52 protein-coding genes (1 of these 52 only partly in view) are annotated in these 56,204 nt (G+C 68.2%); 23 read left to right on the top strand and 29 right to left on the bottom strand.

What is annotated here, in order from left to right:
* Window positions 1-177 precede the first annotated feature (177 nt).
* The 6 genes from infC to HCC78_RS01280 all read right to left on the bottom strand — a co-directional run bounded on the left by infC (window position 178) and on the right by HCC78_RS01280 (window position 4,968).
* The gene (gene infC, locus HCC78_RS01305) at window positions 178-723 is read right to left on the bottom strand and encodes a translation initiation factor IF-3 (RefSeq protein ID WP_172326945.1); all 546 of its coding nucleotides are present in this window, start codon (window positions 721-723) and stop codon (window positions 178-180) included.
* Between the two features lie 133 nt (window positions 724-856).
* Window positions 857-1,714, bottom strand: coding sequence for a ferredoxin--NADP reductase (locus HCC78_RS01300; RefSeq protein WP_172326918.1), 858 nt, complete (start codon window positions 1,712-1,714; stop codon window positions 857-859).
* Window positions 1,715-1,796: 82 nt separating this feature from the next.
* Window positions 1,797-2,213, bottom strand: coding sequence for a DUF934 domain-containing protein (locus HCC78_RS01295; protein WP_172326917.1), 417 nt, complete (start codon window positions 2,211-2,213; stop codon window positions 1,797-1,799).
* Entirely contained in the window at window positions 2,210-2,968 is a 759-nt protein-coding gene (locus tag HCC78_RS01290; protein ID WP_172326916.1) for a phosphoadenylyl-sulfate reductase, read from the bottom strand. Before HCC78_RS01290 ends, HCC78_RS01295 begins: the two co-directional genes overlap by 4 nt.
* Complete coding sequence (locus HCC78_RS01285; protein ID WP_172326915.1) at window positions 2,958-4,634, bottom strand: nitrite/sulfite reductase; 1,677 nt, start codon at window positions 4,632-4,634, stop codon at window positions 2,958-2,960. Before HCC78_RS01285 ends, HCC78_RS01290 begins: the two co-directional genes overlap by 11 nt.
* A 31-nt stretch (window positions 4,635-4,665) precedes the next feature.
* A complete protein-coding gene (locus HCC78_RS01280) occupies window positions 4,666-4,968 on the bottom strand; it encodes a DUF2849 domain-containing protein (RefSeq protein ID WP_172326914.1) in 303 nt (100 codons plus the stop codon).
* A gap of 139 nt (window positions 4,969-5,107) precedes the next feature.
* Between HCC78_RS01280 and HCC78_RS01275 the strand changes: the two genes are divergently transcribed.
* Complete coding sequence (locus HCC78_RS01275) at window positions 5,108-5,587, top strand: Lrp/AsnC family transcriptional regulator (RefSeq protein ID WP_172326912.1); 480 nt, start codon at window positions 5,108-5,110, stop codon at window positions 5,585-5,587.
* Window positions 5,588-5,644: 57 nt separating this feature from the next.
* On the top strand, window positions 5,645-6,766 hold the full coding sequence (locus HCC78_RS01270; RefSeq protein ID WP_172326911.1) for a sialidase family protein: 1,122 nt from the start codon (window positions 5,645-5,647) through the stop codon (window positions 6,764-6,766).
* 232 nt (window positions 6,767-6,998) lie between these two features.
* On the opposite strand, the gene HCC78_RS01265 is transcribed toward HCC78_RS01270, so the two are convergent.
* Window positions 6,999-8,366 (bottom strand): pseudouridine synthase, encoded by a 1,368-nt coding sequence (locus HCC78_RS01265; RefSeq protein WP_172326910.1) that lies wholly within the window; start codon window positions 8,364-8,366, stop codon window positions 6,999-7,001.
* A 75-nt stretch (window positions 8,367-8,441) separates the two neighbouring features.
* Here HCC78_RS01265 and HCC78_RS01260 point away from each other — a divergent pair, with 75 nt between their 5' ends.
* From HCC78_RS01260 to HCC78_RS01250, 3 genes are all read left to right on the top strand, one after another.
* Entirely contained in the window at window positions 8,442-8,894 is a 453-nt protein-coding gene (locus HCC78_RS01260; RefSeq protein ID WP_172326909.1) for a nucleoside deaminase, read from the top strand.
* A gap of 67 nt (window positions 8,895-8,961) precedes the next feature.
* Window positions 8,962-9,231, top strand: coding sequence for a DUF4389 domain-containing protein (locus HCC78_RS01255; protein WP_172326908.1), 270 nt, complete (start codon window positions 8,962-8,964; stop codon window positions 9,229-9,231).
* A 95-nt stretch (window positions 9,232-9,326) separates the two neighbouring features.
* Window positions 9,327-11,078 (top strand): DUF1217 domain-containing protein, encoded by a 1,752-nt coding sequence (locus tag HCC78_RS01250; RefSeq protein WP_172326907.1) that lies wholly within the window; start codon window positions 9,327-9,329, stop codon window positions 11,076-11,078.
* Between the two features lie 973 nt (window positions 11,079-12,051).
* Here the strand turns inward: HCC78_RS01250 and HCC78_RS01245 are convergent.
* The 8 genes from HCC78_RS01245 to HCC78_RS01210 all read right to left on the bottom strand — a co-directional run bounded on the left by HCC78_RS01245 (window position 12,052) and on the right by HCC78_RS01210 (window position 24,107).
* A complete protein-coding gene (locus HCC78_RS01245; RefSeq protein WP_172326906.1) occupies window positions 12,052-13,872 on the bottom strand; it encodes a M3 family oligoendopeptidase in 1,821 nt (606 codons plus the stop codon).
* Window positions 13,873-13,950: 78 nt separating this feature from the next.
* Window positions 13,951-14,541: a c-type cytochrome gene (locus tag HCC78_RS01240; protein WP_172326905.1), complete on the bottom strand. Its 591-nt coding sequence runs from the start codon at window positions 14,539-14,541 to the stop codon at window positions 13,951-13,953.
* Complete coding sequence (locus HCC78_RS01235; protein ID WP_172326904.1) at window positions 14,538-15,800, bottom strand: sorbosone dehydrogenase family protein; 1,263 nt, start codon at window positions 15,798-15,800, stop codon at window positions 14,538-14,540. The genes HCC78_RS01240 and HCC78_RS01235 overlap by 4 nt, the downstream gene beginning before the upstream one ends.
* A 116-nt stretch (window positions 15,801-15,916) precedes the next feature.
* The gene (locus HCC78_RS01230; RefSeq protein WP_172326903.1) at window positions 15,917-17,515 is read right to left on the bottom strand and encodes an ATP-dependent DNA ligase; all 1,599 of its coding nucleotides are present in this window, start codon (window positions 17,513-17,515) and stop codon (window positions 15,917-15,919) included.
* Window positions 17,512-18,516, bottom strand: a complete 1,005-nt coding sequence (locus HCC78_RS01225) for a ligase-associated DNA damage response exonuclease (protein ID WP_172326902.1) — start codon at window positions 18,514-18,516, stop codon at window positions 17,512-17,514. Before HCC78_RS01225 ends, HCC78_RS01230 begins: the two co-directional genes overlap by 4 nt.
* 39 nt (window positions 18,517-18,555) lie before the next feature.
* The gene (murJ, locus tag HCC78_RS01220) at window positions 18,556-20,133 is read right to left on the bottom strand and encodes a murein biosynthesis integral membrane protein MurJ (protein WP_172326901.1); all 1,578 of its coding nucleotides are present in this window, start codon (window positions 20,131-20,133) and stop codon (window positions 18,556-18,558) included.
* 7 nt (window positions 20,134-20,140) lie between these two features.
* Window positions 20,141-22,951, bottom strand: coding sequence for a [protein-PII] uridylyltransferase (locus tag HCC78_RS01215; protein ID WP_172326900.1), 2,811 nt, complete (start codon window positions 22,949-22,951; stop codon window positions 20,141-20,143).
* The gene (locus HCC78_RS01210) at window positions 22,932-24,107 is read right to left on the bottom strand and encodes a penicillin-binding protein activator (protein ID WP_172326899.1); all 1,176 of its coding nucleotides are present in this window, start codon (window positions 24,105-24,107) and stop codon (window positions 22,932-22,934) included. The genes HCC78_RS01215 and HCC78_RS01210 overlap by 20 nt, the downstream gene beginning before the upstream one ends.
* Window positions 24,108-24,201: 94 nt before the next feature.
* Between HCC78_RS01210 and rsmI the strand changes: the two genes are divergently transcribed.
* The 3 genes from rsmI (at window position 24,202) to gshB (ending at window position 26,437) form a co-directional block, all read left to right on the top strand.
* Window positions 24,202-25,062 carry a 16S rRNA (cytidine(1402)-2'-O)-methyltransferase gene (gene rsmI, locus HCC78_RS01205; RefSeq protein ID WP_172326898.1) on the top strand — a complete coding sequence of 287 codons (861 nt, stop codon included), beginning with the start codon at window positions 24,202-24,204 and terminating at the stop codon, window positions 25,060-25,062.
* 1 nt (window position 25,063) lies between these two features.
* Complete coding sequence (locus HCC78_RS01200; RefSeq protein WP_172326897.1) at window positions 25,064-25,414, top strand: YraN family protein; 351 nt, start codon at window positions 25,064-25,066, stop codon at window positions 25,412-25,414.
* 90 nt (window positions 25,415-25,504) lie between these two features.
* Window positions 25,505-26,437 carry a glutathione synthase gene (gene gshB, locus HCC78_RS01195; RefSeq protein WP_172326944.1) on the top strand — a complete coding sequence of 311 codons (933 nt, stop codon included), beginning with the start codon at window positions 25,505-25,507 and terminating at the stop codon, window positions 26,435-26,437.
* Here gshB and HCC78_RS01190 read toward each other — a convergent pair whose 3' ends face one another.
* Together HCC78_RS01190 and HCC78_RS01185 are read right to left on the bottom strand one after the other, a co-directional pair.
* On the bottom strand, window positions 26,438-27,949 hold the full coding sequence (locus tag HCC78_RS01190) for a YifB family Mg chelatase-like AAA ATPase (RefSeq protein ID WP_172326896.1): 1,512 nt from the start codon (window positions 27,947-27,949) through the stop codon (window positions 26,438-26,440).
* A 68-nt stretch (window positions 27,950-28,017) separates the two neighbouring features.
* Window positions 28,018-29,232, bottom strand: a complete 1,215-nt coding sequence (locus tag HCC78_RS01185; RefSeq protein ID WP_172326895.1) for a multidrug effflux MFS transporter — start codon at window positions 29,230-29,232, stop codon at window positions 28,018-28,020.
* An 81-nt stretch (window positions 29,233-29,313) separates the two neighbouring features.
* Between HCC78_RS01185 and HCC78_RS01180 the strand changes: the two genes are divergently transcribed.
* Window positions 29,314-29,655 carry a hypothetical protein gene (locus HCC78_RS01180; protein ID WP_172326894.1) on the top strand — a complete coding sequence of 114 codons (342 nt, stop codon included), beginning with the start codon at window positions 29,314-29,316 and terminating at the stop codon, window positions 29,653-29,655.
* Window positions 29,649-29,993 (top strand): hypothetical protein, encoded by a 345-nt coding sequence (locus tag HCC78_RS01175; protein ID WP_172326893.1) that lies wholly within the window; start codon window positions 29,649-29,651, stop codon window positions 29,991-29,993. The genes HCC78_RS01180 and HCC78_RS01175 overlap by 7 nt, the downstream gene beginning before the upstream one ends.
* A 258-nt stretch (window positions 29,994-30,251) precedes the next feature.
* Here HCC78_RS01175 and HCC78_RS01170 read toward each other — a convergent pair whose 3' ends face one another.
* The 6 genes from HCC78_RS01170 to HCC78_RS01145 form a co-directional block, all read right to left on the bottom strand.
* Complete coding sequence (locus tag HCC78_RS01170; RefSeq protein WP_172326892.1) at window positions 30,252-30,908, bottom strand: rhomboid family intramembrane serine protease; 657 nt, start codon at window positions 30,906-30,908, stop codon at window positions 30,252-30,254.
* 105 nt (window positions 30,909-31,013) lie between these two features.
* On the bottom strand, window positions 31,014-32,615 hold the full coding sequence (xrtD, locus tag HCC78_RS01165) for a VPLPA-CTERM-specific exosortase XrtD (RefSeq protein ID WP_172326891.1): 1,602 nt from the start codon (window positions 32,613-32,615) through the stop codon (window positions 31,014-31,016).
* Between the two features lie 92 nt (window positions 32,616-32,707).
* On the bottom strand, window positions 32,708-34,090 hold the full coding sequence (locus HCC78_RS01160; RefSeq protein ID WP_172326890.1) for a hypothetical protein: 1,383 nt from the start codon (window positions 34,088-34,090) through the stop codon (window positions 32,708-32,710).
* 13 nt (window positions 34,091-34,103) lie between these two features.
* Window positions 34,104-34,703 (bottom strand): polysaccharide biosynthesis/export family protein, encoded by a 600-nt coding sequence (locus HCC78_RS01155; protein ID WP_172326889.1) that lies wholly within the window; start codon window positions 34,701-34,703, stop codon window positions 34,104-34,106.
* A gap of 202 nt (window positions 34,704-34,905) precedes the next feature.
* Window positions 34,906-37,368, bottom strand: a complete 2,463-nt coding sequence (locus tag HCC78_RS01150; protein ID WP_172326888.1) for a tetratricopeptide repeat protein — start codon at window positions 37,366-37,368, stop codon at window positions 34,906-34,908.
* Window positions 37,369-37,505: 137 nt separating this feature from the next.
* On the bottom strand, window positions 37,506-38,177 hold the full coding sequence (locus HCC78_RS01145) for a sugar transferase (RefSeq protein ID WP_172326887.1): 672 nt from the start codon (window positions 38,175-38,177) through the stop codon (window positions 37,506-37,508).
* Window positions 38,178-38,660: 483 nt separating this feature from the next.
* Here HCC78_RS01145 and HCC78_RS01140 point away from each other — a divergent pair, with 483 nt between their 5' ends.
* From HCC78_RS01140 to uvrC, 8 genes are all read left to right on the top strand, one after another.
* A complete protein-coding gene (locus HCC78_RS01140; protein ID WP_172326886.1) occupies window positions 38,661-39,506 on the top strand; it encodes an ExeA family protein in 846 nt (281 codons plus the stop codon).
* Between the two features lie 14 nt (window positions 39,507-39,520).
* Complete coding sequence (locus HCC78_RS01135) at window positions 39,521-41,053, top strand: Wzz/FepE/Etk N-terminal domain-containing protein (RefSeq protein WP_172326885.1); 1,533 nt, start codon at window positions 39,521-39,523, stop codon at window positions 41,051-41,053.
* Window positions 41,054-41,086: 33 nt separating this feature from the next.
* Window positions 41,087-41,923, top strand: coding sequence for a CpsD/CapB family tyrosine-protein kinase (locus HCC78_RS01130; protein WP_172326884.1), 837 nt, complete (start codon window positions 41,087-41,089; stop codon window positions 41,921-41,923).
* Window positions 41,924-42,070: 147 nt separating this feature from the next.
* Window positions 42,071-42,871: a S49 family peptidase gene (locus tag HCC78_RS01125; protein WP_172326883.1), complete on the top strand. Its 801-nt coding sequence runs from the start codon at window positions 42,071-42,073 to the stop codon at window positions 42,869-42,871.
* Between the two features lie 4 nt (window positions 42,872-42,875).
* The gene (locus HCC78_RS01120; RefSeq protein ID WP_172326685.1) at window positions 42,876-43,067 is read left to right on the top strand and encodes a hypothetical protein; all 192 of its coding nucleotides are present in this window, start codon (window positions 42,876-42,878) and stop codon (window positions 43,065-43,067) included.
* On the top strand, window positions 43,064-44,014 hold the full coding sequence (locus tag HCC78_RS01115; RefSeq protein ID WP_172326882.1) for a calcium/sodium antiporter: 951 nt from the start codon (window positions 43,064-43,066) through the stop codon (window positions 44,012-44,014). The genes HCC78_RS01120 and HCC78_RS01115 overlap by 4 nt, the downstream gene beginning before the upstream one ends.
* Before the next feature lie 11 nt (window positions 44,015-44,025).
* Window positions 44,026-44,805 carry an SDR family oxidoreductase gene (locus HCC78_RS01110; protein WP_172326881.1) on the top strand — a complete coding sequence of 260 codons (780 nt, stop codon included), beginning with the start codon at window positions 44,026-44,028 and terminating at the stop codon, window positions 44,803-44,805.
* 288 nt (window positions 44,806-45,093) lie between these two features.
* Window positions 45,094-46,968 (top strand): excinuclease ABC subunit UvrC, encoded by a 1,875-nt coding sequence (gene uvrC, locus HCC78_RS01105; protein WP_172326880.1) that lies wholly within the window; start codon window positions 45,094-45,096, stop codon window positions 46,966-46,968.
* Window positions 46,969-47,957: 989 nt separating this feature from the next.
* On the opposite strand, the gene HCC78_RS01100 is transcribed toward uvrC, so the two are convergent.
* Window positions 47,958-49,667 carry a sulfotransferase gene (locus HCC78_RS01100; RefSeq protein ID WP_172326879.1) on the bottom strand — a complete coding sequence of 570 codons (1,710 nt, stop codon included), beginning with the start codon at window positions 49,665-49,667 and terminating at the stop codon, window positions 47,958-47,960.
* Between the two features lie 102 nt (window positions 49,668-49,769).
* On the opposite strand from HCC78_RS01100, the gene pgsA reads away from it, so the two are divergent.
* The 3 genes from pgsA to HCC78_RS01085 are packed head-to-tail and all read left to right on the top strand — an operon-like array spanning window position 49,770 to window position 51,036.
* Window positions 49,770-50,336, top strand: coding sequence for a CDP-diacylglycerol--glycerol-3-phosphate 3-phosphatidyltransferase (gene pgsA / locus HCC78_RS01095; protein WP_172326878.1), 567 nt, complete (start codon window positions 49,770-49,772; stop codon window positions 50,334-50,336).
* On the top strand, window positions 50,333-50,581 hold the full coding sequence (gene moaD, locus HCC78_RS01090; protein ID WP_172326877.1) for a molybdopterin converting factor subunit 1: 249 nt from the start codon (window positions 50,333-50,335) through the stop codon (window positions 50,579-50,581). Before pgsA ends, moaD begins: the two co-directional genes overlap by 4 nt.
* Window positions 50,578-51,036 (top strand): molybdenum cofactor biosynthesis protein MoaE, encoded by a 459-nt coding sequence (locus HCC78_RS01085; RefSeq protein ID WP_172326876.1) that lies wholly within the window; start codon window positions 50,578-50,580, stop codon window positions 51,034-51,036. Before moaD ends, HCC78_RS01085 begins: the two co-directional genes overlap by 4 nt.
* Window positions 51,037-51,126: 90 nt before the next feature.
* On the opposite strand, the gene HCC78_RS01080 is transcribed toward HCC78_RS01085, so the two are convergent.
* From HCC78_RS01080 to HCC78_RS01060, 5 genes are all read right to left on the bottom strand, one after another.
* On the bottom strand, window positions 51,127-52,497 hold the full coding sequence (locus HCC78_RS01080) for a glutamate--cysteine ligase (protein ID WP_172326875.1): 1,371 nt from the start codon (window positions 52,495-52,497) through the stop codon (window positions 51,127-51,129).
* 62 nt (window positions 52,498-52,559) lie between these two features.
* Window positions 52,560-53,066, bottom strand: coding sequence for a hypothetical protein (locus tag HCC78_RS01075; RefSeq protein ID WP_172326874.1), 507 nt, complete (start codon window positions 53,064-53,066; stop codon window positions 52,560-52,562).
* A 46-nt stretch (window positions 53,067-53,112) separates the two neighbouring features.
* The gene (locus HCC78_RS01070; RefSeq protein ID WP_172326873.1) at window positions 53,113-53,394 is read right to left on the bottom strand and encodes a hypothetical protein; all 282 of its coding nucleotides are present in this window, start codon (window positions 53,392-53,394) and stop codon (window positions 53,113-53,115) included.
* On the bottom strand, window positions 53,391-54,284 hold the full coding sequence (locus HCC78_RS01065; RefSeq protein ID WP_172326872.1) for a GNAT family N-acetyltransferase: 894 nt from the start codon (window positions 54,282-54,284) through the stop codon (window positions 53,391-53,393). Before HCC78_RS01065 ends, HCC78_RS01070 begins: the two co-directional genes overlap by 4 nt.
* Window positions 54,277-55,017, bottom strand: coding sequence for a 16S rRNA (uracil(1498)-N(3))-methyltransferase (locus HCC78_RS01060; RefSeq protein ID WP_172326871.1), 741 nt, complete (start codon window positions 55,015-55,017; stop codon window positions 54,277-54,279). The genes HCC78_RS01065 and HCC78_RS01060 overlap by 8 nt, the downstream gene beginning before the upstream one ends.
* A gap of 11 nt (window positions 55,018-55,028) precedes the next feature.
* On the opposite strand from HCC78_RS01060, the gene ubiA reads away from it, so the two are divergent.
* Together ubiA and HCC78_RS01050 are read left to right on the top strand one after the other, a co-directional pair.
* On the top strand, window positions 55,029-56,006 hold the full coding sequence (ubiA, locus tag HCC78_RS01055) for a 4-hydroxybenzoate octaprenyltransferase (RefSeq protein ID WP_172326870.1): 978 nt from the start codon (window positions 55,029-55,031) through the stop codon (window positions 56,004-56,006).
* A gap of 67 nt (window positions 56,007-56,073) precedes the next feature.
* A protein-coding gene (locus HCC78_RS01050) for an OmpA family protein (RefSeq protein WP_172326869.1) crosses the window boundary here: on the top strand, window positions 56,074-56,204 show its beginning. The gene runs 1,732 nt beyond the window's last position; 131 of the gene's 1,863 nt are visible here — the first part of the coding sequence; the start codon lies at window positions 56,074-56,076; its stop codon lies beyond the right edge, outside the window.

The raw sequence follows: 56,204 nt of genomic DNA, 5'->3' as shown, positions 1-56,204 counted from the left end.
CTCCATAGATAGGTGTCGGCTGCCTCAGGTAAAAGTGAACTTGCCATGACTTGCCCGGATTGCGCGGAACTCCGTCGATTCTGCCGTCTCAGGCGGTGCCGCGCTGCGGAATGGACAGGCACCGGGCAAAGAAAAAGGGGCGCCTAGCGCCCCTCTGCCTCCGGTTCCGGTCCGCGGTCACTTCGCGGAAGGACCGATCATCATGACCATCTGGCGGCCTTCCATCTTCGGCATGTTCTCGACCTTGCCGATTTCCTTCACGTCCTCGGCGACGCGTTCGAGAAGTTCGCGGCCCAGGTTCTGATGGGCCATCTCGCGGCCGCGGAAACGCAGGGTGATCTTCACCTTGTCGCCCTTTTCCAGGAACTTGAAGACGTTCTTCATCTTCACTTCGTAGTCATGGGTGTCGGTTCCCGGACGGAACTTCACTTCCTTGACTTCGATGATCTTCTGCTTCTTGCGGGCCTCGCTTTCCCGCTTCTGGGTCTCGTACTTGTATTTGCCGAAATCCATGATCTTGCAGACCGGGGGCACCGCGTTGGGCGATATCTCCACCAGGTCCAGCCCTGCGCGCTCGGCAAGTTCCATGCCGCGCGAGGGCGTGCAGACGCCGACGTTTTCGCCGTCAGCACCGATAAGCCGGATTTCAGGCGCCCGGATCCGTCCATTGATGCGGGGGCCGGTGTCACGCGTCGGGGGCGCGTTATGGGGTCTGCGAGCTATGTCAGCGTTCCTTCGATAGTGATCGGGATTGGTGCGTAAAGATAGAGCCGCAAACGCAGCGTTTCAAGCGCGATCTGCCCCGTTTTCCGGGGAAAATCGCGCTTGCGCTGCGTTTGCGGCCTGATTGGCGATGTCAGCCGACGAAGGCTTTCTCGACGACGAATTGCTGCGGGTCGGAATTGGCGCCCTCGTGCAGATCCCAGCCCTCGAGGATCTCCTTGAGATCGAGGTTCAGGCCCATCGAGCCGCAGATCATCGCGCGATCGGTCGCCGGATCCATGCGGCCCGACTCGATGCCGAGATCGCGGAACACGGTGCCGTCCTTGAGCAGCGTGGTGATCCGGCCCATTTTCGGGCTCTCCTCGCGGGTGGTCGTCGGGTAGTAGCGGATCTTCTTCCAGAAGCCCTCGCCGATCAGCTCGTTGAGCAGCTCGTCGGTCTTCAGGCTCTCGATCAGCTCGGCGCCGTAGGTCAGCTCGGCCACGTCGCGGCAGGTATGGGTGATCACGATCTCGTCGTAATCCTCGTAGGTCTGCGGCTCGCGCAGCAGCGAGGCGAAAGGCGCGAAGCCGGTGCCGGTGGAGAAAAACCACAGCCGCTTGCCCGGCAGCAGCGCGTCATGCACCAGCGTGCCGACGGGTTTCGGGCGCAGGATGACGTGGTCGCCGACCTTCAGGTGCTGCAGCTTCGAGGTCAGCGGGCCGTCCTGGACCTTGATCGAGTAGAATTCCAGCTCCTCGTCCCAGGAGGGGGAGGCGATGGAATAGGCGCGCAGGAGCGGCTTCTGCTTGCCGGTCTTGGGGTCGGGATCGCCCATCAGGCCGATCATCACGAATTCGCCCGAACGGAAGCGCAGCGACTGCGGCCGGGTGCAGCGGAAGCGGAACAGCCGGTCGGTATAGTGCTGGACTTCGGTCACGGTCTGGGCGTCGGGCAGGGTCACCGGCTTGGAGGTGATGGCGGAATCGGTCATGTTTTCTTGAATCGTCATACTCTCGGCCTTCATCGCATGGGCGCGCGCCGCTGCATAGCAGCATAAACCGCGCAGCCGTTACATCTTTCCTTGATCCAGATCAGCCGCGCAGGCGGGCCTGGTGGTGGAACGCGGTCCAGTCGGCGCGGAAGGTCCACTGGTCCTCGGGCTGGCGGGCGGCAAGATCGTCGGAGATCTCCACCTCGTCGATCCCCATCCGGCGGGCCATCGCGTACTGGTCGGCGATGACATGGCCGCGGGCGCGCAGGCGGCCCTGGTAGCCCATGCGGCGCAGCTGGCCCGCGAGGGTGAAGCCGCGGCCGTCGGAGAAGCTGGGGAAGTCGATGCGGATCAGGTCGATCTCGCCGACGCGGTCCTTCAGGGCGGAGACGTCGCCGTCCGACGGCACGTCCACGGCCAGCGCGCCGTCATGCTCGGCGGGCAATTCGCCCAGGGCGATGAAATCCGCGGCCCAGTCCTCGGCGGCAAATCCGCTGTCGGTGACGATCACGCTCATGCTGCGTCTCCTTTCGGCAGCGGGCCGCGCACGACCTTGCCGTTGATGAAGTGAATCCCGCATTCCTCCTTCTGCTGGTTGCGCCAGCGTCCGGCGCGCGGGTCTTCGCCCGGCGCGACCTTGGAGGTGCAGGGCGCGCAGCCGATGGAGGGATAGCCCTGGGCCACCAGCGGGTGGCGGGGCAGGCGGTTGTTGACCATGTAGTCCTGGACATCCTGCGGCGCCCAATGGGCCAGCGGGTTGACCTTGATCCGGTTCGGCCCGTCGGCCTCGAAGAAGTCCAGCGCGGCGCGGGTCGCGCTCTGGAACCGCTTGCGGCCGGTGATCCAGGCGTCGAAGCGCGACAGGGCATGTTCCAGCGGCACGGTCTTGCGCAGGTTGCAGCACGCATCGGTGTCCTGCGTGTGCAGCAGCCCGTCGGGGTCGTGCGCCTCCAGCTGCACCTGCGTCGCGGTGATCCGGCGGATGTCGGTCAGGCCCAGCTTCTCCGCGACCTCGGTCTGGTAGTCGAGCGTTTCGCGGAACAGCATGTGGGTGTCGATGAACAGCACCGGGGTCTCCGGGTTGATCACCGCCACCATGTGCAGGAGCGCGACCGACTCGGCGCCGAAGCTCGACACCATGGCGATGCGCCCGACCTGGGGGTCGGACAGCGCGCGCTCCAGAACGGAGGTGGCCGAGTGGTGCCGGTACCTGTCGTTCAGGTAGGCAACCCGGTCCTCCGTGGGGGGGAGGGGAACGGCTTCAAGCGGCACGGGCACGCCCCTTCGCGTCTTCGCCGTAGAGGGCGAGCTTGAACGGGTTGATGCCGACCCGGCGGTAGCAGTCGAGGAAGCGCTCCTCCGCGCTCTCGCGCTCCTTCAGGTATGTCCGGATGATCGTCTCGATCGCCGGCACGATCTCGTCATAGGCGAAGCCCGGACCGGTGCGCTCGCCGACGGCCGCGGTTTCGGTGCCGTCGCCGCCCAGCGTGATCTGGTAGTTCTCCACGCCCGCGCGGTCGAGCCCGAGGATGCCGATATGGCCGACATGGTGGTGGCCGCAGGCATTGATGCAGCCCGAGATCTTGATCTTGATCTCGCCGATCTCGTGCTCGAGCTTCAGCTCGTCGAAACGGGTGGCGATCTGCTCGGCCACCGGGATCGAGCGGGCCGTCGCCAGCGCGCAGTAGTCCATGCCCGGGCAGGCGATGATGTCCGAGATCAGGCCGACATTGGCCGTCGCCAGGCCCGCGCGCAGCAGCTCGGCATGGATCACCGGCAGGTCCGACTTGTGGACATGCGGCAGAATCACGTTCTGCTCGTGGCTGATGCGCAGCTCGTCATGGCCGTAGCGGCGCGCCAGATCCGCCATCACGCGCATCTGGTCCGCGGTCGCGTCGCCCGGGGTCTGGCCATGGGCCTTCAGCGAGATGGTCACGATGGCATAGCCGTCGATGCGGTGCTCGGCCAGGTTGGTGTCCGCCCAGGAGCGGAAGACCGGGTCGGCGCCATAGGCCGCGTCATAGGCTTCGGCCGGGGCGTTGCGGAAGGCCGGTGCCGCGAATTCCTTCTCGATCGCCGCCAGGATCTCCTGGTCGACGCCGGTGAATTCCGGGCGGATCTCGGCGAAGCGCTCCTCGACGAGGGCGCGGAACGTGTCCATGCCGTTCTCGGCGACGGTGATCTTGATGCGCGCCTTGTACTTGTTGTCGCGGCGGCCCAGCGTGTTCCAGACGGACACGATCGCCTCGCAATAGGGCAGCAGGTCGGCTTTCGGCAGGAACGGATTGATAACCTGGCCGATCATCGGGGTCCGGCCGAGGCCGCCGCCGACCAGCACTTCGAAGCCGGGCTCGCCCGCCTCGTTGCGCACCATGCGCAGGCCGATGTCATGTGCCTTGGTCACGGCGCGGTCGTTCGGGCTGCCGGTGATGGCGATCTTGAACTTGCGCGGCATGAACTGGAATTCCGGATGGTCCGTGGACCACTGGCGCAGCAGCTCGGCGACGGGACGCGGATCCTCGATCTCGTCGGCGGCGGCGCCGGCGAAATGGTCCGCGGTCACGTTGCGGATCGTGTTGCCCGAGGTCTGGATCGCATGCATGCCGACATCGGCCAGCGCCTCCAAGATGGCGGGCACGTCCGGCAGCTTCGGCCAGTTGTACTGGATGTTCTGGCGGGTGGTGAAATGGCCGTAGCCCTTGTCCCACTTCTCCGCGATGTAGGCCAGCTGGTCCATCTTGGCGCTGTCGAGCGTGCCATAGGGGATGGCCACGCGCAGCATGTAGGCATGGAGCTGCAGGTAGAGCCCGTTCATGAGCCGCAGCGGCTTGAACTCGTCCTCGGTCAGCGAGCCGTCGATCCGTCGCCCGATCTGCTGGGAGAACTCGGCAACGCGGCGGCGGACATAGGCGTCGTCATACTCGGAATACGTGTACATGAGCGGGCTCCTGATTGGGGCTTGCGCGGGCTCAGGCCCGGGTTTCCTGTTTGCCGTGGGCGTAGTTCGACGGGCCCTTGGCACGGAAGGCTTCGCGGAAATGGACGGGCTCGGGGCCGTCCGGGCCCGCCTTGGCATCGGCCAGGTAGGCGCCGACCACCTTGGCCTGCTGGCCGTTGGCGAAAAGCAGGCGCAGCTGGGCGTGGGCCTCGTCCTCGATCAGTTCCGCCTCGGTGTGCTGGCGGGTCCACTGATCCTGTTCGGTCAGGTAGATCACGTCGCCTTCGATCAGGTCGTTGGCAGTGACGACCTTGGGGGTGAATGCACGGGCCATGGGGGCGTCCTTCGTTTCGGGTCACAGGGAATATAGAACAAATTCCCGTATTTCCGCTAGGTTCCGTCCAAAATAAGAACTTTTTCCGCCCATCCGTCATGTGATAGGATGATCTTGCTATTTCAGGGGGAGATTGGCCATGGCTGTTCAGCTCGATGCCGTAGATCGCAGAATTCTGGACGCGCTGCAACGCGATGCAAGCCAGTCCCTGGACGAAATTGCGCGCCGGGTCGGCGCCTCGAAAACCCCGGTCTGGAACCGCATCCGCAAGCTGCGCGAGGCGGGCGTGATCAAGGCGGAAACGGTGGTGCTGGACCCCGAGGCGCTGGGGCTGGAGGCCTGTTTCTTCGTGCTGATCCGCACCTCCGAGCACGAGGCCGAATGGCAGCAGAAGTTCCTGAAAACGCTGCGGGAAAGGCCGGAGGTGCTGGAGGCGCACCGGCTGGCCGGCGACATCGACTACATCCTCAAGGTCCGGGTCGCCAATGCCCGCGCCTATGACGTCTTCTACCAGGCGCTGATCAAGGAAGTGCGGATCTTCAACGTCACCGCGCTTCTCAGCATGGAGGAGATCAAGGCGACCATGTCGCTGCCGATCCCGGGGCTCGGCGAAGACTGAGCTTGCCCCGCCCGGCGCTTGTGGCATGATTCCCCAAGGGCAACCTGGGAGGGCGGCATGGCCGGGACGTCATTGCTTGTCGGCACGACGAAGGGGCTTTTCCTGCTGCGCGAGGAGGCGGGCTGGGCCGTGACCGGACCGCTCTGCGGCGGCTGGCCGGTCAATCACGCAATCGGGCTGGGCGGCCGGCTCTGGGCGGCGGGCGGCAACGAGTGGTTCGGCGCCGGGGTCTGGCGCTCGGAGGATGGCGGGGCGACATGGCAGCTCTCGAAGCTCGCCAACGGCCAGGCCGATGCCTGGCTGGCGCGCGAGCCGGAGATGGCGGCTCAGTTCGGCATGGAGCCCGATCCGCCCGCGCCCTTCACCGGGGAGGTCGACGCGCTCTGGTCGCTGGGGCAGCAGGGCGGACGGCTGCTGGCCGGGGCCAAGCCCGCGACCCTGTTCGTCTCGGACGACGGCGGCGAAACCTGGGAGAAGCTCACCGGTCTCACCGACCACCCGACCCGCGGAGAATGGGAGCCGGGCGCGGCGGGGCTGACGCTGCACACGATCGTCACCGACCCGGCCGACCCGGCGAAGCTCTGGGTCGGCATCTCCGCGGCCGGGGTCTTCGCCTCCGAGGATGGCGGAGCGAGCTGGGAGCGCCGCACCCGGCGCTCCAACACCGCCAGTCCGCCGCGCAGTCCCTTCGGATCGCCCGACGAGATCGGCTATTGCGTCCACAACATGGGGCGCGGGCCCGGCGACGTGCTCTACCAGCAGAACCATCACGGCGTCTTCCGCTCGCGCGACGGAGGGCGCAGCTGGGACGACATCAGCGACGGGCTGCCCTCCACCTTCGGCTTCCCGGTGGGCGTGCACCGGGAAAACCCGGACATGCTCTGGGTACTGCCGCTGAACGGCGACACCCAGGGGCGGTTTCCGCCCGATGCCAGGGCGGCTGTTTGGAAATCCGGGGATGCGGGCGAGACCTGGCGGGCCTGCCGCGAGGGGCTGCCGCAGGAGGCGTGCTTCTTCACGGTGCTGCGCCAGGCTATGGCGGTGGGGCCGGGAACGCCCGCGGGCGTGTATTTCGGCACCAATACCGGTTCGGTCTTCGCCAGCGCGGACGAGGGCGAGAGCTGGCAGGAGATCGCCCGACACCTGCCCACGGTGCTCTGCGTCGAGGTGGCCGGCTAGGGCCGGCCGATCGCAACGGACCTCGGGGGCGGGGCCGCCCTGCGCCATGGGCAGGTCAGGCAAAGCCCCGGGGTCCGTTGCGATCGGCTGACTGCAGCTTTCGGGCCGCTGGGCCTGGCCGGGCTGCGGCGAACTGGATCGCGGGTTCCTTCGCGGCTCCTCTCGGATGCGTGGCCTTCGCCGCGGGAGCACTCCGCCGCTTTCCGCGGAGTGCGGCCGCTTGCTTGCGGCCCTATTTGCGGCGGGGACCCGGCTTCGGCCCGTCCGTGCGGCGCGGGCCGCCGGGGCCGGGACGGCCGCCGGGCTTGCCGCCGGAGCGGGGGGCCTTGGCGAAGTCCGGCTTGCCGCCCGCGCCGCGGGCAGGGCGGTCGCTGCGGGCCGCATCTGCAAATCCGCCGGAGCGCTCGGCGCGCGGAGCACCTGGCTTGCCGCCGGAGCGTGGGCCTTTGGAGAAGTCCGGCTTGCCGCCCGCGCCGCGGGCAGGGCGGTCGCCGCGGGCCGCATCTGCAAATCCACCGGAGCGCTCGGCGCACGGAGCACCTGGTTTGCCGCCGGAGCGGGGGGCGTTGGCGAAGTCTGGCTTGCCGCCCGCGCCGCGGGCAGGGCGGTCGCCGCGGGCCGCATCTGCAAATCCGCCGGAGCGCTCGGCGCGGGGGGCTCCCGGCTTGCCGCCGGAGCGGGGGCCCTTGGCGAAGTCCGCTTTCCCGCCCGAACTGCGGGCAGGACGCTCGCTGCGGGCGGCCGCGGGTTTCGCCGGGCGGCGGGAGTCGAGATCGCCGAAATCGTCCTCGCGCGGCCTGCCGCCGGGTTTCGGCCCGGTGCGGCGGGTGCGCTGCGGCTTCAGCCGCGGCTTGTCCTCGTGCTCGCCGAGGCCGAGCTGGTCCTTCAGCACGCGCGCCTTCACTTCCTCGACCGCGCCCGGCGCCAGCTCGTTCAGCCGGAACGGACCGTAGCTGACCCGGATCAGCCGGTTCACCACCAGTCCCACCGACTCCATCGCGCGGCGGATTTCCCGGTTCTTGCCCTCGCGCAGGCCGACAGTCAGCCAGGCATTCGCGCCCTGCTGGCGGTCGAGGCTGATCTCCATCGGCTGGAATCGCTCGCCCTCGACGGTGACGCCCTTGCGCAGGGGTTCCAGCGTCTTGTCCTCCGGCGTGCCCTTGACCCGCACGCGGTACTTCCGCAGCCAGCCGGTCGCGGGCAGCTCCAGCTTGCGCTTGATGGCGCCATCGTTGGTCAGCAGCAGCAGCCCTTCGGAATTGAGGTCGAGCCGCCCGACGCTCATCACCCGCGGCATGTCCTCGGGCAGCTTGTCGAAGATCGTCTCGCGGCCCTTCTCGTCCTTCGCCGTCGTCACCAGCCCGGCGGGCTTGTGGTAGAGCCACAGACGCGGCGGCTCGGCCTCGGCCAGCGGCGCGCCGTCGACCAGGATGCGGTCGCTGTCCGTGACGTTCAGCGCGGGCGAATTGATGATCTTGCCGTTCACGCGGACGCGGCCTTCGGCAATGATGGTCTCCGCCTCGCGGCGGGAGGCGACCCCGGCACGGGCCAGGACCTTGGCGATGCGCTCGCCGGCGGGGGAGGAGGGTGTCTCGGTCATGATGGAAGGCGCCTATCCGCTTTTCTGCCGCGGTTCCAGCCTTGCGCGCATCCCGTGCCGGAGGCAAGACGGGGCATGAGCTTCACATCCCACATGGAGGCCGCGCTGGACGAGGCGCGGGCCGCGGCAGCCCGCGGCGAGGTTCCGGTCGGCGCGGTGCTGCTCGATCCCGGGGGCAACGTCGTGGCGCAGGCCGGGAACCGCACGCGCGAGCTGTGCGATCCGACTGCCCATGCCGAGATCCTGGCGCTGCGCGAGGCCTGCGCGGCTGCCGGGTCCGAACGCCTGCCGGGCCATGTGCTCTATGTCACGCTGGAGCCCTGCGCGATGTGCGCCGCGGCGCTGGCGGCAGCCCGGGTCGCGCGGGTGGTCTATGGCGCCTCCGACCCGAAATCCGGCGGCGTCGCCCATGGCGCGCGGGTCTTCGCGCATCCGCAGGCACATCATGTCCCCGAGGTGATCGACGGCATTGCCGCCGCCGAGTCCGAGGATCTGCTGCGCGGCTTCTTCGCCCATCGCCGCGGCTGAGCCGAAGCGCCCCCTTTCGCGCGGGCCGGGGAATGCCTACCTTCGCGGCAGGCGACAGGAGAGCGGCATGGACGACAGCGACGAGGACTATCTGCCCCGGGACGGGCGGTTCGAGCGGATCATCTACATGGTCGTCTTCCTGATCCTTTTCGCCATCGGCGAGACGCTGCTCTGGGCGGTGACCATCGCGCAGATGATCTGGGTGGCGGTCTACGGCCAGCCCAACGACCATGTCGCCGAATTCGGCGCGCGCCTCGGCGTCTGGATCAAGCGCGTCGTGCTCTACCAGTCGGGCACCACCGACGAGAAGCCCTTCCCCTGGCGCGAGATCGACTGAAGATAAAAGATAGACCAGTTTTTAACTGTTAGGGCGGCGGTAAGCCTGCGGGCCTAGCTTCGGGGGCGATTTGCGCCAGAACCCGGAATCGTCCCATGTACACGCCGCTCCTGCCCGGCAGCTCCATCACCAGCTGGCTCTACCTGAAGGACAGCCGCGCCGCCCAGCTCAACGCCTTCTCGCAGGACGGGCTGCTCAGGCGCGAACAGCAGAACTTCGCCGCCAAGATCGGGAAGATGTCCTCGGTCGACGACCTGATGAAGGACTACCAGGCGCTGAAGGTCGCGCTGGGGGCGCACGGGCTGAAGGATGACCTGCCGAACCGCTATTTCATCCGCCAGGTGATCGAGCAGGGGACAGACGACCCGGGCGATTTCGCCAACAAGCTGTCGGATGGGCGCTATGCGGCGCTGGCCAAGACCTTCGAGGCGCTGGGGCTGACCGGATCGGGCGATCTTTCGGCGTCGCTGCCGGCGCTCAGCGACGGGCTGTCGGCGGCAGTGCAGGCGCTGAACGGCGAAAGCCCGGTCTATCTCAACGCCGCGGCCAAGCTGTCCAGCAACCTGACGCTCGGGCTGCTCGGAGCCGACACTGCGGGCCGGGTCTGGGAACGGGCGCTGCGCGAGCCGGGCATGTCGAACACGCTGGGGCGCATCCTCGGCACCTCGGCCAGCGCGGCCCTGCTGGACACCAAGGGGCAGATCGATGTCTTCGAGACGACGATGGAGCAGGTCTATGGCAGCACCAAGCTCACCGCGCTGATCGATCCGAAGAACGCCTTCGCCGTGGCCGATGCCTATCTGGGCACGGCGGGGCAGGCGCTGGAGGCGGGGTTTTCCTATTCCGGGATGAAGTCGCGGATCGACGCGATCGCCAAGGCGAGCAGCAACGATGCCGACCGCTGGGCGGCGCTGCAGGCGGATACGGCGCTGCGCGACGTGATGTCGGCGGCGCTCGGCGTTTCGGCGGGCTTTTCGGGCCTTTCCGCTGCCGACCAGATCGCCGACATGAAGTCCAAGGCCGAAGGGCTTTTCGGTCGCTCGGAATTCTCCGTCTTCACCAGCCAGGCCAACCAGACGCTGCTGGGCGACCGCTATCTCGACCCCGACGGGCGCGGGCTGGCCGGGACCTTCTCGCTCGGCGCCTTCACCGATGCGGTGGAGGCTGCGCGCGACCAGGGGCCGAGCGTCGGCCAGAAATGGGAAAGCGTGCTGAAGGTCGAGCCGCTGCGCGATGCGCTGGTGCAGGGGCTCGGGCTGGGCGACGGCTTCGGCAGCCTGTCCCAGGCCGACCAGGTCGCCGCGATGAAGGCGGCGATGAAGGCTCAGTACGGCACCGAGGATGTCGCGGCGCTGCAGGATCCCAAGACCCTGGCCGCCCTATCCGGCGCGCAGGTCGATGCCCAGATCGCGGACGTGACGAAGAGCTACGTCGAACAGGAATTCCGCATCGCCGTCGGCGAGCTGCGCCCTGAGCTGCGGGTGGCGATGTCGCTGGCCGAGGAAATGAAGACGGCGGTGGAGACTGGCGGCACCGAGGCCGGGCAATGGTACCGCGTGCTGGGCAACTCGGTGCTGCGCGAGGCCTTCCAGGGCGCGTTCGGCATGGGCAGCGACTTCGCCTCGATGGATCTCGATGCGCAGCGCTCGCTGATGCAGGCCGCCAGCGAGCGGCTGATCGGCTCGTCGAAGGCATCCGATTTCCTCGATCCGGAGAACCAGGAGAAGCTGATCACCCAGTATCTCGTCCGCTCCGGCACGGCCGCGGCCAGCTATGCGGGCAGCTCCGGCTCGCTCTTCACCAGCGCTTCGGCAAGCTCGATCCTCGCGACGATCTACGGCGGCTGATCCCGCGGCCGGGCGGCGGCCGGAGAGTCGCGCTACCGTCGCGATGCCGCTGTTCCGCAGGTGCCATCCAGGCCGGCAATCCGCTGCGCCCGGACGATCTGCTTTGCGTCCCTGCCGCGAAGCAGAGCCGGACCATGCCGCTCTGCGGATCATCGGCCGGGCCCTGTGCCATCCGGTCTTGCGGCAAACGGGATAGCTTTGGCTCCCGGCGCCGCCCGGCGGATGGTCTGCCAGACTCGCATGGGTCTGCGGCCATGGCAAGACGGTTCCGGTCCAGATTGGCCATTTGCCCGCCTTTGGAAGGGCCCTTCTTCCGGCGCGAAGCGGCGGCCATGGTGGCGATGCCAGTCGGCAGGTGGTCTGCGGTCGCAATGGCGGCCGGCGACCGGGCGCCCGGCATCGCGCCTGTCTCCAACCAAATCCATCCGGAAAATGCCGTTCCGCCTGTCGCCGGCCGGGCCGTGCGCCTTCCGGCATCCCGGCGAACGGGAAAGGGCCGACTTCCCGGCGCCCTCCGGCGAATGGTTCGCCCGGGTCACAGGCCCGCCGCAAAGCGGAAGCGGTGTCCGCCCGGGTCCGCCGCCTGCCTGCCATGCCGCAGGTCCTTCTTTCCGCCCCGGGACTGGGGATGCCGCAGCCGCTGCCGGCCAAACTGGCTCCGGGCGTGCCATCGCTGCGGCAAGGGAGCGAAGTGGCCCCCTTTCGCGGGTCCTTTCGCAGGTCCGGCCGGTGGTATCCTCCCCGCGGGAAACCGGCGTTCGGTTGCGTCCGGGGTCCGGCCGGCGCTGCGGCGATGGGTCGGCGCGCCGTTCCCGATGGGTCGCGCCCTCGGGCCGTGACCGCGAGGCCGGCGATCCGGCCTTCCGTCCGCAGCGGCCAGGTGATGAACGGGGCCGTTCCGCGCGACGCCTGAAGCCAAACGAAAAGGACCGGCGCAGGGCGCCGGTCCTCGATCCGCAGGAAACGTGATGGATCAGTCCTCCATCGCCTCCAGCTCGTCGATCATGCCCGAGATCATCGACAGGCCCTTGTCCCAGAAGGCCGGGTCCGAAGCATCGAGCCCGAAGGGCGCCAGAAGCTCCTTGTGGTGCTTCGAGCCGCCCGCCTTGAGCATCTCGAAATACTTCGCCTGGAAATCCGCGTCGCCTTCCTCGTAGACGGCATAGAGCGCGTTCACCAGCCCGTCGCCGAAGGCATAGGCATAGACGTAGAAGGGCGAGTGGACGAAATGCGGGATATAGGCCCAGAAGACCTCGTAGCCCTCCATGAACTCGAAGACCGGGCCGAGGCTTTCGGCCTGGACGCTCATCCACAGCGCGCTGATGTCGTCCGGGGTCAGCTCGCCCTCGCGCCGCGCGGCGTGGAGCTTGCACTCGAAATCGTAGAAGGCGATCTGGCGCACGACCGTGTTGATCATGTCCTCGACCTTGCCGGCCAGCATCACCCGGCGCTCTTCCTTGGTTGCGGCCTTCTCCAAGAGCGCGCGGAAGGTCAGCATCTCGCCGAAGACCGAAGCGGTCTCGGCCAGGGTCAGGGGCGTCGAGCTCAGGAGCTCGCCCTGGTCCGCCGCCAGAACCTGGTGGACACCGTGGCCCAGCTCATGCGCCAGGGTCATCACGTCCCGCGGCTTGCCCAGGTAGTTCAGCATCACATAGGGATGCACGGTGGTGACGGTCGGATGCGCGAAGGCCCCCGGCGCCTTGCCCGGCTTCACGCCCGCGTCGATCCAGCCCTTCTCGAAGAACGGCGCGGCGATCTCGGCCATCTTCGGATCGAAGCCGGCATAGGCATCCAGAACGGTCTTCCTGGCCTCTTCCCAGCCGACCTTGCGGTCCGATTCCATCGGCAGAGGCGCGTTGCGGTCCCAGACCTGCAGCGTGTCGAGGCCGAGCCATTTCGCCTTCAGCGCATAGTAGCGGTGAGACAGCTTCGGATAGGCGGCGACCACGGCATTGCGCAGCGCCTCGACCACCTCGGGCTCGACATGGTTGGACAGGTGGCGGCCGGTCTGCGCGGTCGGCATCTTGCGCCAGCGGTCCTCGATCTCCTTTTCCTTGGCCAGCGTGTTGTGCACGCGGGCGAAGGTGCGGACATTCTCGCCGAAGACGCGGGCGATCTCGCGGGCGCCGGCCTCGCGCTTCGACCGGTCCTGCTCGCTGAGCAGGTCGAGCGTGGCCTCCAGCGAGCGCGGCTCGCCGTCGATGGTGAATTCCAGCCCGGCGATGGTCTCGTCGAACAGCCGGTTCCAGGCCGCGGCGCCGACCGCGGACTGGTCATGCAGGAACTGCTCCAGCTCGTCCGACAGCTGGTAGGGCTTCATCGCGCGCAGCCGGTCGAAGATCGGCTTGTAGCGGGCGAGGCCGTCGCTTTCCTTGAACATCGCGGCCAGCTTGGCGTCGTCGATGCGGTTCAGCTCCAGCGACCAGAACACCAGCTGCGCGGTCATGGTGGTGATGCGGTCCTGGGCATCGGCCATGAACTTGGCGCGCTCGGAATCCACGGTGCACTGGTAGTAGCGCAGCCCGGCATAGGACATCAGCCGGCCGGCGATGGTCGACAGCTCCTCGTCGCGCTCCACCGCGCGCAGCAGGCCGGCGGCGTCGAGCGTGTCGAGCTTGCCCGCGTAATCCTCGGCGAAGCTGGCGCAGAGCGCTTCGAGCTTCTCCATGTCGGCGGCGAATTCGGGAGAGTCGGGGGCGGGATAGAGATCCGTCAGGTCCCAGTCGGGCAGGTTGCCGAGGCCATCGGCCCCGGCGGGCGCGTTCGCGTCGAAGACGGGTCGGGCAAGCTGCATGCGGTCTCTCCTGCTAAATGCTGGAGGGTATGTAAGACCGGCCATGGCCGGGGTTCAACCCGTGTGCAGGAAACATGCCTAGTTGGCAGGCTGCGGGGACTTCACCGTCAGCTTGACGCCCGCATACCAGTCGGCGGCGGCGCGGATCTCCTCGTCGCTCAGGCCTTCGGCGATCGGTCCCATGATCTCGCTCTGGCGCTTGCCGATGCGGAAGGCCTTCAGCTGGGTGTCGACATACATCGCCGTCTCGTTCGCCAGGTTCGGCGCGTCGGGCGTGATGGCGATGCCGTCCACCCCGTGGCAGGACGAGCAGAGCTCGGGCGCGCCAGAGGGATCGGCGGTCAGCTGCGCGGTGGCGTCCTGGGATGCATACCAGGCGGTGACGTCCAGCACCTGCTGGTCGCTCAGCCCCTTGGCGACGATGGTCATCATCTCGTGCTCGCGGCTGCCGGCCCGGAACGCGTCCAGCTGGCGGCGCAGGTAGCTGGCCGGTTCGCCGCCGATATGCGGGGCGATCGGGATCTTGGCATAGCCTTCCAGCCCGTGGCAGGTGCGGCACATCCCGGCAACCTTGCGGCCCGCTTCCGGGTCGCCGCCGTCGCCGTCCTGCGCGGAAGCCGCCTGGGCGAGGAAAACCCCGCCCAGGACGATGAGAGCTGCCCGGATCACTGGGCAGGCTCGTAGGAGATGCGGTAGAGCGCCCCCGCGAGGTCGTCGGAGACCAGGATCGAGCCGTCGCGCAGCTGCGCCACGTCCACCGGCCGGCCGAGATACTCGCCGTTCTCGTCGATCCAGCCATCGGCGAAGACCTCGGTGCGGAAATCGTCGGGGTCAGAACCCTCGCCGGTATAGGTCACCATGATCCTGGCGCCGACCGGCTCGGTGCGGTTCCAGGACCCGTGCTGGGCCGAGAAGATCGCGTTCCTGTACTTGTCCGGGAACTGGCTGCCGGTGTAGAAGCTCATCCCCAGATCGGCGGCATGGGCGGTCATTTCGGTGACCGGCATGACGGCGTCCGCGGGCGGCTCCTGGTCCTTGTACTCGTTGGTGCGGACCGAGCCGCCGCCGTACCAGGGGAAGCCGAAATTCTGGCCCATGGCGGTCTGGCGGTTCAGCTCGCCCGGCGGGATGTCGTCGCCCATGCCGTCGACCTGGTTGTCGGTGAACCAGAGCTCGCCCGAAACGGGATGGAAGTCATGCCCGACCGAGTTGCGGATGCCGCGGGTGAAGACCTCGCGCCCGGTGCCGTCCTGGTTGATGCGGATGATCCCGCCGATGCCTTCCTTGGCGTAGAGGTCCAGCTTCTCCGGGGCGGGCACGTTGAAGGGCTGGCCCAGCGAGATGTAGATCTTGCCGTCCGGCCCGATCTTGCAGACCCGCGCGGTGTGGTTGAAGCTTTCCTCCTCGACCGGGATCAGGTCGCCCTTCTTGACCACGTTGAACGCGGCGACGTCCGGGCTTTCATAGAAGAACTCGGCCGCCGGGAAGACCAGCACGCGGTTCTGCTCGGCGATGTAGAGGAAGCCGTCATCGGAGACGCAGGGACCGTTCGGGATCGAGAATTGCAGCGAGGGCGCGAAGTCCTTCACCTCGTCGGCCACGCGGTCCTTGTTGCGGTCTGTCACCGACCAGACCTTGTCCTTGCGCGTGCCGACGAAGGTGACGATGCCCTGCGGGCCGACCGCCATGTGGCGCGCATCCGGCACCACGGCATAGAGGCTGATCTTGAACCCGTCGGGCAGCTTGATGCGCTCGAGGTTGCGCTTGATCCCCTCGGCATAGTCGCCGCCCTGTTCCACATAGGTGAACTCCGTGGTCCCGGTCGACTGGAAATTCGACAGCTTTTCCAGGTTGTCGGGGACTTGCTGCGCCAGAACGGTGGAACCCGCCAGCGCGGCAGCCGCGGTCAGCAGTGCCGTTTTCTTCATGTCCAATCCTCCCAATTGGTCGTTTATTTTTTCCAGTTTTCCTCCACCTTTGGTTGCAATTAACTGAATATCAATCATCCTAAAGTCGCGGTTTTCACGCGGATCCGGGGCGCGACTCAGCCGTAGAGGCGCAGCAGCTCCTGCAGGTCGGCCAGCGTGTTCGCCTCTGCCGCGGGCTTGTCCTGCCGCCAGCGCGCCATCCGGGGGAAGCGCAGGGCGATCCCGGATCTGTGGCGGGGGCTGGCCTGGATGCCCTCGAAGGCGATCTCGAAGACCAGCTCCGGCGCCACCTGCCGCACCGGCCCGAAGCGCTGCAGCGTGTTCTTCTGCACCCATCGGGTGATCTGCGCGAATTCCGCGTCGGTCAGCCCGGAATAGGCCTTGGCGAAGGGCACGAGGTCTGCGCCGTCGTGCACGGCGAAGGTGAAATCGGTGAAGAGGTTCGCCCGCCGCCCGTGCCCCGATTGCGCATAGATCATCACGGCGTCGACGGTCAGCGGCTCCAGCTTCCATTTCCACCAGTCTCCGCGCCTGCGGCCCGCGTGGTAGGGGCTGCCGGCGCGCTTCAGCATCAGCCCCTCGGCGCGGCGCTCCCGCGCCGTGGCGCGGGTTCCGGCCAGCGCGTTCCAAGAGGCGATGGGTTCCAGCGGCGACGGTCCGAGCGGCGCTTCGGGCGGCAGTCCGGCGAGAAGCGCATCCAGCCCGGCGCGGCGTTCGGAAAGCGGCCGGCCGCGCAGGTCGGCGCCGTCCCGTTCCAGCAGGTCATAGGCCAGCATCCGGGCGGGCGCCTCCGCCAGCAGCTTCTTCGGCACGGTCTTGCGTCCGATCCGCTTCTGCAGCTGCGCGAAGGGCAGGGGCTGGTTCTCCGGACGGTCCCAGGCGAGGATTTCGCCGTCGATAACCGTGCCATCGGGCAGGAAGTCGAGCAGCGGCGCGAAATCGGGGAAGCGGGGGGTGATCAGCTCCTCCCCGCGGCTCCAGAGATATAGCTCGCCGCCGCGCCGGATCAGCTGGCCGCGGATGCCGTCCCATTTCCACTCGGCCAGCCAGCCGCCCGGATCGCCCAAGCTGTCGGCCGGGTCTTCCAGCGGATGGGCCAGGCAGAACGGATAGGGGCGGCTGAGATCGTCACCGGGGTCGTTCGACAGGACCAGCTTGGCATAGCTTGTCGTGGCGGGCGTCCAGTCGCCCATCAGCCGGTGCGCCAGCCGCGGCTCCTCGATGCCGGTCGCCTCCGCCAGCGCGCGGGTGACGAGCTTCTGGCTGACGCCGACCCGGAAGCCCCCCGTCAGCAGCTTGTTGAAGACCAGCCGGTCCTCCGCCGCCATTCCGTCCCAGGCTGCCAGGACTTCGGCCTTGCGCGCCCCCTCCTCCAGCGGGCGCAGGGTCTCGATCCAGTCCATCCAGTCCGACAGCGGCCGCTCCGCGGCGCGGAGAGGCGGCGGCAGGATGAGCGAAATCGTCTCGGCAAGATCGCCCACCACCGGATAGGCTTCCTCCACCAGCCAGAGCGGCAGCCCGGCGCGTTCCGCCGCCCATTCCCTCAGCCGTGCAGACGGGACCGCCCGCCGTGGCCGCCGCCCCGACAGCAGCGCGATCGCCCAGAGCCGGTCCGCCTCGGGGGCCTCGGCCAGGTAGGCGGCCAGCACGGCAGTCTTGGCATTGGTCCGGGTCGTGCGGTCGAGCGTCTCGAACAGCCGGGCAAAGCGCTTCATTCTGCTGTCTCCCCGGCTTCCTCGCCGGTGAACTCGGTCTCGACGACGCCCGCGTCATAGCCCCGTTCCGCCAGCCAGCGGCGGAAGACGGCGGTGTAGCCATGGGTGACGAAAACCCGCTCCGCCCCGGTCTCGCGGATCGCGGCGTTGAGCCCGTCCCAGTCGGCATGGTCCGAGAGCACGAAGCCGCGGTCCATGCCGCGCCGCCGCCGGATCCCGCGCAGCCGCATCCAGCCCGAGGCGAAGCCTGCCGAGGACGGGCCGAAGCGCCGCGCCCAGGGCGTGCCGAGCGCGGAGGGCGGGGCGATGACCAGCGCGCCGGGATGGTCCTTCGGCTTGGTGTCGGGCGTGACGCGGATGGTCCCGGGCAGGCGGTAGCCTTGGGCCCGCAGCACCTCGTTCGTCGCCTCGACCGCGCCATGGGTCAGGATCGGACCCGCGGAACTGTCGATCCCGGCCAGCAGCCGCTGCGCCTTGCCCAGAGAGTAGGCGCCGAGCAGCGAGGCCCGCCCGGCGGCGCGGTTCTCCGCCCACCAGGCGTCGATTTCCGCCATCACCTCCGCCTGCGGCGCCCAGCGGAAGACCGGCAGGCCGAAGGTGCATTCCGAGATGAAGGCGTGGCAGCGCACCGGCTCGAACGGCTCGCACAGCCCGTCGGGCTCGACCTTGTAGTCGCCGGAGACGACCCAGACCTCGCCCGCCACCTCGACCCGCACCTGCGCCGAGCCGGGCAGGTGGCCCGCGGGATGGAAGCTGACCGTGGCATCGCCGATCCGGCGCGGCTCGCCGTAGCGCAGGGTTCCGGTCCGGATGTCGCCCAGCCGGTGGCGGATCACCGGCGCGGCCTCGGGCGTGCAGAGATAGCTGCCGTGCCCGGGGCGGGCATGGTCGGAATGGCCATGGGTGATGACGGCCCGGCCGACGGGCCGCCAGGGGTCGATGTGGAAATCGCCCGCGGGACAGTAGATGCCCCGCTCGGTGAAGCTCAGGACCGGCGCCATGCCCGAGGATCTAGCGGGCAGGGCGCGGATCCCAAGGGCTCAACCGCGCCGCGTCGCCGATTTCAGGTCGCGCAGGGTGAAGGCGCCCGTCAGATGCGAGGCGACGGCATAGGACAGCATGCCGAGGCCCACCAGTGCGGCAAGGGCGATGTAGCGCACCCCGCCGGCATGGAGCATCCCGTCGAGCAGCCGGGCGGAGATCATCAGCACTGCGCCCATGATCAGGCTCGCCAGCACCTGCCGCGGAATGCGGCGGCGCAGCCGGTCGTCGAAGCGGGCGACCTCGCCCATGTCCCGCGCGCCCCACCACAGGAGGCCGACCATCCCCCAGCCGGCCAGGGTCGTGCCCCAGGCGGCGGCGATGAAGCCGAAGACCGGGGCCAGGCCGATGGCGATGGCGGCGTTGATCGCCATCGCCCAGAGTGCGAAGCGGAACGGGCGGACGGTGTCCTCGCGGGCGAAGTAGAGCGGCTGCATCACCTTCTGCAGCACGAAGGCCGGCAGGCCCGCGCCGTAGACCGCCACGGCCAGCGCGGTGGCGGCGGTGTCCGAGGCGTCGAAGGCGCCGCGCTGGAACAGCACCGAGACCAGCGGGCCGGGGATGGCGATCAGCGCCACCGCGGCGGGCAGGGTCAGGGCGAGGGCGAATTCGCCCGCGCGGCTCAGCCCGTGGCGGCTGCCGGCGTCGTCTCCGGCGGCGAGGCGGCGCGACAGGTCGGGCAGCAGCACCACGCCGACCGCGATGCCGACCACGCCGAGGGGCAGCTGGTAGAGCCGGTCGGCATAGGCCAGCCAGGCGACTGCGCCGTCGAAATAGCTGGCGACCTGGCGGCCGACCAGCAGGTTGATCTGCACCACGCCCCCAGCCAGCGCGGCGGGCACCGCGACCTTCACCAGCTGGCGCATGTCGGGGCTGAAGCGCGGCCGGGTGATCCCCATCCGGTAGCCCCAATTCCGCGCCGTCCACCACAGCAGCAGGAACTGGCCGATCCCGGCGGCCAGCACGCCCCAGACGAGGATCCGCCCGGCATGGAGCCCGGCGATTTCCTCGGCCTTGGGCGAGACCGGGATGATCCCGGTCTGCGCCAGCGCAAGGGCAGCGACGAGGATGATGTTCAGCACCACCGGCGCCGCGGCGCCTGCCGCGAAATGGCCGATCGCGTTCAGCACGCCGGTCAGCAGCGCCGCCAGCGAGATGAACAGGATGTAGAAGAAGCAGACCCGGCCGAATTCGACGGCCAGCTCGAAGCGGATGTCGCCGGCGAAGCCCGCCGCCATGGCGAGGACGAGGAGCGGCATCAGCGCCACCCCGGCCGCGGAGAAGACGATCAGCACGAAGCCGAGGCCGGAATAGGCCTCCTGCGCGAAGGCGCGGGCCTGTTCGGGGTCCTCCACGCGCTTCGAGAACATCGGCACGAAGGCCATGTTGAAGGCGCCCTCGGCGAAGAAGCGCCGGAACATGTTGGGCAGGGCGAAGGCCACGAGGAAGGCCTCGGCGACCGGGCCCGTGCCCAGGATGACGGCCAGCAGGATGTCGCGGGCGAAACCGAGAAGGCGGCTGGCCATCGTCCAGCCGCCCACGGTCACGAAGCCCGTAATCAGGCGTATCGGTTTCAAGTTTTCCTCACTCGGTGGCGCGCATGGCGCCCTTCCGGATCGCCTCCTCGAGCTTCCTCGTGAGGGAGTCCTGCTTGCCCGGGCTGACGATCTTCAGCCCGAACATGTCCTTGACGTAGAAGGTGTCGACTGCCTGGGCGCCATAGGTCGCGATCTGGGTCGAGGCGATGTAGACATGGTTGTTCGCGAAGGTCCGGGTCAGGTCGTAGAGCAGGCCGGGACGGTCGCGGGTGTCCACCTCGATGATCGTATAGATCTCGGATCCCTCGTTGTCGAAGATGATCTTTGTCGGCACCTCGAACTTGCGCTCGCGCTTCTTGATCTTGTCGCGCGACTTGATCGCCTCGCGCGCCACCACCTCGCCCAGCAGGGTCTTGTGGATCATGCTGCGCAGCCGGTCCATGCGGTCCGGCCCGTAGGGGTGGCCGTCGGCATCCTGGATCCAGAAGGTCGCGGTGGCATAGCCGTCCTTGGTGGTGAAGCTGCGCGCGTCCACCACGTTCGCCCCGACCAGCGCCAGCGCGCCGGCGAGCCGGGCGAAGATGCCGGGATGGTCCTCCATCGCGAAGCAGCACTGCGTCGCGTCGAGCTGGTCGTCGGCAGTCAGCTCCAGCCGGATCTCGTCATTGCCGAGCCCGTCGAGCAGCTTGGCGAAAATCGCCTGGGTCGCGGTGGCCAGCCCCTGCCAATAGGGCGGGTAGTGCCGCTCCAGCTCTTCCTCGAGCTTCCCCGCGGGCCAGTCCCGCAGCGTCTCGGCCAGCTTCTCCTTGGCTTCCGAGGCCAGGGCGTCGCGGTTGAGATGCTCCATCCCGGTGGCCAGCGCCGTCTCGGTCAGGCCGTAGAGGCGGCGCAGCAGCGTGGCCTTCCAGTTGTTCCAGACATTCGGGCCGACGCCGATGATGTCGCAGCAGGTCAGCACCAGCAGCAGGTCGAGTCGCCGCTTGGTCTGCACCGCGCGGGCGAAGTCGCGGATCGTGCGCGGATCCGACAGGTCGCGCTTCTGCGCCATGTCCGACATCAGCAGGTGCTGCCGCACCAGCCATTCGATGGTCTCGCATTCCTGCTGGTCCAGGCCGAAGCGCGGCGCCACCTTGCGGGCGATGCGCGCGCCCAGGATCGCGTGGTCCTCGTTGCGGCCCTTGCCGATGTCGTGGAAGAACAGCGCCAGATACAGCACCCGGCGGTTGACCGTGCCGTCGGACATGATCCGGCTTGCCGCGGGCAGCCCGCCCTTGAGCTCGCCGCGCTCGATCTCGGCCAGGGTGGAGATGCACTGGATGGTGTGTTCGTCCACCGTGTACTGGTGGTACATGTTGAACTGCATCATCGCCACGACCGGCTGGAACTCGGGGATGAAGGCGCCGAGCACGCCCAGCTCGTTCATCCGGCGCAGCGCGCGTTCGGGGTTGCCGTGGTCGAGGAGCAGCCGCAGGAATATCTCGTTGGCCGCCGGGTTCTGGCGCATCTTCGAGTCGATCAGGTGCAGGTTCGCCGCCACCAGCCGCATCGTGTCGGGATGGATCAGCAGCCCGGTATCCAGAGCCTCTTCGAACATGCGCAGGAAGTTCAGCGGATCGGCGAGGAAGGCGGCGTCGTCGGCGTGGCGCAGGCGGCCATGCTCGACCACGAAATTCTCCGGCACCTTCGGCTTGTGGCGGCCGATTTTCCGGATGTTCTCGATGAAGGAGGTCTTGGTGACGTGGGTCGCCTCGATCTGGGTGAGGAAGATCCGCGTCAGCTCGCCCACCGTGGTGGCGTGGCGGAAATAATCCTGCATGAAATGCTCGACGGCGCGGCGGCCGCCGCGGTCGACATAGCCCAGCTTCTCGGCCACCTCGACCTGCAGGTCGAAGGTCAGCTGGTCCATCGCGCGCCCGGCGATCAGGTGCAGCTGGTTGCGCACCGCCATCAGGAAGCGTTCGGCCCGGTCGAAGCGGTCGAATTCGTCCTGGGTGAAGACGCCCAGGTCCACCAGGTCGGCGGCGTCATCGACGCCGTGCAGGTATTTCGCGATCCAGAACAGCGACTGCAGGTCCCGCAGCCCGCCCTTGCCCTCCTTGACGTTCGGCTCCACGACATAGCGCTGGCCGCCCTGCTTCTTGTGGCGCGCGGCGCGCTCCTCCAGCTTGGCGGCGACGAATTCCGGCCCGGTCTTGGCGAAGAGCTGGCTGCGCAGCTTCTCCACCAGCTGCTCTGCCAGCTCGGGATTGCCGATCAGGTAGCGGGTCTCCAGCACCGCGGTGCGGATGGTGATGTCGCCCTTGGCGCGGGTCAGGGTCTCGGCGATGGAGCGGCTGGAATGGCCGACCTTCAGGCGCAGGTCCCACAGGATGTAGAGGCAGCTCTCGATCACGCTCTCGGCCCAGGCCGAAGGCTTGGCGGGGGTCAGGAACAGCAGGTCGACATCCGAATGCGGCGCCATCTCGGCGCGGCCGTAGCCGCCGACCGACATCATCGTCAGCCCCTTGAGCTGGTTGCGCGAATTGGCCGGATGCAGGAAGCGCGTCGCTACCTCGAACACGGTGCGCACGATGCAGTCCATCAGGTAGGCATAGGAGCGCACGGCGCGGCCCGACTGCATTGGCGCGCGGCGGATGGCCTCGGCGATCGCCTTGTCGCCGCCCTTGCGGGCCAGCATCAGGATTTCCACGGCGCCCTGCTGGATGCCCCGGCTTTCCCCGGCCTCTTCGGCCAGGGTGTCCAGGGCGGTGTGGATCCGCGCGATGTCGAAGATCTCGTCCGGAGGCAGGATCAGATCGGCGGGGGGGACGTAGGAATCCGTTCGGAGGAGGGAACGTTCAGGAGCCGAATGCGCCAAGACTGGATGAAGCCTGTTTGAGGATGGTTACGGTGTTGTTGCGGATGGTCGCGATCGACAGGCTCCGGCGGTTGGTGCCGTCGGAGAGGAAGCGGAAGGTGCCGGTCGCGCCCGAGAAGGCGCCCGCGCTGATCAGCGCCTGCGGGGTCAGGCCCGCGGCGCCGGACTTGCGCGCCTGGGCGGCGATCACGCGGATCCCGTCATAGGCCAAGGGCGCCAGCAGGTGCGGGGCGTTGCCGTTGGCGGCGATGTAGCGCTGGTTGAATTCGCCGGTCGGCGTGGTGTCGGGCATGGTGAACCAGCCGTTCTGCAGCCCGGGCAGCGAGGTGGCGGAGGGCGGCCGGTCGAAGCGCGCCATGCCCATGTACTGGAACTGGCTCGGCGGCAGGCCGTAATCGGGCAGCAGCCCGACCAGCGTCGGCAGCGCCGCCTGGGTGTCCGAGGTCAGCAGGAGCGTGTCCGCCCCGGCGCCGCGGACGGCCGCGGCGATGCCGGGCAGCGCGGCAACCAGCCCTTCCTGGGACAGCTCGAAATCGCCCGAGCCGACCACCTGGACGCCGGAACCCGACAGGCCGCGGGTCGCGGCGTCGCGGATCGCCTGTTCGGCGGCGGAGCGGGCATTGATGATGAAGACCCGGCGCTTGCCCTGGCTGGCGGCATAGCTGCCCAGCTCGGCGGCGATGTTCTCGAAGGTGTTGCCCAGCATCAGCACGTTGCGCCCGGCGATGTCCGAGTTGTTCGAGAAGGTCAGCACCGCGGTGTTCGACGAGGCCATCACCGTGCCGACGGCGGCGGCGTTCTGCGCCAGCAGCGGGCCGAGGATGATGTTGGCGCCTTCCGCCTTGGCCTGCTGCGCGGCCTGCTGCGCGCGGCCGGGATCGGCGGCGGTGGAATAGGTGCGCAGCGTCACCAGGCCCGGCTCGGCCTCGGACACGGCCAGCCGCGCCGCCTTGGTCAGGCTGTCGGCGATGATGCCGAGCTGCGGATCGGCCGCGCCCGAAGGCACCAGCAGGCCGACATTCACCGGGCCCGGGCTGCCGCCGCGGGACACGCTGCCGAAGGCGCCGGGATCGCAGGCGCTCAGCGCGGCCGCGGCGGGAATCATGCTGAGGGCTCCGAGGAACTGGCGGCGGGCAAAGGCGCGGGGCGGGGCCATTCGTGGTCTCCTTGCGGTCCGGGGGCGGGCGGCCTATGCTGCCCGCGTCACTCGATCGTGACGAGCTTACTCGGCTCCGGGAGCGGCATAAACCGTGAATTATCAGCAGACCAAGCTCCAGCCGGGGCTATATCTTGTCGCAACCCCCATCGGGCATGCCCGCGACATTACCCTGAGGGCACTCGACGTGCTTGCCTCGGCGGATGTCCTTGCGTCGGAAGATACCCGGACTTTGCAGAAATTGATGCAAATTCATGGGGTTCCGCGCGAGGGACGGCCGCTGGTCGCCTATCACGACCATTCTTCCGACGCCGCGGTGGCGCGGCTGGCAGGCGACATCCGGGAGGGGCGAAGTGTCGCCTATGCCTCCGAGGCGGGATCGCCGCTGATTTCCGATCCGGGCTACCGGCTGGTGGCGGAACTGGCGCGCGAAGGCCTGCCGGTGACGGTGATCCCGGGCGCGAGCGCGGCGATTGCGGCGCTGTCGTTGGCCGGGCTGCCGACCGACCGCTTCCTGTTCCTGGGCTTTCCGCCCGCCAAGGCCGCGGCGCGCCAGTCCTGGCTGGCCGACCAGGCCCATGCCGGGGCGACGCAGGTGATCTACGAATCCCCGCGCCGGGTCGAAGAGCTGCTGGCGGCGCTCTGCGAGAGCCACGGGCCGGAACGGCCGGCCGCGCTCTGCCGCGAATTGACCAAGACCTATGAAACCGTGCTGCGCGGCACGGTTTCCGAGCTGCTGGCACTGGTGCGGGACACCCCGCCCAAGGGCGAATGCGTGCTGGTCGTCGCCGGAGCGGAGGCCGAAAGCGCGGGCGAGGAGGATGTCGAGACAGCCCTGGTTAACGCCATGGAAAGGCTCAGCATGAAGGATGCGGTCAAGGAAGTGGCCGAAAGCCTGGGGATGCCGCGCAAGGCGGTCTACCAGCTGGCGCTGGGTCTGAAGCAGGAGGGCTGAGATGGCCGGGGCGACGGGATACCATGCGGGGCTGGCCGCAGAGGACTGCGTCGCACGTGTCTACGAGGCCTCGGGACACCGGGTCCGGGCGCGGCGCTGGCGCGGCCAGGGCGGCGAGATCGACCTGATCCTCGAAGGCGCCGACGGGCTGGTCTTCGTCGAAGTAAAGAAGAGCCGCAGCTTCGACCGCGCGGTTGCGCGGTTTTCCGGACGCCAGATGCGCCGGATCTGCGAGGCGGCGGCCGAATTCGTGGCGGGCGAGCCGCTGCAGATGGACACGCCGATGCGCTTCGACCTGGCGCTGGTGGACCAGCACGGTCAGACCCGGGTGGTGGAAAACATCCTGCACTGACGCGGCCGTGTCCGGCGGCGCGGCCAAGTGGCAATTGCACAGAGGCTGCGAATGGGTCAGATGGAGTCCCAAAAGGACGGGATGTTCATGCTGACAATCGCTTTCCAGATGGATCCGATCGAGACGGTCGATCCGAATGCCGACAGCACCTACCGGCTGGCCGAAGAGGCCCAGGCGCGCGGCCACAAGATCTATGTCTACGGGCCGGAGCAGCTGACCTTCGACCGCGGCACGGTCCGCGCGATGGCGCGGCCTGCCGAAATCCGCCGCGGCGAGACGCCCTTCGTCGTGCTGGGGCAGCCGGAAGACCTGGACCTGGCCGAGGTCGACGTGGTCTGGCTGCGCCAGGATCCGCCCTTCGACATGGGCTACATCACCACAACCCACATGCTCGACCTTCTCGACGGGCGCACGCTGGTGGTGAACAAGCCCTTCTGGGTGCGCAACTATCCCGAGAAGCTGCTGGTGCTGCGCTTCCCCGAGCTGACGCCGCCGACGATGATCGCGCGCGATCTTGCGCGGCTGAAGGCCTTCAAGGCCGAGCATGGCGACATCATCCTCAAGCCGCTCTACGGCAATGGCGGGGCGGGCGTTTTCCGGCTCGACCCGAACGACCGCAACCTCAGCTCGCTGCACGAGCTCTTCTGCGGCATCAACCGCGAGCCGCTGATCGCCCAGGCCTACCTTCCGGCCGTGGCCAAGGGCGACAAGCGGGTGATCCTGGTCGACGGCGAGCCGGTGGGCGCGATCAACCGCGTGCCGTCCGAGGGCGAGACCCGGTCGAACATGCATGTCGGCGGCCGTCCCGAGAAGGTCGAGCTGACCGAGCGCGACCGCGAGATCTGCGCCGCGATCGGCCCGACCCTGCGCGAGGCCGGACAGGTCTTCGTCGGCATCGACGTGATCGGCGACTGGCTGACCGAGATCAACGTCACCTCGCCGACCGGCATCCAGGAGCTGGAGCGCTTCGACGGGATCAACGTGGCCGAAAAGATCTGGCAGGCGATCGAGGCCAAGCTCTGATCAGGCCGGTCCGGCAGTCAGCCGGTAGCTCAGCGCCTCGGCCATGTGCGGGGCGCGGATCTCCGCGCTGCCGCCAAGGTCCGCGATCGTGCGGGCGACGCGCAGGATGCGGTGGAAGCCGCGGGCGCTGAGCCCGAAGCGCTCGGCCGCGCGGTGCAGCATCGCGCGGCATTCCGCGTCAAGCGGCGCGACCTCGTCCAGCAGCCGCCCGCCCGCATCGGCATTCAGCCGCACCTCGGGATGATCCGCGAACCGAGCCGCCTGCACCGCGCGGGCGCTGGCGACGCGCTCTGCAATGGCCGCGGAGGTCTCGCCCGAGGCGGGCAGGTCGAGATCCTGGAACTGCACGGGGGGGACCTCGATGCGCAGGTCGAACCGGTCCATCAGCGGGCCGGAGATGCGGCCGAGATAGTCCTCTCCGCAACCCGGCGCGCGGGCGCAGGACCGCGCCGCATCGGACAGGTAGCCGCAGCGGCAGGGATTGGCCGCGGCCAGCAGCATGAAGCGGCAGGGATAGCGGACATGGGCATTGGCGCGGGAGACCACGACATTGCCGGTCTCGATCGGCTGGCGCAGCGTCTCCAGCACCTGGCGCGGGAATTCCGGGAACTCGTCCATGAAGAGCACGCCATTGTGCGCCAGCGAGATCTCGCCGGGTTTCGCGCCCTTGCCCCCGCCGACGATGGAGGCCATCGAGGCGGTGTGATGCGGGTCGCGGAACGGGCGGGCGCGGGAGATGCCGCCTTCGTCGAGCAGTCCGGCCAGCGAATGGATCATCGAGGTTTCCAGCGCCTCGCCCGCGGTCAGCGGCGGCAGCAGCCCGGGCAGCCGCGCGGCCATCATCGACTTGCCCGATCCCGGCGTGCCGATCAGCAGCGTGTGGTGCCGCCCGGCGGCGGCGATCTCCAGCGCCCGCTTCGCGCGTTCCTGGCCCTTCACCTCCGAGAGGCAGCCGGAGTCATGGCCGGGCAGCACCTCGCCCGGTTCCGCCGGGGGCAGGGGCGACTGGCCGGTGAAATGGCGCACCACGTCGGACAGCGAGGCGGCGGCCAGAACTTCGGCCCCGCCGACCCAGGCCGCCTCGGCGCCGCAGGCCTTGGGGCAGACGAGGCAGCGGTCCTCCTCGGCGGCGGCGAGCGCCGCGGGCAGCGCGCCGACCACGGCGACCAGCGACCCGTCGAGCGACATTTCCCCCAGCGCCAGCGCGCGCTCGACCGCGTCGCGGGGCAGGATGTCGAGCGCGGCCAGCAGCGACAGCGCGATCGGCAGGTCGAAATGCGAGCCGACCTTCGGCATGTCGGCGGGGGCAAGGTTGATGGTGATCCGCTTCGAGGGCAGGGCGATCGACATGGCGGTCAGCGCGGTGCGCACCCGGTCGCGGGCTTCCGACACCGCCTTGTCCGGCAGCCCGACGATGGAGAAGGCGGGCAGGCCCGCGGTCACGGCGCATTGCACCTCCACCGGCCGTGCCTCCAGCCCGTCGAAACTTACCGTGAAGGCGCGTGCGACCATGGCCCCCTCCCGCCGCTGACGGAGGAGGGTGGCCCGGACGTGGTTAATGCCTGCTTAACGGCGGCAGGTCAGCCCTGGACGAGCTGCCTTTCGCGGCGGATGACATAGGCGATGCAGCACAGGCCGAGCACGACAGAGACGAACATCAGCCAGATCAGCGGCAGGGCGCCCGATTCCTCGGTCAGCACCGCGCCCGCCAGAGCCGAGAGCGCCGCGCCGCCGCCGATCATGATCGCGCCGCCGACGCCCGAGGCGGTGCCCGCGAGCTTCGGGCGCACCGACAGCATCCCCGCGGTGCCGTTCGGCATGACGAGCCCGTTGCCGAGGCCCACCAGCGTCATCGAGCCGAAGAACACCGCCACCGTCGCCTCGCCCGCATAGAACAGCAGCAGCGAGATCAGCATGCCGGTGGTCGAGATCATCCCGCCAGCCACGATCATCGCGTTGAGCCCGAAGCGCACCGAATAGCGGCCCGACAGCCCGTTGCCGATCATGTAGCCCACGGCCGGCGCGCCGAAGAACAGGCCGAGCTCGGCCGGGGTGAGGCCGAAAACCACCGATCCGACGAAGGGCGCGCCGCCGAGATAGGCGAAGAACGCGCCCGAGGCCAAGGTGGTCGACAGGCAGTAGCCCCAGAAGCGGCGCGAGGTGAAGAGCTCGGGCACGTCCTCGAACTGGCCGCGGAAGCTGCCGCCCTGCTTCGGCGCGGTCTCGCCCAGGTCGAAGAAGATCAGCGCGAAGACGGCAATGCCGCACAGGAGCAGCGCCCAGAAATTCGCCTGCCAGCCGAAGGCCGAGTCGAGGAAGCCGCCGAGCATCGGCGAAACCATCGGCACCAGCGCCATGCCCATGGTGACATAGCCGATGCGCGACGCCGCCTGGTCGGACGGGTACATGTCGCGCACGATGGCGCGGCTCAGCACCAGCGCCGAGACGATCACGGCCTGGGCCATGCGGAAGGCGAGGAAGATGCCGATCGTCGGCGCCATCAGGATGCCCGCGGTGGCAAGGCAGAACAGGCCGCAGGCCACCAGCAGCACCGGGCGCCGCCCGAACCGGTCCGAGATCGGGCCGATGCCCAGCTGCAGCACCGCGTTCATCGCCAGGTAGACGGTGACGGAGGCCTGCATGAGCGCGTAATCCGTGCCGAAATGCTCGGTCATGCGCGGCAGCGAGGGCAGGTAGATGTTCATGGTCGCCGCCGACAGGCCGGCGATGATCACGAGCGTCAGGATTTTGGGCGGGGTGCGCCTGTCGAGGAAGCGCGAAGGCATGGCTTGCATTGTTCCTCACATGCCGTCAAAGAGCGGCCTTGTCCATGGCTGCCGTGCTGCAATCGCGGCGGGCGAGAAGAGGGGCCGAAGATGCGCCGCTGGCAGGTGACCCGCGTTCCGGGCTGCGTGACCCTGTCCCGTCCGGGGCGGGCGCGGTTCGACGTGTCTGCGGCGGCGGCGTTTCCGCAGCTGCGGCCGGTGGTTCTGGCCCATGAGATCCGCAAGGATCTGTGGCGGATGCTGCAGGATCTGCGGGGCTTTTCGCCGGTGGTGGAGATCCGCGATGCGGGTCCCGGGCTGGAGGTCCGCGCGGGCGGCGCGCTGCCGGGCGGGACGCGCCCGGCGCCGGGCACCGGAGAGCGGATCGAAGGCCTTCTGGCCGATCCGGACAAGCGGGCGCGCTGGATCGCCCATGCGAGGTTGAAATGTTGAAGCACAGGGGCTTCCCGGGCCGCTATCCCGGGACCGATTACCAGTTCACCATCCGCCGTGCCAATCCGCGCGGCGTGACGCCGATCACCCGGCGCGAACGGTTCCGCGACCGCAAGGCCGTGGACAAGGCGGTGGACGAGGCCTTCATGGCCGCGCTCTGGGAGCATTTCGGCGAGGAGCCCTTCGAGCGGGGCAATCTCGATGCCGGACGGCTGTCCTGGCTGTTCGGCCGCGAGGTCGTGCCGGCCTCCGAGCCCTTCGATCCGGCCGATTACGAGGCGCTTCTCAGGATCGACGCGGATGCCGCGCGGATGTCCTTCCCGGATATCTTCTACTGACGCCGCGCCCCGGCGGCGGTCCGGGGTGCATATCCCGCCTGTTTTCCCGGCATGTGCCTGCCGGATTGGCGGAGCCTTGGGCAAACCCGGCGATGAGGTAACTTCGAGGCAACGTTTCCATGTGCAGATCAAGGCGCAGGGGCGCAAGCTGAACCTGCGTCGAGGTCACGTGCGGCGCATGTGTACGAGTGTTCCAGTTACCCCTTCCTCTGACAAGCGGCCGCGGTCAGCCCAGACCGGGCCGCTTCTTTTCCTGGATCAGGCGCGGCTCTTGCGGCGGTAGATCGGGCGCCCCCAGAACATCGCGAGCGCCCAGCCGGTCAGGAAGCCGCCCAGATGGGTTTCCCAGGCGAGCTGGCCGTGCAGCAGAACGTAGAACACCACGTTGTAGGCCACGAGGATGAACAGCGCGCGCCAGATCTCGCGCATGCCCTCGCCGTAATGCCGCCGTTCCAGGTAGCCCCAGCAGATCCACACCCCGAGCAGCCCGAACAGCGCGCCGGAGGCGCCGACCATCGGGGTGGGGGAGTCCGACAGCGCGCCGTAGCAGGCGGCACCGCCGATCGCAGTCAGGAGGTAGGCGGCGAGGAATTTCTGCGTCCCGGCCTGGCGGGCGATCTCGGTGCCGAAGCTCGACAGCGCCAGCATGTTGACCAGCAGGTGCAGCCAGCCGGCATGCAGGAAGGCATAGGTGACGAACATGGCCACCGGCTGCAGCGGGTAGTTCGGCTGCCAGTCGCGCAGCAGCGGCGCGTAGAAGGCGAAATTGTCGTAGGTCCAGCTGCGCCAGTAGGGCGAACCGATCAGCCGGTAGTCCGCGAGCTGGAGCACCGCCTCGACGGCGCAGTTGACGATGATCAGCAGGACCACGGCGGCCTGGGGTTCGCGGGGCTGTGTGGGCGCGCTGGTGGGCAAGGCATCCTCTGGCATGTCAGCCGCGTTTGTGGCGGGAGGATAGGCGGACGGGTCGGGGGCGCAAGCCCCTTCCTCTCCCGCCGCGGTTGTGCTTCGCGGCTTTCGTCACTGCGGCAGGTAGCGCGGCAGCGGGACGAGGACCTGCTGCATGATTTCCTGCAGGCGGCGGTCGGCATCGGCCTCGTCGCCATCGCGGATCTCGGTCACGAAGCGGACGATGGAGCCGTCCTTGCGGTGGATCAGCCAGGCATCCTTCAGCACCGACAGCTTGGTGAGGAAGTCGTTGGTCATCCGCTTGCCGCGCTGCTCGAACCAGTAATAGACCAGCTGGCTGTGCATGCCCTTCTGGATCACCGCGCGGTTCACGTCGAAGACGCCGTAGCCGGCATCGGTCATGTCGACCTGGTAGGGGGCGAGACTGTAGACCTCCCAGCCGCCGTTGGGCAGGCAGACCTCGGGCGAATGCAGCCCGCCGCCGTCGGTCTGGTCCTTGTAATAGGCCGAGAAGAAGTCGAAGGTCTCGCCGGTCTTGGTGTTGTGGTACATCGCCGTGACGTAGTCATCGGCCCCCAGCACCTTCTCCACCGCCGGGTCGAGACGGGTGAAATCGCCGTACCAGTCGCCGAAGCTGCGCGGGAAGAGCAGGAAGGACTGCCGTTCGGGCGCGACGATCTCGGGTTCGCGCACCTGGGTCCAGCCGATGGACATGGCGACGGTCAGCAGCGTCGCGGCGATCAGCGCGCCGCTGGGCGCTACGGCGAAGATGCGGCGCGCCTCGCGGCCCAGCCCGTGGGTCTCCAGGTCGATCGCCTGGCTCAGGGGCAGGGGGTTCGGCGTCAGGCGCTGCAGGCCCATGGCCATCAGGAACAGGATGCCGACGCAGGCCAGGAAGATCACCCAGCCCTCGAAGAAATGCAGGAAGCCCTCGGCCTGCTCGATCCCGTAATAGTTCACCAGGATGCCGATCATGCCGATCCGGAAGCTGTTCATCGCCACGGTGATCGGAGCGGCGGAGAGCAGCATCACTGCCTTGTGCCAGAACGGCCCGCGGTAGAGGATCGAGAACAGGTAGGAAAAGCTGAGGATCGGGAACAGGTAGCGCAGCCCAGAGCAGGCCTCGGCGACCTGCAGCTTGTAGACGCCCAGGTCGATGATGTTGCCGTCCAGATAGACCGGGATCCCGGCCAGCTGCACCACCGCGACGCCCAGCTCCGACGACACGCCCTGCAGGAAGATCGACAGCTTCCAGTAGAACAGCTGCGGCAGCGGCAGCATGAAGACCAGGTGCAGCACCGGCGCCCAGTGGCGGCGGCCGCGGTCCCAGCCGAAGCAGATCAGCACCAGCCCCATGATCCAGATGATCAGCGCGTAGCAGACGATGTCGGCGATATCGACGATGTTGCCGATCATCGCGACCAGGATCGCGAAGAGCGCGACGGCGACCCCCGGCCAGCGCAGGCGGACATGGTCCGGCGTCGGCGGGCTGTGGCGCAGCTCGCGCAGGAAGAGGTAGAGCGAGATCAGCGGGATCAGCGGACCGTGGCTGTATTCCGGCGTCACCCAGGCGCGGGCCAGCGAGGTGAATCCGTACCAGAACACGGGCAGCGAGGCGACCACGGCGAGCACTAGCCAGGCAAAGCCGCGCCAGTTCACGGAAACCGGCGTGTTGGCCGGGCCCACCCCAAGATCGGTCGAATCCACTGACATTCCAAAGCCTCGCAAAAGAAAACCCGGGAACCACCTATAAAGGCCGATTCCCGGGCATACACCTGATAATTGGGTGAAGGCTCCAGATTTAGTTACCGGCGCGCCGAGAAGCTCCGCGTCAGGGTGAAAAAGACCGAATTCGACGAGGCATCGCCGCCATTGTCTTCGACCCGTGTACGGTGGCGCAGGCCCGTCGAGACCGACCAGTCGCGGGTGATGTCCTGGTCGTAACTGGCCAGCAGGGTGAGCCGGCTGAGGCTGTTGTCGTCATACTCCGACTCCAGGTCCTGCCTGCGCCCGGCCAGTGCCGAGAGCGTGAAGGAGGAAGTCGGGTTGATCAGCTGCCTGTAGCTTGCGTTCAGGTTGAGGTTCAGCTGGTCGTTGAAATTGTCGTTGAGCGACACGTCCTGGTCCAGGCTGATGTTGAACTGCGAAGTCGGCCCGGCGGTGGCATAGGCCAGCTGGAAGATCGGGCTGGCATCCGACAGGCTGGTGATGCTCGCGCCGACCTGGCCGCTGAAGCTGCCGGTCGGGGTTTCCAGCTCGCGTCCCACCATCAGATCGGTCTTGTCGCCGCCGGCGTAGTTGGTGCTGGACGCGCTTGCGAAGGCGCTGCCGTTGGCCAGGTCGCGGGTCAGCTTCAGCGCGCCGACAAGCCCGTCCCGGGTCTTGCTGCTGCCGTCGTCATAGTCGGTATCGACCTGCTGGTAGCCGATGTTGGCATCGATCGTGGTGACCGGGCTGACATCTGCCTTGGTGCCGACCCGCAGCGAGGCGGACTGGGTGTCGTTTCCGTTGCCGCGCTCGTCGTTGTAGCCATTCGCCTCGACGTAGATCTCGGCAGTTTCGGTCGTGTCGAACCCGACCGTCGCGGTGAGTTCCTCGGTCTCGCGGTCCGACAGGCCGGTGCCGCCGTTGGTGTCGTAGTAGCTGGTGTCCGAGGCCCGTCCCGTGAGGGCGAAGCGGATCGGGCCGTCGCCATTGAGCTCCAGCGCGAAATCCCCGCGCACGAGCGTCCGCCGTCCGGTCCCCGAGGTGTCGTCGAAACTGCCGTCGTCGTTGATGAAGTTCAGCGGGTCGAGGAATTGGACATCCGCGTCGTTGGCGAAGAGGTTGAAGGCGAAGCTGCTGTCGTCGATGGCCCGCTGGTAGGCCAGATTGACCGTCCCGTCGTCCAGATCGGTCTCGGTTCCGGTCACGGGCAGGTCCGCGAAGCGCAGCACGCCGGAAACCTGGCCGCTCAGGCTGGCAATCGGCGTGGCGCTGGAGATGCCCAGGGACAGCGTGTTGTTCCAGAGGAAGGCATTGCCCGGCGAGGTATCGGAGAGCGAATAGTTGTCGTCCGCCTCGGCAGAGCTGCTGATCCGGGCCGTAAGGATGGTGCCCTGCCCGTCGGCCTGCTGCGACGCTGCCGGGACGGCGAAAACAACAGCGCCGCCGGTGACGGCGCTGGCCAGGAGGCTGCGGCAACTCACGCGGACCGCTCCGTCACTCGAACAGGCGGCGCTGCGGCACGAGAATCACGTCGCCGTCGGCCATGGTGGTGGTGCCGGTGATCTGCGCGCCGCGGGAAATCGCCCGGTAGTCGAAGCGGTAGATGATTTCGCGGCCGTTGCTGTCGGTGCGGCGCAGCTGGATGCGCTTGGTCGCGGCGAAGTTGGTCAGGCCGCCGCCCATGGACAGCGCCTGCAGCAGCGTCGTGCCGGCGGGGACCTCGAGGCGGCCGGGCGAGTTGACCTCGCCGAGGAAGTAGACGGCGATCACCTTCTCGTTGCCATAGGCGCGCTTCTCGGCCGGTGCCAGCTGCGCGAGATTGACGAAGACGGTGGGGGAGGACGCGAAGTTCGGCGCCAGCGCGGTGGTCAGGTTGGCCTGGACCTGGGACAGGGTGCGGCCTTCTGCCTGGATGCTGCCTGCGAAGGGAAAGCTGATGCGGCCGTCGGGAAGCACCAGGACGCTGCGGTTCAGCGCCGGGTCCTCGAGAACCTCCACGGACAGCGTGTCTCCCGGTGCCAGCGTGTATTGCTGGGCATAGGCCATCGCCCCGGCAAAGATGAGGAAGAGTGCTGCGATAATCGGTCTGAACATGCCGTGCCTCGTCAGTGGGTGCCCTTGGGGCTTCTCGGCGGAGCTTAGACCGGGCTGCCGCCGAACCCAACCGTGTCGATCCCTGCAGACGCAGGAAACGGAGGCGGCGTATTCGCGCTGCCACAGTTTGCGGCGCCGGATCGGCATGCCGCGGAACGCGGATGTGCGCGCCCCGGACCGGCGGCCGGTCCGGGGCAGCGGATCAGTTCGGCGTTTCGGCGGCCTTGGCGGCGGCCTCGTCCCGCGCGGCCTGGATCTCGGCGACGACGTCGGGCTCGACCTTGGCGTCGCCTGCCAGCTGCAGCGCGCGGTCGAAGACCGCCACGGCATCCCCCGGGCGCCCCGCGGCGGCCAGGACCCGGGCATAGTGCTGCTGCACCATCGGGTCGCCGGACAGCGTGGCGGCGGCGTTCTGCAGGTAGGGCAGGGCCTCCTCGACATTTCCCATCCGGAAGGCGATCCAGCCATAGGTGTCCTGGAAGGCCGGCACCTGGGTGCCCTTCAGGCGCCGCGCGATGACATAGGCGCGGCTGAGATCCTCCTGGCTGTCGCGGTAGGAGGTGATCAGGCTGGCCAGGTTGTTGGCGACGATGGTCGAGTTGCTGTTGCGGTCATACAGCTTCTGGTAGATGTCGATGGCGCCCTCGACATTGCCGGATTTCTCCTCGAAGCCCGCCTTCTGCCACATAAGGTTCATCGAGTCCGGCAGGGCGGCCATGCCCTCGTCCAGTGCCGCCTCGGCCGCGGCGGCATCGCCGGAATTGGCCAGGGTCGAGACATAGGCGCGCCAGACCAGCTCCTGCCGCGGGTTCTCGTCGATCAGGCCGCGGTAGACGGCGGCCGCCTCGCCGAAATTGCCCTCGACCCCGAGCAGCGCGGCATTGAGGAAGCGGAGGCCGGGCGAATCCGGCGTCTTGGACAGAACTTCGTCCATGAAGCTGCGCGCCGCGGCGACGTCGCCCTTGGACAGGTGGGCGCGGATGATCGCCGCCTGCGCCATCAGCGCGGTGGAGTCGTTCTCCATCATCCCGCGCAGCAGTTCCATGCTTTCGTCGGTGCGCTGCATGCGGCTCAGCAGCTGCGCCTCCATCTGGTTGGACAGGGCCTGCGCCTGCGGGTCGTCCGACGCGCCGAGCGACTTGATGATCTGCTCCGCGCGCGACCAGTCGGCCATGCCCATGTAGACTTGGGCGAGCATCTGCAGCAGGCCCAGATCGGCAGGGGCGCGCCGCACGGCATTGGTCAGCACGTCGCGGGCGGTCTGGAATTTCTCCTCGGAGATCAGCAGCTGGGCGAAGCGGCGGCTCTCGGAACTGGCATAGCCGGACTTCTCGACAGCGATCTGCAGGTTCTCGCGCATCAGGTCGCGGTTGCCCTCGCGCTCGTGGGCGCGCGCCATCAGCGTGTTCAGCGCGGCGTCGCGGGGCGCCTGGTCCATTGCGGTGCGCAGCGACAGGATGGCGTCGCCGACCCGGTCCTGGTCGATCAGCCGCTCGGCCTGCAGCTTCAGCGCCTCGACCTGGCGGGGATCGGCCTCCAGCACGGCCGTGACGATTTCCGCCGCCTCGTCGCTCTTGCCGGTCGCCTGCAGCATCCGCGCTAGCGCGATTTGCGAGCTGCGGGTCTCGTCGTCGGCGTTCTCCGTGTCGGCCGTGGCGAGCAGGCTGCGCATCTCCTCGATGGCTTCGTCACGCCGGCCGTTGTCGAACATGGTGCTGGCCCGCAGGGTGCGGAACATCATGTCGTCGAGCCCCTCGGCGACATAGGCGTCGATCTGGGCGAGCGCGGCCTCGGTGCCCTCGACCTGGAGCAGGTACTGGACGTATTCGATGCGCGGCACGATGTCGTCGCCCTTGCGCTCCACGTCGGCCTTCATGAAGGCGTCGGCAGAGGCCTTGTCGTCATTGCCCAGGTACCAGCGGACAAGCCCCAGCTTGAAGGTCTTGTCGTCGGGGAACATCTCGCTGCCCTGCTTGAGCACGGCGCCGATGCCCTCTGAATCGTTCAGCTGGCCCAGAAGCTGCAGCTTGAACGTGTAGTAGCGCATCTCCTTGGGATAGAGTGCGATGGCGGCATCGAGCTGCTCGAGCGCGCCGTAGGGATCGTTGAGCGCGAGCGAGGCGTCGATCAGGGTGTTGCGGGCGTTGACCAGGGACCCGTCCGTCTCCAGCAGCGCCTTGGCCCGGTCGCGGATTCCCTCGATCGTCGAGGTGTCGTTGTCGCGGCGGGCGTCGCGCAGGTCGCGCACCAGCAGCAGCGCATTCACCCTGGGGTTCTCGGGCTCGAGCGTGGCGGCGGGGTCGAGGTTGCTGTCCAGCCGGTCGAAATCGCCCAGCAGGGCCGACATCTCGGCCGCCTTGATGCGCGCCTCGAAGACCTTCGGGTGCTGCTGCGCGGCCAGCAGGTACTGCCCGTAGGCCTCCTGGATGTCGCCCATCTCCCTGCGCAGGTCGGCATAGGCCATGCGCGCCTCGAGATGCTCGGGCATGAGGTCGAAAATGCCGCGCAGCTCCACCTCGGCGCGCTGCAGATCTCCGGCTTCGATCAGGGCCTCGGCGTTCTCGTACTTCCGCTGGGCCTTCTGCTCGGCATCTTCGCAGGCTGCGAGAGAAAGGATCAGGGCAGAAGACAGCAATGCCGTCCCGATCTTGCTGGTCAGTGACATACGGGCCTCGAATTCATTCCAATGCGGTGGTGCTAGAGCAGCCCTGACGGCCGTTCAACGCGAAACCGGACTATACAGCAAAAAATGGCCGCGCACGACGCGCAGCCAAGACATGATCAACACGATGTTACGTGGGTTCAGGCTCCGGTGCCCCGGCAGATCGCACGGAAGGTCTTCAGGATGACCATCAGATCGGTGGCGAAGGAAATCTTGCGGTAGTAATCGGCGTCGTAGCGGGCGCGCTCCGCGAAGCTGGTCGCGTGGCGGTCGCCGATCTGCCAGAAGCCGGTGACGCCGGGCATGAGCAGGTAATACGCCTTGCCGGGATACATTTCGCGCTGCGAGGGCAGCATCGGGCGCGGGCCGACGACGCTCATGTCGCCCAGGAGCACGTTGAGGAACTGCGGAAGCTCGTCGATCGAGGTCTTGCGGATGATCCGGCCGACCAGGGTGATGCGCGGATCGCGGGTGAGCTTCTGCATCTCGTCCCATTCGCGGCGGGCTTCGGGGTTCGCGGACAGGTGCTCGAGCAGGCGGCTCTCGGCGTCCACGACCATGGAGCGGAGCTTGAACATCCGGAAAACGCGGCCGTCCTTGCCCACGCGGGACTGCGTGAAGAACGGATTGTGGCCGTCAAGACCGACAAGGATGGCAAAGACAAGAATGACGGGAAGGATTACAGGAAGGATACATACTACGAACGCTATGTCGCATACTCGCTTAAACGTGGTGCGGTATGCGGATACATGCGGTTCGAAATCTACGACCTCGCGCGCTTCGCGCGCGGCGGTCTGAATATGTATAGTCACGCCAGGTCACCTCCGGGAGCGTACAAAAACGTATTGAAACTCAGAGATTGATTGCGTCAGACCAATGCCCTGCTCACTTCGCTAGTTCTAGCAGACTTTCACTTTCGATCAATCAAGCTGCTAATTTTATTGAAAAGAAAGTTAAACCTCTAAATCTTTGTCGGCATTGAACAAAACCGAATTTGAAGTTTGCACGCTTGCGTGAGCGTCTTCGGCAGTTCTTCGTTCCGCCCGGAAATTCATGCGAAAGCAAGCAAGTTTCCGTAACGTTGCAGCCGTTTGGGGCTCCGCGGGGCCCCGCAGGCGGGGGGCGAGTCGCTGGCTTGCGACCTTTTGCTGCGACAAGGGAAAATCAAAGAGACCTGGCCCGGCAATTGTGCCACCGCTGCCCTCGGCCGGGTGGCCGCCGCCATGACGGAATCTTGACGAAGATTCCGGGAATGCCGGGGACATCGGCAGCGTGGGCGTGTAAGCTGGGATACCATGAACAAGACGGCACCAACAGAAATTTACAATTCCCATTTCGGATTTGCCGAACGGCCCTTCACGCTGCTGCCCGACCCCGAATTTCTCTACTGGTCGCGCGAGCACCGGCTTGCCTTCACCATGCTGGAATACGGCATGATGACCCGCACGCCGATCACCGTGATCACCGGCGAAGTCGGAGCAGGGAAGACCACGCTGCTGCAGTACCTGCTGCGCTCGATCACGGAAGACGTGGATATCGGGCTGATCTCGAACGCCCAGGGCGGACGGGGCGAGCTGCTGCAATGGGTGCTGCATGCCTTCTCGGTCGCCTTCGATCCGAACTGCAGCTACGTGCAGCTGTTCCAGCTGCTGCAGGACCACATGCTCGACGTCTATGCCAACGGGCGCCGCATGGTCCTGATCATCGACGAGGCGCAGAACCTGACCCCCGAGACCATCGAGGAGCTCAGGATGCTGACCAACATCAACAGCAACAAGGACGAGCTGCTGCAGCTCATCCTGGTCGGGCAGCCGGAATTCCGCGACATGATCCGCCGGCCCGAGCTGCGCCAGTTCCTGCAGCGCGTGGGCGCCAGCTTCCATCTCGGGTCGATGGCCCAGGAAACCGTGGGCGAGTACGTGGCCCACCGGCTGAGATTCGCCGGCGGCACCGGCGCCGAGATCGATCCGGCCGCCATCCCGCTGATCCACGAGGTCACCGGCGGCGTGCCGCGGCTCGTAAACCAGATATGCGATCTGGCTCTTGTATATGCCTTTGCAGCCGAACAGCCTGCTGCCACCGAGGAAACGGTCCGCTCCGTCCTGAGCGACGGCGTCTATCTCGGCGGCTACGCGTCCTAAAGGAAACCTTCGCGATGAGAATCGATTTCTCCTACTACATTTCCGTGTTCTGGCGGCGGTTCCACTATTTCTTCGTGATTGCCTCCTGCTTCACGGTCGTGGGCTTTGCCGTCGCGATCATGATGCCGCCGGAATATACCTCTTCGGCGCGCCTGCTCGTCGAGTCGCCGCAGATTTCGGACCGGCTGGCCTCGTCCACCGTCGACGTGGTCGCCAACGAGCAGCTGCAGGTGATCGAGCAGCGCGTGATGGCGCGCTCCAACCTGATCGACATCGCGACGAATTTCGAGGTCTTCCCCGAGCAGGCGTCGATGAACGCCAACGAGATCGTCAAGGAGATGCGGGACCGGACCGAGTTCACGATCTATGGCGGGCGCAACCAGGCGACCTTCGTGGACGTGTCCTTCCGCGGCTCCAATCCCGAGGTGGTCGCGCGCGTCGCCAACGAGCTGGTCACCCAGATCCTCGACGTGAACGTGCGCCTGCGGACGGTCGCGGCCGGGGACACGATGGACTTCTTCAAGGAGGAGGTCTCCCGGCTGAGCGTCGAGCTCGACCAGCAGAGCGCGCGGATCCTCGAGTTCAAGAGCAAGAACGCCGACGCGCTGCCCGAGAACCGCGACTACCTCACCGAGCGGCTGGGTTCGCTGCTCGACACGGTGCGCACGCTGGAATCCCAGGCCGAGGGCCTGCGCGAGCAGCGCAAGAACGCGCAGGAGCTCTTCGAGGCGAACGGCGCCTCGTCGACTGCCGTGCTCACGCCCGACGAGGCCGCGCTCGAAGAGGCGCGGCGCCAGCTCGACAGCGCGCTGGCGGTCTTCGCCCCGGACAACCCCCGGCTCAAGATGCTCGAGTCGCGGGTCGCCCAGCTGGAGGCCAGGATCGGCAACGGCGGGGACGACCCGGGAGAGCCGGGCCAGGCCGTGCTCGACGCGCAGCTCGCCCAGATCGACGAGCGGCTTTCGGCGACCCAGAGGAACATCGACGATGCCAAGGCCGAGCTTGCCAAGCTGCAGGACAACCTTGCCAAGCTGCCGGCCGCCACGGTCACGCTGGACGGCCTCCAGCGCGACTACGACAACACCCAGTCGCAGTACCGCGACGCGGTCGCGCGGCTGGCGCAGGCCGAGACCGGCGAGCGGATCGAGCTGGGCGGCAAGTCGCAGCGCATCTCGGTGGTCGAGCAGGCCACCAAGCCCGAGAAGCCCTCGAAGCCGAACCGCCCGCTGATTGCCGCGGCGGGGCTGGGGCTGGGGGTCTCGGCGGGCATCGGCTTCATCGCCCTGCTGGAGCTCCTGAACCGGTCCATCCGCCGTCCGGTGGAGATCAGCGACAAGCTGGGCATCGCGACCTTCGCGGTGATACCGCTGATCCGCACCGAGCAGGAAACGCGCTGGCGCCGCATGGTGATGCTGACCACCATCGTGCTGCTCTTCGTGGCGATCCCGCTCGCGGTCTGGGCCGTCCATGTCTTTGTCATGCCGCTCGACGTGTTCGCCGAGAGGATCGCCAACAAGGTCGGCATGAGCGTTACGCTGAGCAACTGATCCGCCGCGGCCGGAGTCGAAGAGGACAGACCGATGGAAAGACTTCAGAACGCCCTGAACCGCGCCCGGGAAAAGCGCGGGGACGCCCAGAGCGGCATTTCCCGGCAGAAGCCGCCGCGCAGCGGCGGCAGCAGCGGCGACGGCGAGATCGCGGTGCGGTGGGCCGCGCTCAAGCCGTTCAGCCCCAATCCGCGGGTCCTGCAGCAGACGCGGGTGGTCTCCTACTTCGCCAAGCAGCAGGCGACGCCCTTCGACGTGATGCGCACCAAGGTCGTGCAGCAGTGCAAGGCCAAGGGCTGGAAGCGGCTGGTGGTGACCTCGGCCACGCCGAAATGCGGCAAGACCACCATCACCGCCAACCTGTCCTTCTCGCTGGCGCGGCAGTCCGACCTGCGGATCATGGTGATCGAGCTCGACCTGCGCCGCCCGAGCCTGGCCAAGGTGCTGGGCCTGAAGGAGCCGCACTACTTCGCCAAGGTGCTGGCCGGGCAGGAGCGCCCCGAGGACCATCTGGTCTGCCACAACGGCAACCTCGCCTTCGGCACCAATCTCGCGGCGGAGGCGAACTCCTCCGAACTGCTGCAGAGCGCCCGGACCCGCGAGGTGCTGCAGGAGCTGGAAGACTACTACAAGCCCGACCTGACGATCTTCGACACCGCGCCGCTGCTGGCTAGCGACGACACGATCGGGTTCCTCGAATATGTCGATGCGGCGCTGCTGATTGCGGCGGCCGAGCAGACCACGATCGAAGAGCTCGACGTTGCGGAAAGCGAGGTCAGCGAGATGACCGAGGTGATGGGCGTTGTGCTGAACAAGTGCCGCTACACCTCCAGCGGCTACGGCTACGAATACGGCTACGGCGAGTACTGAGCGGCCGCATCGGGTGGACGGGCAGGGCCCGGGGCGCAGGCCGCGCTCCGGGCCTTTCGCATTGCCGTGCCGGTCGCCTCGCCGCAGGCGCGGCTTTCCGCCGCGCCGCTTCTTGCTGGGGCGGGGTCCAGCCTCTATGTGCAGGCCATGAAACCGTCTCTCGCCTTCCTGCGCCGCGCCCCGCGCGTAAATGTGATCCACCTCCAGGGGGTGATCTCCGCCCAGTCGCGCGGCAGCGCGCTGAACGACCGCTCCGTCGCGCCGCTGATCGAGAAGGCCTTCTCGAAGGGCAAGCCCGCCGCCGTCGCGCTGGTGCTGAACTCGCCGGGCGGCAGCCCGGTGCAGTCCTCGCTGATCGGCGCGCGCATCCGCCGCCTCGCCGAGGAGAAGAAGGTTCCCGTCCATGCCTTCGTCGAGGACGTGGCGGCCTCGGGCGGCTACTGGCTGGCCTCGGCAGCGGACCACATCTGGGTCGACGACTGCTCGGTGGTGGGGTCGATCGGCGTGATCTCGGCCTCCTTCGGCGCGCACGAGCTGATCGCGCGCCACGGGATCGAGCGGCGCGTCCACACCGCGGGGCGCTCGAAGAGCATGCTGGACCCGTTCCGCCCGGAGAAGGAAGACGACGTGGAGCGGCTCGGCGCCATCCTCTCGCAGGTCCACGACGCCTTCATCGCCCATGTGAAGAACCGGCGCGGGGCGAAGCTGCCCGAGGACGCCGACCTGTTCACCGGCGAGGTCTGGGTCGGCCGGAAGGCGGTGGAGCAGGGGCTCGCCGACGGCATCGCCCACCTCAAGCCGAAGATGCAGGAACTCTACGGCGAGAAGGCGAAATTCCAGGTCTTCGCCAAGCGGCGCGGGCTGATCCCCTTCATGGGCGCCCGGATCGCGGGCGACCTGGGGCTGGCGCTGGAAGAACGGGCGCTTTTCGCGCGCTACGGGCTCTGAGCCCGTGATCAAGATCGTCACCTTCTTCCTCATCGGCATTGCCATCCTGGCCATGTTCGGACGCCTGCGCCTGCCCAAGCTGCCGCGGCCGCCGAAAGGCAACTCGAAACTGAAGGCACCCCGGCGGTGCCCGCGCTGCGGCGGCTTCATCGTCGGCAGCGGACCGTGCAATTGCGAGGAACGTGACAAGTCATGATTGATTGGGTGTATACCGGGCTGGGACTGCTGATCCTGGTCCTAGCCGGCGATGCGCTGGTGAAGGGGGCCGTGAACCTGGCGCTGCGGCTCGGCATCCCGGCGCTGATCGTCGGCCTGACGATCGTGGCCTTCGGCACTTCCGCCCCGGAGCTTCTGATCAGCATCAAGGCCGTGCTCGATGGGGTGCCCGGCATCGCGCTCGGCAACGTCGTCGGATCGAACACCGCCAACGTCCTGCTCGTGCTCGGCATCCCGGCGCTGATCGCGCCGATGATGACGGCGGAATGCGACACCCGGAAATCCTATTACGGCATGTTGGCGGGCAGCGTGCTGTTCATCGCCCTGTGCTACTTTGGCCCGATCACCTGGCTGCACGGGGCCGTCCTGCTTGCCATGCTGGCGGCCGTGCTGTGGGACCAGGCGCGCGACGCCCGCGCCCACCGCAGGGCGCTGACCGAGGAAGAGGAGCTGGAAGAGGTCGAGGGGGCCGATCCCTCGATGCCGGGCTGGAAGATCGCCGTCTGGCTGGTGCTGGGCCTCGTCGGCCTGCCGCTGGGCGCGAACCTGCTGATCGAGGGCGCGGTGAACATCGCCCGCGACTTCGGCATCTCGGAAACCGCCATCGGCCTGACGCTGGTCGCGGTGGGCACGTCGCTGCCCGAGCTGGCCACCACCGTCATGGCCGCGCTGCGCCGCCATGCCGAGGTCGCGCTCGGCAACGTCATCGGCTCGAACACCTTCAACCTGCTCGGCATCATGGGGGTCACCAGCCTGGTGCGCCCGGTGCCGGTCGACCCGCAGTTCCTGCACATGGATCTGTGGGTCATGCTGGGCGCCTCGCTGATCATGGTTCCCTTCGTGATCCTGAAGCGCAATATCGGACGGGTGGCAGGCGGCGTGCTTGTCCTGCTCTATGTCGGCTATCTGGCTGCCGTGCTGGGCTGAGGAGGTAGGAGATGGGCGTTGCGCTTGTGACCGGAGCGGGAAAGCGGCTTGGACGGAGCATGGCGCTCTGCCTTGCGCGCGAAGGCCATGACATCGCCGCCCATTATGCCAGTTCCGCCGCCGAGGCCGAGAGCCTCTGCGAGGAGGTGCGGGCGATGGGCCGCGAGGCGCAGGCCTTCCGCGCCGACCTGACCCGCGAGGACGAGACCCAGGCGCTGGTGCCCGCCGTGGCGGAGGCCTTCGGCCGGCCGCTGGCGGTGCTGGTGAACAATGCCTCGATATTCGAATACGACAACATCCGCAGCGCCACCCGGTCCAGCTGGGACCGGCACATGGAAAGCAACCTGCGCGCGCCCTTCGTGCTGATCCAGGCCTTCGCCGCGCAGGTGTCCGACCCTGTCGAGGATGCGCGCGGCGAGCCGGTGGCGCAGGGCTGCGTGGTCAACATGATCGACCAGAGGGTGCGCAAGCTCACCCCGGAATTCATGACCTACACCCTGGCCAAGATGGGGCTCTGGGCGCTCACCAGGACGGCCGCGCAGGGGCTGGCCCCGCGGGTCCGCGTCAACGCGATCGGGCCCGGCCCGACGTTGCAGGGCGGGCGCCAGAGCGACGCGCATTTCGCCGGCCAGCGGGCCGCCACGGTGCTGGGCCGCGGCTCCAATCCCGAGGATATCGACCGGGCGCTGCTCTACCTCGTCACGGCGCCGGGCGTGACCGGCCAGCTGATCTGCACCGATGGCGGCCAGCACCTGGCCTGGCAGACCCCGGACGTGCTCGGCGTCGAGTGACCTTGCACGGACCAGTTGTGCACGGGCGGCAGGCCCGGTCACAAATGCTTCAAAGAATTGTTAGAATTCTCAAAATCTTAGAAGGGTCCGGAAAATCTTTCCTTGATTTTCAATGCGTTAAAAATCAGCTTAAGAATTGAGCAATACAAGGAAGAACCCGTGAAACAAGGAAAAATCCGACCTGCCCAGAAGTTGTCGACAGGGTTATCCACAGGTTCCGTGGGTATGTTATCCCTTGAGGTCGGGTCTGAAACGCGGCAGGGGTCACGGGAATCATGAAGCTGTGACATGACTGCCGATCCCGACGCCCCCTCCGAGACCCCGCTGACCGGCCACGCCCGGATCGCCGACTACCTGCGCAACCTGGAAAGCGCGCCGGGGGTCTACCGCATGCTCGATGCCCAGCAGCGCGTGCTCTATGTCGGCAAGGCGCGGAACCTGAAGGCGCGGGTTTCCAGCTATGCCCGGCCGCACGGGCACAGCCCGCGGATCGCGCGGATGATCTCGGAAACCGCGTCGATGATGTTCCTCACGACGCGCACCGAGACCGAGGCGCTGCTGCTCGAACAGAACCTGATCAAGCAGCTCAAGCCGCGCTACAACGTGCTCCTGCGCGACGACAAGAGCTTTCCGAACATCCACGTCACCGGGCACGACTTCCCGCAGATCGCCAAGCACCGCGGCAAGAAATCGGCGCCCGGCCGCTATTACGGCCCCTTCGCCTCGGCGGGTGCGGTGAACCGCACGCTGAACCAGCTGCAGAAGGTGTTCCTGCTGCGCAACTGCACCGACAGCCAGTTCGAGGGCCGCACGCGCCCCTGCCTGCTCTACCAGATCAAGCGCTGCTCGGCGCCCTGCGTCGGCTACATCTCCGCGCCCGAGTACCGTGCGCTGGTGAAGGATGCCGAGGAGTTCCTCTCGGGCAAGTCCACCAAGGTGCAGGCGCAGCTGGCCGAGGAGATGCAGAAGGCCTCCGAGGCGATGGAATTCGAGCGTGCCGCCGCGCTGCGCGACCGGATACGGGCCATGACCCAGGTGCAGACCGCCCAGGGCATCAACCCGCGCGGCGTGGCCGAGGCGGACATCGTCGCGCTGCATTCCGAAAGCGGCCAGGCCTGCGTGCAGGTCTTCTTCATCCGGGCCAACCAGAACTGGGGCAACCGCGACTACTATCCGCGCGTGGGCGAGGGGGTTTCGGACACCGAGATCATGGAGGCCTTCCTCGGCCAGTTCTACTCCGACCGCGAGCCGCCGCGGCTGCTGCTCCTGTCCCACGGGATCGAGGACGAGGACCTGATGCTGGAGGCTCTGGCGCAGAAGGCCGGCCGCAAGGTCGAGATCGCGGTGCCGCAGCGGGGCGAGAAGGCAGAACTGGTGGCGGGCGCCGCGCGGAACGCCCGCGAAAGCCTGGCGCGGCGCATGTCCGAGACCGCGACCCAGGGCAAGCTGCTGCGCGGCGTGGCCGAGGCCTTCGGTCTCGACGGCCCGCCCGCGCGGATCGAGGTCTACGACAACTCGCATATCCAGGGCACCAACGCGGTCGGCGGCATGATCGTCGCGGGCTCCGAGGGTTTCCTGAAAAACCAGTACCGCAAGTTCAACATCCGCGGCGACGATCTGGTCCCGGGCGACGATTTCGGCATGATGAAGGAAGTGCTGACGCGGCGCTTCAAGCGCCTGCTGAAGGAGGACCCGGACCGGGAGCTGGGGCTCTGGCCGGACCTGCTGCTGATCGACGGCGGCGCCGGGCAGGTCAGCGCGGTGCACGAGATCATGCAGGAATTCGGCGTCGAGGACGTGCCGATGGTCGGCGTGGCCAAGGGCATCGACCGCGACGCAGGCAAGGAGGAATTCCACCGTGTCGGCCAGCGGCCGATGGCCCTGCGCCACAACGATCCGGTGCTCTATTTCATCCAGCGCCTGCGCGACGAGGCGCACCGCTTCGCCATCGGCACCCACCGGGCGAAGCGCGCCAAGGCGGTGGGGGCGACCCCGCTCGACGACGTGCCCGGCGTCGGCGCGTCGCGCAAGCGCGCCCTGCTGGCGCATTTCGGCTCCGCCAAGGCCGTCAGCCGCGCCAACCTGGCCGACCTGCGTGCGGTGGAGGGCATCTCCGACAGCATGGCTCAGAAGATCTACGACTTCTTCCACCCCGGCAGCTGAACTGCCAGCCCGGCCCGGTCTTGGCCGCGATGGATCGCGCGGCCTCGTCGATGGCCCGGCCGGGCGTCCGCCATGGTAGCCGCGCGGGGCGCGGCGCCCGGAGGCGCCTTGCCTTTGCGCGGAATGTGCGGATTTCGCGCAAAGGCATCGGCCTCGCCGCCCCAACGTCCTTGCGTCGCTCCGTCATTTGCGCCGGACGGATGCCAAGCATGCTGACTGGTCCTTCTGCAGCCGCTTCCCCGCCGCCATCGCGGGGAATCCCCTCGGCAAGCCCGTCCGTTTCGCCATGTCGGTCGAGCAAGCCTCGGGTTTTGCTGCGCAGCGGTGCCGAGGGACCGGGCGAGTGGCCGGTGGTTCCGGACACAGCCTGCGCGGAAACAGATGGGGTCCAGCCTTCGCCAGCGGCGACAGCGTTGCGGGGCCCCAGTGTCCGTTGATGACCGGCGGCCAAAGCGGCAGCCTCCAGCGTTCGCGAGGCCGTCCAGCTGCGCAGGTGTGTCGGCGTGCCGTCCCGAAGGCGGCAGAACGGTGCATCGCTGGGGACGGCCCGTTCCCCGGTTCTGGCTTGTCCCGCCTGCTAACGGTCTAGGTCACTCTGGGAAAGTTCGGCTCCAAGGCCAGGCCATGGATCCCGCGATCGAGGCTGTTCCGGCATTGCCGGGGACCGGTTTGCAGGTGGCACGCTCCCTCCACTTTCCACCGGGACGGCCCCAAGTCCCGCGATCAGGGCCGTTGGGCAGCCATCGCCAGGCTTGTCTCCCGCGCTCCGGCTCGTCCGGAAGCGATTGCGCGCCGGACTGCAGTGCGGAGGCGCCAGCGTCCGGCGGTCTTCGAATGCCCGGCGCCGCGCCACAGGGCCGGGATTGCAAGCGCGTTCCGGGAGAGGGGCTGCAGGCTCCCATGCAGGCCTGCGGATGTCAGACGCAGGCAGCCGGACCGAGCCGATCATCGGCTGCGGCCGCCTGCAGGGCGCCTCCGCCCCTGCGAGGTCACTCCCGGGACAGGCCGTCGAGCAGCGGGCCCAGCCAGGGTTCGTAGGCGCGCCAGCTTTCCGAGCTGCCCTGGTAGAGCGGCCGGCGCACCTGCGCGGCCGACGCGGTCGTGACGGTGCGGCCGGTTTCGTGGAAGCGCATGCAGCCCTCGTTCCAGGGCAGGCCGAGATGCGCGAGCAGCCGCTCCGTCTCGCCGCGCTGGTCGGCGCAGAGGGTTTCGTAGCGGAGATGGAAGATGCGGCCGGGATAGAGCTGGTCCCATTCCGAGATCAGCCCGCGATAGAGCCGGTGATAGCCCGCCAGATCGCGCAGGTCATGGCCGAAGCCCGTGCCTTTTCCGCCCTGCGGAAAGAGATTGCGGAAATTCGACCAGCAGGTCGCCACCGGGTCGCGGTGCAGGTGGATCACCTTCGCCTCGGGGAAGGCCGCAAGGATCCAGGGGATGTAGAGGAAGTTGCTGGGCATCTTGTCGGTGACGAAGGCAGTGTCGGGCGTCGAGGCGGCCAGCGCATCGAGATAGGCGGCGCGGATGCGCAGGAGCCGCGCGGCATCCGGCGGCCCGGCGGGCGGGCCTTCCATGTGGACCGCGGCGGCCAGCGCGTCGCGCTCGCCCGCGCCATGGACCTGCGGATGGCTGGCGAGGATCTGCTCGGCCAGCGTCGTGCCGGAGCGCGGCAGGCCGGTGACGAAGACCGGGCGGCGGCCGGGCAGGGGCGGCGGGCCGATCCGGGGGAATCCCGCCCGGGCCAGCGCTGCCATCGCGGCGAACTCCGCTGCGTCCTGGGACAGGTCGTAGCCCATTTCGGCCTTGCGCGCAGCATTGCCGCGGGACCAGAGCGCGAAGGCTTCGGCGCGCCTGCCCTGGTCATGCCGCTGCTTGCCGAGCGCGAAGGCGAGCAGCGCCTCGTCCTGGAGGCTGAGTCCGGGCGCGGCCAGCGCCGCCTCGATCCGCGCCAGGACAGGATCTTCAGGGGGCAGACGCTGCTCGATGCAGGCGAGATAGAGGAAGCGCGGCCGGTCCGGGTCGAACTGCAGCGCACAGGCGATGTCCTCGGCGGCGCGCTCCTTCTCGCCCGCGGCGAAGAGCAGGCCCGACCGGTCGGCCAGCACCGCGGCATTCTCCGGCTCCGCCGCCAGCACGCGGTCGAGGCAGCCGAGCGCCTCCGCGCCCTCGCCGAGCAGCGTCAGCGCGTTGCCCCTGAGCGTCAGCGCCAGAAGGTTGCCGGGATCACGCTCCAGCACCGACGCGGCCAGCGCGGCAACCTCGGCGGGGCGCCCCAGATCCATCAGCATGCGCGCCAGGTTCATCGCCGTGTCGGGATTCTCCGGCGACAGCCGGTGCGCGGTCATCAGATGCGCGCAGGCCGCGTCGGGCTCCCCCGCCGCAACCAGCGCCTCGGCCATCAGCGTGTGCAGCACCGGCAGCTGCGGCGCCCGCGCCAGCATCGACTGCGCGGCGCCGAGCGCCTCGGCCTGCCGCCCGGCGCGGAGCATCTGCCGCACGGCGCCGATACCGGCGGAGACCTGGCCGCGCAAGTCGGGTGCGATCCGGGTCACGGCGTCGAGTCCCGCCCTTGCCTTGCGGTTGCCGGGATAGCGCGCCAGCAGGTCGAGATAGAGCGCTGCCGCCTTGCCCGCATCTCCGCCCCTGGCCAGGCCCCTGGCCCTGCGGAGCACGCTGTCCACCGTTTCTGCCGCTGCTGCCATGCGCCGATCCTCCTCTCCCGTCCGGTGCTAGGCGCAAAGGTCTAAGGCATGGTGAACCGATGTGCCCTTTCCCTGTCCCGCGCCGCGCGCTAGGAGAGAGCCATGAGATGGACCCTGCCCAATATCCTGACCGTGCTCCGGCTGATCGCGGCCCCCGGCGCGGCGCTGGCCTTCGCCTTCCTGCCGCGTCCGCTGGCGGACTGGATCGCCTTCGGGCTGTTCGTCGGCGCCTCGCTGACGGATTTCCTCGACGGCTGGATCGCGCGCGCCTGGGGGCTGCAGAGCCGCTTCGGCGCGATGCTCGATCCGATCGCCGACAAGGCGATGGTGGTGATCGCGCTGGCGGTGATCTTCGGCACCTCCGGCATGGACCCCTGGCTGATCGTGCCCGCCACGACGATCTTCCTGCGCGAGGTCTTCGTTTCGGGCCTGCGCGAATTCCTCGGCAAGGACGCGTCCAAGCTGGCGGTGACCAAGCTCGCCAAGTGGAAGACGACGGTGCAGATGGTCGCCATCGCGATCCTGCTGGCGGCGGGCGCGCTGCATGGCGGGCTGGTCGAATTCCTCGGCACCGGGCTTCTGTGGATTGCGGGCCTGCTGACGCTGGTGACCGGCTGGGACTACCTGTGGAAGGCGCTGCCCTATCTGCGGGAGGAGCCGCTGCCATGATCGACTGCCTCTATTTCGCCTGGGTGCGCGAGCGCATCGGCTTGCCGCGCGAGCAGGTGGAGACCTCTGCCGCGACGGTGCTGGATCTGGTCGAGGAGCTCCGCGCGCGCGAGCCGCGCTATGCCGCCGCCTTCGAGGACCTCTCCGCGCTGCGGGTTGCCATCGACCAGGAGCTGACCGATTTCGGCGCCAGCCTCGCGGGAGCGCGCGAGGTCGCCTTCTTCCCGCCGATGACGGGCGGATGAGCGTCCGCGTCCAGAGCCAGCGCTTCGATGCCGGAGCCGAGCTGAACGCGTTTTCCGCAGGGCTGGAAAACGCCGGGGCGGTGGTCAGCTTCACCGGGGTGGTGCGCGACCGCGACGCGGGCGGCATGGTCGCGATGGAAATCGAGCACTATCCGGGCATGACCGAACGCGCGATCGCGGCTATCGTCGACGAGGCCAGGACCCGCTGGGATCTGGCGGCAGCGCTGGTGATCCACCGTCACGGGCGGCTGGAAATCGGTGCGCCGATCATGATGGTCGCCACCGCCTCGCGCCACCGCGTGGCCGCCTTCGAGGCGGCGGAGTTCCTGATGGACTACCTCAAGTCCCGCGCGCCCTTCTGGAAGAAGGAAATCGGCCCGCAGGATGCTGCATGGGTCGAGGCGAGGGACGAGGACGAGGCTGCGCTCGGCCGCTGGTCGCCGGGCCAGGACTAGCGCGTCCCGCCCGCCAGGGGCAGGCGCCGCGCCCGCAGGGCGCGGCAATGACCGTGTCACGCGCAGGGCGCGTGTCCGCTGGATCAGGCCTCAGTAGGAATAGTCGCGGTAGATCCGGGTCAGATCGCCCTGCCAGTCGGTGTCATAGCGGCGCAGCAGCTCGTCTGCCGGGGTCTCGCCGGTTTCGAGGCTTTCCTTCAGCGCGTTGAGGAAATGGGTCTCGTCCGGCACCATGCCGCCCGCGCCGGTGATGCCGCGCGCCTTCAGCCCCGACTCGGCGATCGCCACCACCTCGCGGGCGATGTCATGCATCTTGCGCCCGCCGACCTCGGCCTGCAGCCCGTCGACCGAGGCGGCCACGCGCCAGGCGTCGCGCTCTTCCGCGGTGAAGCCCTTCGCCAGGTCCCACGCAGCATCCAGCGCGGACTGGTCGTAGAGCAGCCCGACCCACAGCGCGGGCAGGGCGCAGAGCCGCCGCCACGGGCCGCCGTCGGCGCCGCGCATCTCGATGAACTTCTTCATCCGCGCCTCGGGGAAGATCGTCGTCAGGTGGTCCGCCCAGTCCGACAGCGTCGGCACCTCGCCGGGCAGGGCGGGCAGCTGGCCCTTGAGGAAGTCGCGGAACGACTGTCCCAGCGCGTTGATGTATTTCCCGTCGCGGTAGACGAAGTACATCGGCACGTCGAGCGCGTAGTCCACCCAGGCTTCGAAGCCGAAGCCGTCCTCGAAGACGAAGGGCAGCATTCCGGTGCGGTCGGGGTCGAGGTCGCGCCAGATCCGCGAGCGCCAGGACTTGTGGCCGTTCTTCTTCCCCTCGAGGAAGGGCGAGTTGGCGAACAGCGCCGTGGCGACCGGCTGCAGCGCCAGCGCGACGCGCAGCTTCTGCACCATGTCGGCCTCGGAACCGAAGTCCAGGTTCACCTGCACGGTGCAGGTCCGGTACATCATCTGCAGCCCGAGATTGCCGACCGTCTGCATGTAGTCGGTCATCAGGCGATACCGGCCCTTCGGCATCATCGGCATCTGGTCCTGCGTCCAGATCGGCGCCGCGCCGAGGCCGATGAAGCCCGCGCCCATTTCGTCGGCGACGGTCTGGACTTCGCGCAGGTGCTCGTTGACCTCGTCGCAGGTCTCGTGGATCGAGACCAGCGGCGCGCCCGACAGCTCCAGTTGCCCGCCGGGCTCGAGGCTGACATTGGCGCCGTCCTTGGTCAGGCCGATGATGTTGCCGCCTTCCTCGACCGGGTCCCAGCCGTAGCGGTCGCGCAGCCCTTCGAGAATCGCCTTGATCGAGCGCGGGCCGTCATAGGGCAGCGGGTTCAGCGTGTCGCGGCAATAGCCGAATTTCTCGTGCTCCGTGCCGATGCGCCAATCTTCCTTGGGCTTGCAGCCGGATTCGAGATACGCGGCCAGCTGATCCATGCTCTCGATCGGACCGCCACCGCTTTGGGGAATGGACATCGGCTACTTTCCTGGAATTCGTGCGAACGTTCCCTGACACCTGCTGCGAAGCGGCGGCGCTGTCAACCGATCCGGTTGGCGGACCAGAGCCGGTGCCGCCCGCCGCCCTCGCGGGAGCGGGCCGCGATCAGCCGGGAGGCGGTCAGGCCGGGCAGGCTGTTGAGCGTGTCCAGCAGCGCGTCCTGCCCGCCGGCGGTCACGGGAATGTGCAGGTCCGGGCCGCCCTGCTGCGACAGGATCCAGACCGCCGGATAGGAGCCCAGGTCGATCGCCACGCCGGTCAGCAGGTCGCGCTCGACGCTGCCGCCGTCGAGCGGGCCCCAATAGGTGATCCGCCCCTCGTCGGCCTCGACCAGGCCCAGCCCGGCCTCCTTCGGGCGCAGGCGCATCCGCTGCCAGCCGGCGAAGGCCAGGCCGATCCCGGCCATCAGGACCGCCCAGCCCAGCCAGCGAGTCACGCCGAAGGTCGACAGCACCATCCAGAGCCCGAACAGCGCGGTTCCGGCGCCGGACAGCATTTCGCGCCCGCGCCACATCCCGGCGCGGATTTCGGGACGGATCAGCGACATGCGGCGACGGGCCGGGTGCCGTGGCTGCCGCTGTGCAGGCAGGGGGTCATTCAGCCTCTTCCTCCGGAAGTTCCTCGACCTCGACGACCGGGTCCGGCGTGGCGAGGGCATTGGCGACGGCCCCGACGATGAAGGCCGAGCTGACATTCGCGGCGACAGTGATCACGAAGACGGCAACCGCTTCGCGGCTGGTCATCCCCGTCACGTCGGAGGACTGCACAAGCTCCTGTTCCTCGGGCTGCAGCGTGGACAGGGCGGCGCCTGCCTGGACCGCGAGATCCTCGGCCGACAGGCCGGGCGCGGTGACGACCACGGAATAGCGCATCATGTCTCCTCCTCTTTGCGTGCCCCAGTCTGGCGCCAAGCGGCGGCGGGGTCCAGCGCGGGAACCGTGCGGGTGCCGTCGAAGAGGAAGAGCCCGAACTGGCCGATCTGCCGGAAGCCGAGCGCGCGGTAGGCGCGCACCGCCTGCTCCGACGCGGCGAAGAGCACCGCCCGGGCGGCCCCCGCATCCCGCGCCTCGGCAAGGTGCAGCGCGACCGCCGCGCGGGCCAGCCCCTGTCCGCGCAGCGCGGGCGGGGTGTAGACCGCGCCGATCTGGACGATCTCCGGCAGGGCGGCGTTGAACCCGGTCATCGCCACCCAGTCGCCGCCTCGGCGGAGCATCCGGTGCGACCCGGCTTCGAGGAAGCCCGCGACATCGGTCTCGGCCCGCTTCGCCGCGCCCTCCGGCGTCTCGCCGAACACCTCGCGTGCGAAGGCCGCGCGGAAGGCGACGGCAAGATCGCGCGGCGCGTCTTCCAGCGGATGCAGGCTCAGCCCGTCGCAGGCGGGCAGCACAAGCTCGGCGAGGTCGAGCACGAAATGCGGCTCGTCATCCTCCATCATCAGCGGCAGCCCGGCGAGCCCCAGCGCCGCCAGCGCGGCGCGGGCCAGCGCGGTCTCGGCGATCACGCCGCAGACCTGCCGCCCCGCCAGGACCTGCCGCAGATCGGCCAGATCGGGGTCTCCCACCGGCAAGACCATGCCCTCGGAGCTGACCGCGGCTGCGCCGCGGCCCGGGGTCAGGCGGAACCGGCAGGCATGGCGCGCCGGACCGCCGGCGAGCCCGTATTGCGCCAGGTTGGAGAGCGGGAACAGCGCCCGGTCGAGATGCGCCCGCAGGAGCGCCTCCAGCGCCGCGCGGTCGGCCTCGGCGGCCCAGCGGCTCTCAGCCATTCCAGTCGCCCAGCACGTCCTGCCACAGGGTCAGCGCCGCCACCGCCGCGGTGTCGGCGCGCAGGATGCGGGGACCGAGCGAGACTGGATGCGCCTGGGGCAGGGCGTGCAGCCGCTCGCGTTCCGCCTCCGAGAACCCGCCCTCGGGGCCGATCAGCACTGCCCAGGAGCCGCGGCCCGCCTCCGCCAGCACCTGCCGCGCAGGGAGGCTCGCGCCGGCCAGCGTCTCGTCGCAGAACATGATCTGCCGTTCCGCCGGGCAGGCGGCCAGGAAATCGGACAGTTTCGCCAGGTCGGCCACGTCCGGGACATGGGTGCCGCCGCACTGCTCCGCGGCCTCGACCGCATGGGCCTGCAGCCGCTCGCGGTTCACCCGGCCGGAATTGGTGAACTCGGTCTGCACCGGCAGGATCCGCGCCGCGCCCAGCTCCGCTGCCTTCTCGACGATGAAATCGGTGCGCTCCTTCTTGATCGGCGCGAAGGCCAGCCACAGGTCGGGCGGCAGCCGCAGCGGCGCCGTCTGCTCCAGGCAGACCAGGCTGCCGGCGCGCTTGCCCGCCTCGGCGACCTCCGCCATCCACTCGCCGTCGCGGCCGTTGAAGACCGGCAGCCGGTCGCCCACGGCAAGCCGCATCACCCCGAAAAGGTAATGTGCCTGCTCCTTCCCCAGAGGCAGGGTTTGCCCCGCCCCCATCGGATGCTCTAGGAAGAGCCTGATCCTTGCCATAGCCATGGGGCCTTTCTATGTCCGAGACCTTGCCGAGACCAGAGCCCGCGTCGCCCGACGGCGTGGTCGCCGACGCCGTGAAGGGCAACTGGGTCGACCGGCTCGCGCCCGCCTGGTCGCGCCCCTGGCTGCGCATGTCGCGCGCCGACCGCCCGGCGGGAACCTGGCTGCTCTACATCCCCTGCCTCTGGGGCGTGCTGCTCTCGGCCGCGGCTGCGGGAAGCCTCGGCTGGCTGGGCGTCTGGATCATTGCCGGCTGCGGCATCGGCGCCTTCCTGATGCGCGGCGCGGGCTGCACCTGGAACGACATCACCGACCGCCATATCGACGGTTCCGTGGCGCGCACGAAGTCGCGCCCGATCCCCTCGGGGCAGGTGACGGTGAGGGGCGCGGCGGTCTGGATGTGCATCCAGGCGCTGGCCGCCTTCGGCATCCTGCTGACCTTCAACCTCAACGCCATCCTGCTGGGCATCCTGTCGCTGGCGCCGGTCTGCGTCTATCCCTTCGCCAAGCGCTTCACCTGGTGGCCGCAGGTCTTCCTCGGCATCGCCTTCAACTGGGGGGCGCTGCTGGCCTGGACCGCGCATCAGGGCGCGCTTTCCTGGGCGGCGGTCTGCCTCTATCTCGGCGGCATCGCCTGGACGATCTTCTACGACACGATCTATGCCCATCAGGACCGGGAGGACGATGCCCTGATCGGGGTGAAGTCGACGGCCCGGCTCTTCGGCACGCATACCCATGCCTGGCTGGGGGCATTCGGCGCCGCGACGCTGGTCATGCTGCTGGCCGCCGTGGAGCTGGCGCTGGGGGGCGCGGGGCGTCCGGCGGCGCTCTGGCTGGCGCGGACCGGCGCGCTCGCCATGGGGCTGCACCTGGCCTGGCAATGGCGCCGTCTCGACATCGACGACAATGACCTGTGTCTCGCCCTGTTCCGCGCAAACAGAGATGCCGGGCTGATTTTCGCCGGTTTCCTGTGCGTCAGCGCAGCCTTCTGATTGCGGCAAGGGGAAAAAGACAGTAAGCCCGCCAAACAGTATTCTCCGTGTCTTGGGAGCAACAGGCGTGACAGGTTTGACTTGGGCGAAGCTCGTTATCCTTGGATTGGCGGCAGGAGGGGCCTACGGCATTTCCCTCCTTGCCGTCGATTACGTGGAAGACCGCAACGGGTCGGAGGTCCGCGCAGCGCTGGCTGC

It is taken from the genome of Mangrovicoccus sp. HB161399, from assembly GCF_013184745.1.
In the GTDB taxonomy this organism is placed as follows: domain Bacteria; phylum Pseudomonadota; class Alphaproteobacteria; order Rhodobacterales; family Rhodobacteraceae; genus Mangrovicoccus.
The sequence above is the reverse complement of the archived record's forward strand: the minus strand, read 5'-3'. Positions and strand labels throughout refer to the sequence as shown.

Bases quoted from the DNA above. Each gene is read 5' to 3' on its own strand.
- HCC78_RS01070 (WP_172326873.1), bottom strand. From the start codon at position 53,394: ATGATGCGCTATTCCGTGGTCGTCACCGCGCCCGGCCTGTCGGCCGAG.
- ubiA (WP_172326870.1), top strand. From the start codon at position 55,029: ATGTCCGAGACCTTGCCGAGACCAGAGCCCGCGTCGCCCGACGGCGTG.
- HCC78_RS01085 (WP_172326876.1), top strand. From the start codon at position 50,578: ATGAGCGTCCGCGTCCAGAGCCAGCGCTTCGATGCCGGAGCCGAGCTG.
- HCC78_RS01260 (WP_172326909.1), top strand. From the start codon at position 8,442: ATGAGCTTCACATCCCACATGGAGGCCGCGCTGGACGAGGCGCGGGCC.
- HCC78_RS01060 (WP_172326871.1), bottom strand. From the start codon at position 55,017: ATGGCTATGGCAAGGATCAGGCTCTTCCTAGAGCATCCGATGGGGGCG.
- HCC78_RS01180 (WP_172326894.1), top strand. From the start codon at position 29,314: ATGCGCCGCTGGCAGGTGACCCGCGTTCCGGGCTGCGTGACCCTGTCC.
- HCC78_RS01280 (WP_172326914.1), bottom strand. From the start codon at position 4,968: ATGGCCCGTGCATTCACCCCCAAGGTCGTCACTGCCAACGACCTGATC.
- HCC78_RS01075 (WP_172326874.1), bottom strand. From the start codon at position 53,066: ATGTCGCTGATCCGTCCCGAAATCCGCGCCGGGATGTGGCGCGGGCGC.
- HCC78_RS01185 (WP_172326895.1), bottom strand. From the start codon at position 29,232: ATGCAAGCCATGCCTTCGCGCTTCCTCGACAGGCGCACCCCGCCCAAA.
- HCC78_RS01150 (WP_172326888.1), bottom strand. From the start codon at position 37,368: ATGTCACTGACCAGCAAGATCGGGACGGCATTGCTGTCTTCTGCCCTG.
- HCC78_RS01190 (WP_172326896.1), bottom strand. From the start codon at position 27,949: ATGGTCGCACGCGCCTTCACGGTAAGTTTCGACGGGCTGGAGGCACGG.
- moaD (WP_172326877.1), top strand. From the start codon at position 50,333: ATGATCGACTGCCTCTATTTCGCCTGGGTGCGCGAGCGCATCGGCTTG.
- HCC78_RS01255 (WP_172326908.1), top strand. From the start codon at position 8,962: ATGGACGACAGCGACGAGGACTATCTGCCCCGGGACGGGCGGTTCGAG.
- HCC78_RS01155 (WP_172326889.1), bottom strand. From the start codon at position 34,703: ATGTTCAGACCGATTATCGCAGCACTCTTCCTCATCTTTGCCGGGGCG.
- HCC78_RS01270 (WP_172326911.1), top strand. From the start codon at position 5,645: ATGGCCGGGACGTCATTGCTTGTCGGCACGACGAAGGGGCTTTTCCTG.
- HCC78_RS01065 (WP_172326872.1), bottom strand. From the start codon at position 54,284: ATGGCTGAGAGCCGCTGGGCCGCCGAGGCCGACCGCGCGGCGCTGGAG.
- HCC78_RS01125 (WP_172326883.1), top strand. From the start codon at position 42,071: ATGAAACCGTCTCTCGCCTTCCTGCGCCGCGCCCCGCGCGTAAATGTG.
- HCC78_RS01275 (WP_172326912.1), top strand. From the start codon at position 5,108: ATGGCTGTTCAGCTCGATGCCGTAGATCGCAGAATTCTGGACGCGCTG.
- HCC78_RS01200 (WP_172326897.1), top strand. From the start codon at position 25,064: ATGGCCGGGGCGACGGGATACCATGCGGGGCTGGCCGCAGAGGACTGC.
- xrtD (WP_172326891.1), bottom strand. From the start codon at position 32,615: ATGTCAGTGGATTCGACCGATCTTGGGGTGGGCCCGGCCAACACGCCG.
- HCC78_RS01135 (WP_172326885.1), top strand. From the start codon at position 39,521: ATGAGAATCGATTTCTCCTACTACATTTCCGTGTTCTGGCGGCGGTTC.
- HCC78_RS01175 (WP_172326893.1), top strand. From the start codon at position 29,649: ATGTTGAAGCACAGGGGCTTCCCGGGCCGCTATCCCGGGACCGATTAC.
- HCC78_RS01110 (WP_172326881.1), top strand. From the start codon at position 44,026: ATGGGCGTTGCGCTTGTGACCGGAGCGGGAAAGCGGCTTGGACGGAGC.
- HCC78_RS01080 (WP_172326875.1), bottom strand. From the start codon at position 52,497: ATGTCCATTCCCCAAAGCGGTGGCGGTCCGATCGAGAGCATGGATCAG.
- HCC78_RS01295 (WP_172326917.1), bottom strand. From the start codon at position 2,213: ATGAGCGTGATCGTCACCGACAGCGGATTTGCCGCCGAGGACTGGGCC.
- HCC78_RS01230 (WP_172326903.1), bottom strand. From the start codon at position 17,515: ATGAAGCGCTTTGCCCGGCTGTTCGAGACGCTCGACCGCACGACCCGG.
- HCC78_RS01130 (WP_172326884.1), top strand. From the start codon at position 41,087: ATGGAAAGACTTCAGAACGCCCTGAACCGCGCCCGGGAAAAGCGCGGG.
- uvrC (WP_172326880.1), top strand. From the start codon at position 45,094: ATGACTGCCGATCCCGACGCCCCCTCCGAGACCCCGCTGACCGGCCAC.
- pgsA (WP_172326878.1), top strand. From the start codon at position 49,770: ATGAGATGGACCCTGCCCAATATCCTGACCGTGCTCCGGCTGATCGCG.
- HCC78_RS01100 (WP_172326879.1), bottom strand. From the start codon at position 49,667: ATGGCAGCAGCGGCAGAAACGGTGGACAGCGTGCTCCGCAGGGCCAGG.
- HCC78_RS01285 (WP_172326915.1), bottom strand. From the start codon at position 4,634: ATGTACACGTATTCCGAGTATGACGACGCCTATGTCCGCCGCCGCGTT.
- HCC78_RS01225 (WP_172326902.1), bottom strand. From the start codon at position 18,516: ATGGCGCCGGTCCTGAGCTTCACCGAGCGGGGCATCTACTGTCCCGCG.
- HCC78_RS01245 (WP_172326906.1), bottom strand. From the start codon at position 13,872: ATGCAGCTTGCCCGACCCGTCTTCGACGCGAACGCGCCCGCCGGGGCC.
- HCC78_RS01210 (WP_172326899.1), bottom strand. From the start codon at position 24,107: ATGGCCCCGCCCCGCGCCTTTGCCCGCCGCCAGTTCCTCGGAGCCCTC.
- HCC78_RS01140 (WP_172326886.1), top strand. From the start codon at position 38,661: ATGAACAAGACGGCACCAACAGAAATTTACAATTCCCATTTCGGATTT.
- HCC78_RS01235 (WP_172326904.1), bottom strand. From the start codon at position 15,800: ATGAAGAAAACGGCACTGCTGACCGCGGCTGCCGCGCTGGCGGGTTCC.
- HCC78_RS01115 (WP_172326882.1), top strand. From the start codon at position 43,064: ATGATTGATTGGGTGTATACCGGGCTGGGACTGCTGATCCTGGTCCTA.
- HCC78_RS01265 (WP_172326910.1), bottom strand. From the start codon at position 8,366: ATGACCGAGACACCCTCCTCCCCCGCCGGCGAGCGCATCGCCAAGGTC.
- HCC78_RS01250 (WP_172326907.1), top strand. From the start codon at position 9,327: ATGTACACGCCGCTCCTGCCCGGCAGCTCCATCACCAGCTGGCTCTAC.
- HCC78_RS01300 (WP_172326918.1), bottom strand. From the start codon at position 1,714: ATGACGATTCAAGAAAACATGACCGATTCCGCCATCACCTCCAAGCCG.